Source organism: Ensifer sp. 22460 (genome assembly GCF_052044935.1).
In the GTDB taxonomy this organism is placed as follows: Bacteria; Pseudomonadota; Alphaproteobacteria; order Rhizobiales; family Rhizobiaceae; genus Ensifer.
Map to the genome: position 1 here is coordinate 284,914 of NZ_JBQENZ010000001.1, position 57,671 is coordinate 342,584.

The 57,671-nt window shown below is 62.9% G+C and carries 49 protein-coding genes (1 of these 49 running past the window's edge); 14 read left to right on the forward strand and 35 right to left on the reverse strand.

Translation table 11 applies throughout. From position 1 onward, the window contains the following. Positions 1–151 precede the first annotated feature (151 nt). From ACTJKM_RS01400 to ACTJKM_RS01455, 12 genes are all read right to left on the reverse strand, one after another. Positions 152–637 (reverse strand): F0F1 ATP synthase subunit B, encoded by a 486-nt coding sequence (locus tag ACTJKM_RS01400; RefSeq protein WP_057250812.1) that lies wholly within the window; start codon positions 635–637, stop codon positions 152–154. Positions 638–650: 13 nt separating this feature from the next. Next, complete coding sequence (locus tag ACTJKM_RS01405; RefSeq protein ID WP_057250814.1) at positions 651–1,268, reverse strand: F0F1 ATP synthase subunit B; 618 nt, start codon at positions 1,266–1,268, stop codon at positions 651–653. Between the two features lie 76 nt (positions 1,269–1,344). Further along, positions 1,345–1,572, reverse strand: a complete 228-nt coding sequence (locus tag ACTJKM_RS01410; RefSeq protein WP_025426100.1) for a F0F1 ATP synthase subunit C — start codon at positions 1,570–1,572, stop codon at positions 1,345–1,347. Positions 1,573–1,654: 82 nt separating this feature from the next. Then, positions 1,655–2,407, reverse strand: coding sequence for a F0F1 ATP synthase subunit A (locus ACTJKM_RS01415; protein WP_057250816.1), 753 nt, complete (start codon positions 2,405–2,407; stop codon positions 1,655–1,657). A 60-nt stretch (positions 2,408–2,467) separates the two neighbouring features. Continuing rightward, positions 2,468–2,827 carry an AtpZ/AtpI family protein gene (locus ACTJKM_RS01420; protein ID WP_057250817.1) on the reverse strand — a complete coding sequence of 120 codons (360 nt, stop codon included), beginning with the start codon at positions 2,825–2,827 and terminating at the stop codon, positions 2,468–2,470. Between the two features lie 302 nt (positions 2,828–3,129). Further along, a complete protein-coding gene (locus tag ACTJKM_RS01425; protein WP_057250819.1) occupies positions 3,130–4,251 on the reverse strand; it encodes a cell wall hydrolase in 1,122 nt (373 codons plus the stop codon). A 352-nt stretch (positions 4,252–4,603) separates the two neighbouring features. Then, positions 4,604–6,502 carry a potassium transporter Kup gene (locus tag ACTJKM_RS01430; RefSeq protein WP_057250821.1) on the reverse strand — a complete coding sequence of 633 codons (1,899 nt, stop codon included), beginning with the start codon at positions 6,500–6,502 and terminating at the stop codon, positions 4,604–4,606. A gap of 16 nt (positions 6,503–6,518) precedes the next feature. Next, positions 6,519–7,496 carry a magnesium transporter CorA family protein gene (locus ACTJKM_RS01435; protein WP_093232039.1) on the reverse strand — a complete coding sequence of 326 codons (978 nt, stop codon included), beginning with the start codon at positions 7,494–7,496 and terminating at the stop codon, positions 6,519–6,521. 547 nt (positions 7,497–8,043) lie between these two features. After that, the gene (locus ACTJKM_RS01440; protein WP_110878044.1) at positions 8,044–9,207 is read right to left on the reverse strand and encodes an Mrp/NBP35 family ATP-binding protein; all 1,164 of its coding nucleotides are present in this window, start codon (positions 9,205–9,207) and stop codon (positions 8,044–8,046) included. Positions 9,208–9,668: 461 nt separating this feature from the next. Further along, a complete protein-coding gene (locus tag ACTJKM_RS01445) occupies positions 9,669–10,442 on the reverse strand; it encodes a LuxR family transcriptional regulator (RefSeq protein ID WP_057250827.1) in 774 nt (257 codons plus the stop codon). Positions 10,443–10,584: 142 nt separating this feature from the next. After that, positions 10,585–11,325: a LuxR family transcriptional regulator gene (locus ACTJKM_RS01450; RefSeq protein WP_440659871.1), complete on the reverse strand. Its 741-nt coding sequence runs from the start codon at positions 11,323–11,325 to the stop codon at positions 10,585–10,587. Positions 11,326–11,519: 194 nt separating this feature from the next. Then, positions 11,520–12,335: an IclR family transcriptional regulator gene (locus ACTJKM_RS01455; protein ID WP_162261289.1), complete on the reverse strand. Its 816-nt coding sequence runs from the start codon at positions 12,333–12,335 to the stop codon at positions 11,520–11,522. A 150-nt stretch (positions 12,336–12,485) separates the two neighbouring features. Here ACTJKM_RS01455 and ACTJKM_RS01460 point away from each other — a divergent pair, with 150 nt between their 5' ends. The 5 genes from ACTJKM_RS01460 to ACTJKM_RS01480 all read left to right on the forward strand — a co-directional run bounded on the left by ACTJKM_RS01460 (position 12,486) and on the right by ACTJKM_RS01480 (position 17,524). Then, on the forward strand, positions 12,486–13,256 hold the full coding sequence (locus tag ACTJKM_RS01460; protein ID WP_057251097.1) for an SDR family NAD(P)-dependent oxidoreductase: 771 nt from the start codon (positions 12,486–12,488) through the stop codon (positions 13,254–13,256). Continuing rightward, positions 13,256–14,173 (forward strand): 2-dehydro-3-deoxygalactonokinase, encoded by a 918-nt coding sequence (locus ACTJKM_RS01465; protein WP_057250831.1) that lies wholly within the window; start codon positions 13,256–13,258, stop codon positions 14,171–14,173. Before ACTJKM_RS01460 ends, ACTJKM_RS01465 begins: the two co-directional genes overlap by 1 nt. Before the next feature lie 15 nt (positions 14,174–14,188). Continuing rightward, positions 14,189–14,824, forward strand: a complete 636-nt coding sequence (locus tag ACTJKM_RS01470; protein WP_057250833.1) for a 2-dehydro-3-deoxy-6-phosphogalactonate aldolase — start codon at positions 14,189–14,191, stop codon at positions 14,822–14,824. Beyond that, positions 14,824–15,708, forward strand: coding sequence for an SMP-30/gluconolactonase/LRE family protein (locus ACTJKM_RS01475; RefSeq protein WP_112946296.1), 885 nt, complete (start codon positions 14,824–14,826; stop codon positions 15,706–15,708). The genes ACTJKM_RS01470 and ACTJKM_RS01475 overlap by 1 nt, the downstream gene beginning before the upstream one ends. Positions 15,709–15,799: 91 nt before the next feature. Continuing rightward, entirely contained in the window at positions 15,800–17,524 is a 1,725-nt protein-coding gene (locus ACTJKM_RS01480) for an IlvD/Edd family dehydratase (protein ID WP_058320427.1), read from the forward strand. A 65-nt stretch (positions 17,525–17,589) separates the two neighbouring features. Here ACTJKM_RS01480 and ACTJKM_RS01485 read toward each other — a convergent pair whose 3' ends face one another. Next, the gene (locus ACTJKM_RS01485; protein WP_440659873.1) at positions 17,590–18,726 is read right to left on the reverse strand and encodes a hypothetical protein; all 1,137 of its coding nucleotides are present in this window, start codon (positions 18,724–18,726) and stop codon (positions 17,590–17,592) included. 329 nt (positions 18,727–19,055) lie between these two features. Here ACTJKM_RS01485 and ACTJKM_RS01490 point away from each other — a divergent pair, with 329 nt between their 5' ends. Further along, the gene (locus ACTJKM_RS01490; protein ID WP_058320429.1) at positions 19,056–19,664 is read left to right on the forward strand and encodes a PRC-barrel domain-containing protein; all 609 of its coding nucleotides are present in this window, start codon (positions 19,056–19,058) and stop codon (positions 19,662–19,664) included. Between the two features lie 81 nt (positions 19,665–19,745). Here ACTJKM_RS01490 and ACTJKM_RS01495 read toward each other — a convergent pair whose 3' ends face one another. Together ACTJKM_RS01495 and ACTJKM_RS01500 are read right to left on the reverse strand one after the other, a co-directional pair. Then, on the reverse strand, positions 19,746–21,794 hold the full coding sequence (locus tag ACTJKM_RS01495) for an NADH:flavin oxidoreductase (RefSeq protein ID WP_058325447.1): 2,049 nt from the start codon (positions 21,792–21,794) through the stop codon (positions 19,746–19,748). Between the two features lie 39 nt (positions 21,795–21,833). Further along, complete coding sequence (locus tag ACTJKM_RS01500; protein WP_440659874.1) at positions 21,834–23,384, reverse strand: trimethylamine methyltransferase family protein; 1,551 nt, start codon at positions 23,382–23,384, stop codon at positions 21,834–21,836. Between the two features lie 92 nt (positions 23,385–23,476). Here ACTJKM_RS01500 and ACTJKM_RS01505 point away from each other — a divergent pair, with 92 nt between their 5' ends. Further along, positions 23,477–24,415, forward strand: coding sequence for a LysR substrate-binding domain-containing protein (locus ACTJKM_RS01505; protein ID WP_093232032.1), 939 nt, complete (start codon positions 23,477–23,479; stop codon positions 24,413–24,415). A gap of 5 nt (positions 24,416–24,420) precedes the next feature. Here ACTJKM_RS01505 and ACTJKM_RS01510 read toward each other — a convergent pair whose 3' ends face one another. Together ACTJKM_RS01510 and ACTJKM_RS01515 are read right to left on the reverse strand one after the other, a co-directional pair. Next, positions 24,421–25,719, reverse strand: a complete 1,299-nt coding sequence (locus tag ACTJKM_RS01510; RefSeq protein WP_440659876.1) for a putative bifunctional diguanylate cyclase/phosphodiesterase — start codon at positions 25,717–25,719, stop codon at positions 24,421–24,423. Between the two features lie 318 nt (positions 25,720–26,037). After that, a complete protein-coding gene (locus ACTJKM_RS01515) occupies positions 26,038–27,762 on the reverse strand; it encodes a response regulator (protein WP_440659877.1) in 1,725 nt (574 codons plus the stop codon). Between the two features lie 378 nt (positions 27,763–28,140). Between ACTJKM_RS01515 and mutL the strand changes: the two genes are divergently transcribed. Continuing rightward, positions 28,141–29,952, forward strand: coding sequence for a DNA mismatch repair endonuclease MutL (mutL, locus tag ACTJKM_RS01520; RefSeq protein ID WP_192494630.1), 1,812 nt, complete (start codon positions 28,141–28,143; stop codon positions 29,950–29,952). Between the two features lie 89 nt (positions 29,953–30,041). Continuing rightward, entirely contained in the window at positions 30,042–30,275 is a 234-nt protein-coding gene (locus ACTJKM_RS01525) for a DUF2093 domain-containing protein (protein ID WP_057250852.1), read from the forward strand. A gap of 34 nt (positions 30,276–30,309) precedes the next feature. Here the strand turns inward: ACTJKM_RS01525 and lpxK are convergent, their stop codons facing one another. The 6 genes from lpxK to ACTJKM_RS01555 all read right to left on the reverse strand — a co-directional run bounded on the left by lpxK (position 30,310) and on the right by ACTJKM_RS01555 (position 36,337). Next, the gene (gene lpxK / locus ACTJKM_RS01530) at positions 30,310–31,350 is read right to left on the reverse strand and encodes a tetraacyldisaccharide 4'-kinase (RefSeq protein WP_057250854.1); all 1,041 of its coding nucleotides are present in this window, start codon (positions 31,348–31,350) and stop codon (positions 30,310–30,312) included. A 311-nt stretch (positions 31,351–31,661) separates the two neighbouring features. Further along, the gene (locus tag ACTJKM_RS01535) at positions 31,662–32,366 is read right to left on the reverse strand and encodes an HAD family hydrolase (protein WP_057250856.1); all 705 of its coding nucleotides are present in this window, start codon (positions 32,364–32,366) and stop codon (positions 31,662–31,664) included. Positions 32,367–32,391: 25 nt separating this feature from the next. Then, a complete protein-coding gene (gene waaA / locus ACTJKM_RS01540; protein WP_440659878.1) occupies positions 32,392–33,705 on the reverse strand; it encodes a lipid IV(A) 3-deoxy-D-manno-octulosonic acid transferase in 1,314 nt (437 codons plus the stop codon). A gap of 91 nt (positions 33,706–33,796) precedes the next feature. Further along, positions 33,797–34,033: a DUF4170 domain-containing protein gene (locus ACTJKM_RS01545; protein ID WP_057250859.1), complete on the reverse strand. Its 237-nt coding sequence runs from the start codon at positions 34,031–34,033 to the stop codon at positions 33,797–33,799. Positions 34,034–34,092: 59 nt separating this feature from the next. Continuing rightward, positions 34,093–34,908, reverse strand: a complete 816-nt coding sequence (locus ACTJKM_RS01550) for a 3'(2'),5'-bisphosphate nucleotidase CysQ (RefSeq protein ID WP_058320437.1) — start codon at positions 34,906–34,908, stop codon at positions 34,093–34,095. 82 nt (positions 34,909–34,990) lie between these two features. Next, on the reverse strand, positions 34,991–36,337 hold the full coding sequence (locus ACTJKM_RS01555) for a TldD/PmbA family protein (RefSeq protein ID WP_440659898.1): 1,347 nt from the start codon (positions 36,335–36,337) through the stop codon (positions 34,991–34,993). A 146-nt stretch (positions 36,338–36,483) separates the two neighbouring features. Between ACTJKM_RS01555 and ACTJKM_RS01560 the strand changes: the two genes are divergently transcribed. Then, the gene (locus ACTJKM_RS01560) at positions 36,484–38,319 is read left to right on the forward strand and encodes a monovalent cation:proton antiporter-2 (CPA2) family protein (RefSeq protein WP_058325442.1); all 1,836 of its coding nucleotides are present in this window, start codon (positions 36,484–36,486) and stop codon (positions 38,317–38,319) included. Positions 38,320–38,355: 36 nt separating this feature from the next. Here the strand turns inward: ACTJKM_RS01560 and ACTJKM_RS01565 are convergent, their stop codons facing one another. The 3 genes from ACTJKM_RS01565 to ACTJKM_RS01575 all read right to left on the reverse strand — a co-directional run bounded on the left by ACTJKM_RS01565 (position 38,356) and on the right by ACTJKM_RS01575 (position 42,125). Next, positions 38,356–39,237 (reverse strand): patatin-like phospholipase family protein, encoded by an 882-nt coding sequence (locus tag ACTJKM_RS01565; RefSeq protein ID WP_057250862.1) that lies wholly within the window; start codon positions 39,235–39,237, stop codon positions 38,356–38,358. Positions 39,238–39,383: 146 nt separating this feature from the next. Further along, on the reverse strand, positions 39,384–39,944 hold the full coding sequence (gene rsmD / locus ACTJKM_RS01570) for a 16S rRNA (guanine(966)-N(2))-methyltransferase RsmD (protein WP_057250863.1): 561 nt from the start codon (positions 39,942–39,944) through the stop codon (positions 39,384–39,386). 6 nt (positions 39,945–39,950) lie between these two features. Continuing rightward, on the reverse strand, positions 39,951–42,125 hold the full coding sequence (locus tag ACTJKM_RS01575; RefSeq protein ID WP_058325441.1) for a pseudouridine synthase: 2,175 nt from the start codon (positions 42,123–42,125) through the stop codon (positions 39,951–39,953). Between the two features lie 73 nt (positions 42,126–42,198). Here ACTJKM_RS01575 and ACTJKM_RS01580 point away from each other — a divergent pair, with 73 nt between their 5' ends. Further along, complete coding sequence (locus ACTJKM_RS01580) at positions 42,199–42,648, forward strand: nucleoside deaminase (protein WP_057250867.1); 450 nt, start codon at positions 42,199–42,201, stop codon at positions 42,646–42,648. 52 nt (positions 42,649–42,700) lie between these two features. On the opposite strand, the gene ACTJKM_RS01585 is transcribed toward ACTJKM_RS01580, so the two are convergent. The 5 genes from ACTJKM_RS01585 to ACTJKM_RS01605 all read right to left on the reverse strand — a co-directional run bounded on the left by ACTJKM_RS01585 (position 42,701) and on the right by ACTJKM_RS01605 (position 48,945). Then, positions 42,701–43,180, reverse strand: coding sequence for a GNAT family N-acetyltransferase (locus ACTJKM_RS01585; protein WP_057250869.1), 480 nt, complete (start codon positions 43,178–43,180; stop codon positions 42,701–42,703). A gap of 14 nt (positions 43,181–43,194) precedes the next feature. After that, positions 43,195–43,815: a hypothetical protein gene (locus tag ACTJKM_RS01590; RefSeq protein WP_057250871.1), complete on the reverse strand. Its 621-nt coding sequence runs from the start codon at positions 43,813–43,815 to the stop codon at positions 43,195–43,197. Positions 43,816–43,942: 127 nt separating this feature from the next. Continuing rightward, positions 43,943–46,852, reverse strand: a complete 2,910-nt coding sequence (ileS, locus tag ACTJKM_RS01595) for an isoleucine--tRNA ligase (protein WP_113477628.1) — start codon at positions 46,850–46,852, stop codon at positions 43,943–43,945. A gap of 244 nt (positions 46,853–47,096) precedes the next feature. Continuing rightward, positions 47,097–48,083, reverse strand: coding sequence for a bifunctional riboflavin kinase/FAD synthetase (locus tag ACTJKM_RS01600; RefSeq protein WP_440659879.1), 987 nt, complete (start codon positions 48,081–48,083; stop codon positions 47,097–47,099). A 13-nt stretch (positions 48,084–48,096) separates the two neighbouring features. Continuing rightward, positions 48,097–48,945: a TIGR01459 family HAD-type hydrolase gene (locus ACTJKM_RS01605; RefSeq protein ID WP_057250874.1), complete on the reverse strand. Its 849-nt coding sequence runs from the start codon at positions 48,943–48,945 to the stop codon at positions 48,097–48,099. Positions 48,946–49,379: 434 nt separating this feature from the next. Here ACTJKM_RS01605 and groES point away from each other — a divergent pair, with 434 nt between their 5' ends. The 3 genes from groES to ACTJKM_RS01620 all read left to right on the forward strand — a co-directional run bounded on the left by groES (position 49,380) and on the right by ACTJKM_RS01620 (position 52,358). After that, positions 49,380–49,676 (forward strand): co-chaperone GroES, encoded by a 297-nt coding sequence (groES, locus tag ACTJKM_RS01610; RefSeq protein WP_004675403.1) that lies wholly within the window; start codon positions 49,380–49,382, stop codon positions 49,674–49,676. Positions 49,677–49,738: 62 nt separating this feature from the next. Next, positions 49,739–51,379 (forward strand): chaperonin GroEL, encoded by a 1,641-nt coding sequence (gene groL / locus ACTJKM_RS01615; RefSeq protein ID WP_057250876.1) that lies wholly within the window; start codon positions 49,739–49,741, stop codon positions 51,377–51,379. Between the two features lie 529 nt (positions 51,380–51,908). Beyond that, entirely contained in the window at positions 51,909–52,358 is a 450-nt protein-coding gene (locus ACTJKM_RS01620; protein ID WP_057250878.1) for a hypothetical protein, read from the forward strand. An 81-nt stretch (positions 52,359–52,439) separates the two neighbouring features. Here the strand turns inward: ACTJKM_RS01620 and ACTJKM_RS01625 are convergent, their stop codons facing one another. The 4 genes from ACTJKM_RS01625 to hisG form a co-directional block, all read right to left on the reverse strand. After that, entirely contained in the window at positions 52,440–55,238 is a 2,799-nt protein-coding gene (locus ACTJKM_RS01625; protein WP_113133203.1) for an EAL domain-containing protein, read from the reverse strand. Between the two features lie 212 nt (positions 55,239–55,450). Next, positions 55,451–56,674, reverse strand: a complete 1,224-nt coding sequence (locus ACTJKM_RS01630; RefSeq protein ID WP_440659880.1) for an NAD(P)/FAD-dependent oxidoreductase — start codon at positions 56,672–56,674, stop codon at positions 55,451–55,453. A gap of 89 nt (positions 56,675–56,763) precedes the next feature. Continuing rightward, entirely contained in the window at positions 56,764–57,471 is a 708-nt protein-coding gene (locus tag ACTJKM_RS01635) for a glutathione binding-like protein (protein ID WP_057250883.1), read from the reverse strand. Between the two features lie 150 nt (positions 57,472–57,621). Continuing rightward, on the reverse strand, positions 57,622–57,671 hold the end of the coding sequence (gene hisG, locus ACTJKM_RS01640; protein WP_057250885.1) for an ATP phosphoribosyltransferase. Its footprint extends 646 nt past the window's final position; 50 of the gene's 696 nt are visible here — the last part of the coding sequence; its start codon lies off the right edge, out of view; it ends in the stop codon at positions 57,622–57,624.

The window sequence follows — 57,671 nt, forward strand, 5'->3', positions numbered from 1 at the left end:
CCCGCCGTGAAGCGGGGGCATGCGCATTGTTGTCTCAGCGATCGCCCAGCGTATCGCCGGCAAGCCAGTGCCTGCAGCCAAACCCGGTGCATGGCCCAAACAAAAAGCCCCGCACAGGGCGGGGCTTTTCAAATCCGGAATGTCCTGAGGCTTAGTTCAGGCGTGCCTTGACTTCGCCAAGCGCCTTCGTGAACAGATCACTCTGTGCACCGGCGTCGGCCTTGGCGGCGACGACCTTCTCGGCAGCGGCAATCGCCAGATCGACGGCAGCGGAACGGACGGCGTTGATCGCGTCGCTTTCAGCCTGCTTGATCTTCTGCTCCGAGAGAGCCGTGCGACGGGCAACGTATTCCTCGGTCTTCTGCTTGGCTTCCGCCGTCAGCATTTCGGCTTCGCGCTGAGCGGCAGCGACGATACCGGCAGCTTCCGCTTCGGCATCCTTACGCTTGCGCTGGTACTCGGCGACAAGGCTCTGTGCTTCTTCGCGCAGACGCTTGGCTTCGGTCAGCTCGTTGCCGATCTTTTCGGCGCGGGCGTCGAGCGCCTTGCCGATCATGCCCGGAACCTTGAGATAGGCGATCAGGACGAAGAACAGGATCAGGCCGACGAGGGCATAGAAGGTCGCATCAAGATGCATGGTTCAGTGCTCCTCAGTTACCGGCCGATGCCTTGACGGCAGCGGTGATCTCGGCCTTGGTGACGGTTCCACCGATCAGCTGCTTGACGACAGCGGTCGCGGTTTCCTCAGCGATGGCGCCGACGTCAGCCAGTGCCTTTGCCTTGATGTCGGCGATGCGGTCTTCCGCAGCCGAAATCTTCTTGGCGAGATCGGCTTCGACGGCCGTGCGGTCTGCATTGGCCTTGGCCTTTGCGGATTCGCGAGCGTCGTCAGCGATCTTGTGACCCTTGGACTTGGCCGTTGCCAGATCCTGCTCGTAGGAAGCGATGGCCGCGTCGGCTTCGCCCTTGAGGCGGGACGCTTCATCGAGATCCTGAGCGATCCGATCGTGACGGGTTTCGAGAATTCCGCCGATACGCGGAATGATGACCTTCGACATCAGGATATAGAAGAGGCCGAACGTGATCGCGAGCCAAAGCAGCTGCGATGCGAAATGGGTCGAATCGAAGGGCGGGAACACGCCGGAGCCAGCCTCGCCTTCGTGGGCCACACCCGTTTCGGTGTGCACCTCACCGGCCGCAGCGGCATCGTGTGCTTCGGCGCCTTCAGTGGTGGTTGACTGCTGGGCATAGGCCGCGGTCACAAACATGCTCACCTCCAGGTGCACTCAAGAATATGCGCGGCCGCGGCCTTTTGACGGGCCGCGGCCGAAACTCCAGCCGATATTAGACGGCGAAGAGGAGGAGCAGGGCTACGAGCAGCGAGAAGATGCCCAGAGCTTCCGTAACGGCGAAGCCGAATACGAGGCGGCCGAACTGACCGTCAGCAGCCGACGGGTTGCGCAGTGCGCCGGACAGGTAGCTGCCGAAGATGTTGCCGAGGCCGAGAGCCGTGCCGGCCATACCGAGGCAAGCGAGACCTGCGCCGATGTACTTTGCTGCTTCCGCTTCCATGTTTGAACTCCTTCGAATGGTGTTGCGGCTTAGGATTGTGCTTCCGGCGGAGGGCCGGCCGAAAGCAAGCGACTGTTATTCCTTAGTGGCTTCCGGGATGGACAGCGTCGTTGAGGTACATGCAGGTCAGTACCGCAAAGACATAGGCCTGGAGGAAGCAGACGAGGAACTCAAGACCGGTGATGGCGACGGTCATGATGAGCGGCAGGATCGCGCCACCGATGCCGAGCGCGCCAAGGGCGCTGAGCGACGTGACGAAGCCTGCAAAGACCTTCAGCGTGATGTGGCCGGCCAGCATGTTGGCGAAAAGACGGACCGAGAGGCTGATGGGGCGGGAAAGGAACGAGATGATTTCGATCGCGACGACAAGCGGCAGAAGCACGCCAGGAACACCATGCGGCACGAAAAGCTTCAGGAAACCGAAACCGTGCTTGTAGAAACCATAGAGAATGACGGTACCGATCACAAACAGCGCCAGTGCGAAGGTGACGATGATCTGGCTGGTGATCGTGAAGAAGTACGGGAACATGCCGAGCAGGTTCGCCGTCAGGATGAACATGAACAGCGAGAACACCATCGGGAAGAACTTCATGCCGCCGCTGCCGGCGCCTTCGCGCAGCATCGAGGCGATGAACTCGTAGGACATTTCGGAGACCGACTGCATGCGGTTCGGGATCAGACCGCGCTGCGACGTCGTCAGATACAGGAAGCCTGCGGCAGCACCCACGGTCGCGACCATGAACAGCGACGCATTGGTGAAGGAAAAGTCAATTCCGCCAATCTCGATCGGGACAATCTTGTTGACCAGGAACTGGTGGGTCGGATCGTTTGACACCGCGCTTCTCTTTCGTTCTGCCCGCCCAAGAGCGGAAACCGTTTTCTTCGGGACAACGCCTCAGTGGGCGTCTCCGTCCTTCTTGTCATCCTCAGGGCCGCCTCTTCCAGCTTCCGGTGTTGCCACCATACCGGCCGAGCGCAGCACATTCAGCACGCCAGCGCAGAAGCCAAGAAGCAGGAGGATGATCATGCCCCACGGCCCTGTACCCGCAAAGTGGTCCAAAAGATAGCCCAGAAACGCGCCGACAACGATGCCGGCGATGAATTCGCTCGACAGCTTCATCGCCGCCGCATAGCCCTTACGGCTTTCGGCGGCACGGGCCTCCGCTGCATCAGACGTATGAGGCTTCTTGGCCTCAATCTTATCGCCGAGCTGCTTCAGCCGCGCTTCCAGACTTTCTTCAGGTTTCTCCGCCACGTGGCCACTCCCTTGCCGTCCTGATCGGGTCTCAGACCGCGATTTCGGTCATACAATAGGCCATCGTTCAAGCCACGTTTCGGCCCCATTTGAAGTCGCGCGCAACATAGTTTTAGGCACCCGCATAGTCAAGGCATGCGGGCAGCTTGACCGTGGACAATATTATTACGATAATTCAAATAGTTAGAATTGCAAAGCACGATCCGCGACAAGGTTGTCGCAGGATTCCTGCACTCTGTCGGCTGGAATCTCGGTTCTACGGGTTAGACAGGAAAAGACGGCGGAATCGCGCCAGGCGCCGATCAACTCCAGCCGCCGCCATAGGTCCGGTAGAAGATGTGCATACCGATCTTGCCGACCCGCTTCATCGTCTTTGCCCAGGGCGGATTGACGTAGGTCGCATGGTAATGGGTGGCAGAGCCCACTTCTGGCAGCCAGATCTTGCCGGCCGTGACCGCCATCGCGACTTCCTTGGCCATTTTCCAGTGCGAGCGCGAATAGATCAGGTCCCGGATCATGTCGCAGGCGAAGGAAAACTGGCAACGGTTGCGCCAGGTCTTGTTCTGATAGACGACGCCGCAGATGGTTTTCGGATAGGTCGGATTGCGGACGCGATTGAGAATCACTTGAGCGACGGCCGCCTGGCCCTTGAGCGACTCGCTGCGCGCTTCGAAATAGATGCCTTCGGCCAGGCAGGCCTGCTCTTCCTTGCTGAATACGGCCGAGGGCAGCACCGTTGCCGCCCAAGCGTGGTCGTCAGGCGCGATTTCGGGAATGAAGCGGCCAGCGTTCTTGTCCTCGCGCAGGATCGAATCGAAGGGTGATTCACGCGCATAGTCCGGCTCGGGCCGGACGTAAGCAGTCGCAAGAATGTCGGGCTTGTCGTTCGTCACGAGCTTGGCCAGCATCGGCGAAACGCCGGGATCCGCCTTTGGCGGCTTCTTTCCATAGAAGGCCGTGGCGATCTCGATCTCCTTGCCCTTGATGCGCGCCTTGGCGAAGACCATTTTCTCGCCCTCCTCGAAGCGCGGCTCCGTGAGGGAACTCGTGCGCTGCAGGATGGAGCCGGCGCTGAAATCCTTGGGCGGCGTCATCGGCGTGACGGCGACGATGCGTCCCTTCTTGTCGCGGCGGTTGATACGCTCTTCGTCTGGCGTGCCGGAATGCTTGGTCTCGGACGTGAGTGCGACATGGCTGCCGTCGGGCATGTTGATGCCGGCGCCGCCATCGAGCGCGCCCGTCGTGATCGGATCGGCAAAGACCATCTCGACTTCGTGGATCGAGCCCGCCGGCGACGGCGTCATGTACATGCGCCAGCGCTCACCGCCACGATTGATGCCGGAGAGAAAGGTCGCGAGATCCGCATAGGCCGCAACGGAAGGGAAGCCGAGATAGAGCGCGAGGCCGATGATTGCAGGCGCCATCCACGTGGACACGTTCAGGCGAGACTTTTGACGCAGGTTCCGACTCTTACGCACCAACCGACTCCACGCAACGCTTGACGAACGGCACGGCTTTGCCCGCGCCGGCAAGAAGCCAGCGTCGGAGATTCCGCGCGGGAAGCTAAGACAATGAGGCGGCCGGACACCCCGCCGGAGCCGCTTCGTTCGAGCTTTGAAAATGAAGCATTAACCTTGATGTTTAGTTAATGCAGCCTCGCTGAAGAACACGGCCGTCATAACGCGAACGGAGCCGCCCCGGCCGGGTACGGCTCCGCTTTATCCGACTGTGTGCGCGAAGCCCCTGCCCGGTACACCAGGTTGAGGGACGCAAGGATCAGATGATGACGTGCGAGCCGAGTTCGACGACGCGGTTGGTCGGCAGGCGGAAATAGTCCGAGGGGTCGATCGCCGCATTGGCCAGTGCGATGAACAGCCGGTCCTGCCAATGGGGCATGCCGGATTCGGCATCGGGCACGAGCTTGCGGCGACCGAGATAGAAGGAGGTCGACATGATGTCGAACTTCAGCCCCGATTTGCGGAAAAGGCCGAGCGCCTGCGAGACGTTCTGCGTTTCCATGAAGCCGAAGCGCATCTCGAGCAGCGTGAAGCGATCCGAAAGCGGCTGCATGCTCACCCGCTCCGACTTCGGCACTTTCGGTGTATTGGCGGTACGGATCGTCAGAATGAAGTTCTGATTGTGCAGCACATGATTGTGCTTGATGTTGTGGAGCAGTGCGGCCGGGGTCGATTCCGGATCGCTCGTCAGGAACACGGCCGTGCCGGGAACGGCCACCGGTGCATGCTCGCTCTTGCGCTCGATCGACTTGATGAAGCTCGCAAGCGGAATGTCGATGTGGCGCGTCTTGGCGTGCAGGATCTCGGTTCCGCGCCGCCAGGTCCACATGATGACGATGAAGGTGGCGGCGATCAGCACCGGCACGTAACCGCCGTCGTGGATCTTCAGCATGTTGGCGCCGAGGAAGATGAACTCAAGCCCAAACAGCGGCAGCAACACCGCCGCCGCCCAGAGCCCGGACCAATTCCAGCGCGTGCGCAGGAACTCGAACGAAAGCACCGTCGTCACCACCATCGCGCCGGTGACCGAGATGCCGTAGGCGGTGGCGAGCGATTCCGACGAGCCGAAGACGAAGACGAGCGCCATGACGCCGAACATCAGCAGCGTGTTGACGTTCGGAAGATAGATCTGACCCGTATGCGTCTCCGACGTGTGGAAGATCGCCATGCGCGGCAGGAAGCCCAGGTGGATCGCCTGACGCGTCAGCGAAAAGGCCCCTGTTATCACTGCCTGGCTGGCAATAATGGTCGCCGCCGTCGCCAAGATGACGACCGGTAGCAGCGCCCATTTCGGGAACATCAGGAAGAACGGATCGGACATCGCTTCCGGGTTCTGCAGCACGAAGGCACCTTGCCCCAGATAGTTGAGGGTCAGCGCCGGGAAGACGACCAGGAACCAGGCCCATTGGATCGGTCGGCGACCGAAATGTCCGAGGTCGGCGTAGAGCGCCTCGGCACCCGTCACCGTCAGGAAAACGGCGCCAAGGACGATGATGCCGACATAGCCTTCATTCAGCATGAAGCTCACGGCATAGTAAGGATTGAAGGCCTTGAAGATCGTCAGGTCGTCGGAAATGTGGACGAGGCCGATCCAGCCCATCACCAGGAACCAGACCAGCGTGATCGGCCCGAAGAAGTTGGAGACGGCCGCCGTTCCCTTGGACTGCACCGCAAACAGCATGAGCAGGATGACCACCGCGATCGGAACCACGTATTCCGATAGCGCCGGCGTCACCAGCTTCAGACCTTCGACCGCCGAAAGAACGGACAAGGCCGGCGTGATCATCGCATCACCGATGAAAAGTGCTGCACCCGCGATCCCCATGAAGAAGAGGATCGATGCGTGCCCGTTGGCGGACTTCATCAGAAGAGCGAGCAACGACAGCGTGCCGCCCTCCCCCTGGTTGTCGGCGCGCAGCAGGAACAGCACGTACTTGATCGTGACGATAATCGTCAGCGTCCAGATCATCAGCGAGATCAGGCCGATAATCTCCACGTCGGTCACGCCGTCGTGGGAAACCGGGCGCAGCGCTTCGCGAAAGGCATAGAGCGGGCTGGTGCCGATATCGCCGTAGACGACACCGATCGAGCCAAGCCCGAGGATCAGCAGGCGGCGCAGATCCTTCGGCTCGTGGGAGGGGGCATGCGGTTGGGTCATGCAAACCTACTGGCGTTCACAGCCAGCCTTTCCAGCGGAAGAAGAAAAAGGGGATGACGGCCGATATCACCATCGCCGCAATCGCCCAGGGATAGCCGAAGTGCCATTCCAGTTCGGGCATAACGCGGAAGTTCATGCCGTAGACCGAAGCGACCAGGGTCGGCGGCAGCAGGACGACCGACGCGATCGAGAAAATCTTGATGATGGCGTTCTGCTCGACGTTGATCAGACCCAGCGACGCATCAAGCAGGAAGGTGATGTTGCCGGAAATGAAACTTGCGTGCTCGGAAAGCGACTGGATGTCGCGGGAGATCGAACGGCAGAGTTCGCGCGTGTCCTTGTCTTCCTGCACCTCCGGAACAGTGTAGACGAAGGTCAGCAGGCGCGAGAGCGAGGCAAGGCTGTCACGCGTCTTGGCGACGAGGCGATGATGGCCAGCGACATCACGCAAGCGCGCCTCGAGATAATGCGGCGACCGGCGCTTGCCTGCAGCCTTGTCGCTGAAGACGTCGATCGACAGATCGTCGATCTTGGTGACCGCCTGCTCGAGAATCTCGGCGGTTCGGTCGGCGACCGTTTCCAGAAGCCGGGTCAGGACAACCGCGCCATCGCGGCAACCGCCCGGGAAGCGATGCATCGATGTCTTGAAGAGGGTGAACGACCGGGGTTCGGCATAGCGGATGGTGACAAGCCGGCCACCCGACAGGATGAAGCCGACATCCGTCAGTCCAGGGATATCCGTATCCGAACGGAACACCAGTGACGCCGTCATGAACACGGCACTCTCCTCGACATAGAGGCGGCTCGACGGTTCGATGTCCTTCAGATCGTCGCGTGTTGGGATGGAAATGCCGAGAAGCTTCTCCATCATCAGGTCTTCTGCCTTGGTGGGCTCGACCAGATCCAGCCAGATGACATCGGGACGCAATTTTTCGGGTGGTTCGGCCGGTGTCAGAACGACGGCTGTCCCATCGGCGCAATAGCCGGTGATCATGCGACCGTCCTCGTCATGCGAAACTGACAGCGCGGCCCGTCTTCTGAGACGCGCAAGGGTCGCTGTAACACATTGAGCGGCTGCATAATTTTATCCTTAAATCGATTCCGATCTAAGCAATCATGCAGCGTGCCGAACCGCGAAGGCGAAAGGTCGTGCGCCACAAAATACCCGCAATAGAGATCCATCGGATGGAGCGTTCCGCCAGTCAGGACAAAGTCTTCAACTCAGTCATCGCGCGAGGCCAAAATCTCCGGCGAGCGGGCGTCAAGTTGGGCACCTTCGCAAGTGCGGCAAGGCATATGGCGCAACGCAAACGCAAAATCAATGCCCCCTTGCAATCCGGCACGCGGGCATGTGCCGCCATACCGGCACCACCCTACCGCATGTTTGCTTAAATCAAAATCGAATCAAGGGCAAAACGATTCGGTGCCGAGCGTCACGTCATGCCTGACGTGCAAAGTCGCTGCAGCGCCTTGAGTTGCGGCCTGTTCCGGAACGGGGAGAACCGCGGCCCGGAAAGACCAGACGGCCTCCCTGCAAACCGTCACTCGAAGACAATGGTCGGCGCGGCGCGGCTCTTGTCCTGCTGCGCGGCGGATATCTGATCCCAGACCTTGGTGGCGATATCGCGATAGACACGCGCGATCTCACCGCTCGGGTCGGACGCGACGAGCGGTGTCCCGGCGTCCGACGTTTCGCGAATTCCCATGGTCAGGGGCACTTCGCCGAGGAACGGGACGCCGATGCGCTCGGCTTCCTTGCGCGCGCCGCCATGGCCGAAGATATCGTAGCGCTTGCCGGTGTCGGGCGCGATGAAATAGCTCATGTTCTCGACGATGCCGAGAACCGGGACTTCCACCTTGCGGAACATGGCCAGGCCCTTGCGGGCATCGATCAGGGCGAGATCCTGCGGCGTCGAGACGATGACGGCGCCGGCGAGCGGCACCTGCTGGGCCATGGTGAGCTGGGCGTCGCCCGTGCCGGGCGGCATGTCGACGACCAGCACATCGAGATCGCCCCAGGCGACTTCCCGCAGCATCTGCAGCAGGGCCGACTGGATCATCGGTCCGCGCCAGATCATCGCCACTTCCTCATCGACGAGGAAGCCCATGGACATGACCTTGAGACCGTAATTCTCCATCGGGCGGATAAGGCGCCCTTCGATCTGTTGCGGCCTTCCGGAAATCTTCAGAAGGCGTGGCATCGACGGGCCGTAGATATCGGCATCGAGCAGGCCAACCCTCAGGCCATTTGCCTTCAGCGCCAGCGCCAGGTTGACCGAGGTCGTCGACTTGCCGACACCGCCCTTGCCGGAGGCAACCGCGATGATGGCGCCGACGCCCGGAATTCCAGCCTTGGCCGGCGGGCCGCCGGCGGGACGCGGCGCATGGGAATGGCCGGCATGAGGCGCTGCCGAGGGCTGCGGACGCTGCACCGGGGCGCCGGCGGGCGCCGCCTTGCGGTCGGCGGTCAGTGCAACCATGGCCGCCGTGATCCCCGGGATGTCGCGCACGACGCGCTCGGCTGCGGCCCGCATCGGCTCCAGTTCCTTGGCGCGGTCGGCCGGCACGGTGATCGAGAAATAGGCCTTGCCATCGGAGATGAAGACATCAGACACAAGTCCGAGGTCGACGATGTTGCCTTCCATGCCCGGGCCACGCACCGTGCGCAGCTTCTCAAGGACCACTTCTTTCGTGACTTCCGGCATCGCGCCCTCTCATTCTTTTGTTATCCCTTAGATAGTCGAGGCGGGGCGCTTCGCCAATGCGACATAACGGAAAAAGGAAGGGCCACCGTCCACCCCGGTGTCCGTACATCCGGGATCACCTTGAGGCGGGCAGTGGCCCTTTCGATCGCGACCTTCGTGGGCGCTGTCTTCTTTTTAGTCCCCTCTGGACATGCCAATAGAAATGCAGGATGCGTGCCAGATTCAAATTCGGCAAGAATAGCAAGCAATTTCAAATAGATGTATAAATTCTCAACGCCTGATGCGGCCAGAGCATCTGCCCAGATTCTGAGCACCTCTCTGCAAATCGTCCAAGGATGGAGCAAATCAGCCGCGGCGGTGGGCGATCTCAGCGGCATAGGAACGCGGGCGGCAGCCTTCGTGATCGCAACGGAGACGGAGGGCACGCGAGAAGAGGAAAACGGCCTTCGACGCCGGGAGGGCTAGCTGATGTAGCCCTTCTTCATCGCCTTTACGACCGCTTGGGTGCGGTTCACGGCGTCGAGCTTCTTGGTCACGTGATTGAGGTAGTGATTGACCGTATGTTCGGAGAGCCCGAGGATGCCGGCGATCTCGGCACTGGTCTTTCCGGCCGCCGTCCAGCTCAGGCACTGGATCTCGCGCTCCGAAAGCGCCGCGCCGCTGCTCTTCCACACAGAGCCGATCTCGGCGAGGCGATTGTAGACATGGATCGCAATCATCTGCAGTTCCATGGTCACCGTCATCGGCAATTCGACCAGCGGGCCCATGAGAATGACCGCGCCGCGGCCACCCTCGGCGTCGTGAACAGGGAAATAGCTTGCCTGGAAGATGCCGTTCTCGCGCAGCATCGCGATGTACTCGGCCGCCGTCTCCGGCTTGCCGCCCTCGCCTTCCCAGGCGTCCAGCGTCACCTGGAACGGCGTCGTCGTCTCGCGCAGGCGGCGCACGCCGGTGCTGAAGCGCAGCATCGACAGGCTGTCATATTTGTTCAGCAGTTCCGCCGGCATATTGGAGATGACCGTGCTCGCGGCCAGCCGCTCCACGTCGATCGAGGGGATCGAGCAGATCAGAAAGGTCTTGAAGCCGAAGACCTGCGTAATCCGCCGCATATAGCGGATGATATCGAACTGGGTCTCAAGCTTTGCGATCTCGGACGCGAAATCACCGCCCCGGGGCAGATCTGCGTCAGTCATCCCGGTCGTCATCGTATCCTGCATTCGCGCGTTCCATGGCATTCATCAGGTATCAAATAGACCGAGCGGCCTGCCAATGCCAACAGATGATCGAGATTCCCTGCCTCCTCGGCCCAAAAGTCTGTGTATTTCTCTCGCGAAGCGCAGACAGTGCCGTTCGCTTCAGGCGCGGCCGGCACCGATCTCAATTGATGAGACCGGCGCGCATGGCCTTGGCGACGGTCTGGACGCGGTTGACCGAGTCCAGCTTGCGCGTCGCACGGTTGAGGTAATGGTTGACCGTATACTCGGACAGCGCCAGGATTTTCGCCATCTCACTGGTGGTCTTGCCGGCAGCCGCCCAGCGCAGGCACTCCACCTCGCGGCGCGAAAGACTGCCCGGCCCGCGCCGATCGCGGTCGCGAACTTCCATGTACTTGCTATAGAGCAGGCCCGCCCACAGATTGAGTTCCTGCAACTCATCGTTCGAGACGACGGAACGATCACCGCCAAAAGCGATGGCCGCGCGATGGCCGCTCGCATCATGTACCGGCAGATAGAGGCCGCGCGGCATGTTCGCCTGTTCGAAGACACAAATGGCCGCATCGCCCTTGCCGTCGGACCGACGGCGCGCCAGCTGATGCGCGTCATAGGTGAAGGGAATGGTGCTGCGGCGCAGGCGCTGGATCACCGGGCTGCCACTAATCAGGCCCGCGCTGTCATACCCCTGCAAGAACGCGGTCGGATAATTGGTCATAAGTGCGTTGGCCGTCAGGCTGCTGCAGCCCGTGTCCGGAACCGCAAGAACCAGAAAGCCGCGGAAGCCATAGGCATCCGCTACCTGGGCGATCACTCGCCGAAAGTCTTCTTCGCAACAGATCGGCCCCCTGATGCTCCGCCCATCAGGAAGCGTCAACGACGACAAATTCGCGCTGAAATCGATCATCTTCCGCCCTTCTCCACATCCGGCGCCAAAGAAAGGCCGGCCGCTGACGCCGCATGAAGACCACGTCAAAAATTCTACAAATACCAAAACCAAACCAGACTAAGACCATCCACGAACCTGAGTCTGATATATTAAAGCTACCGAGCTTGACGCGCCGCGTCTAGTCGATGTTTCTAATTTACCGTAAAGTGAATTCAAGGTCCACCACGTCCGGGCCCAAGCCGGATCGCGGCCTCCTCGGCAATCGCCCGAGCCGCTTCGCGCACAGGTGCCGCCCAAGCCACCAGTTGCTCCATGCTCACCCTGTAGGCCGGCCCCGTCACCGATATCCCCGCCGCAAGCTCGCTACCGGGGATAGCAATGGGTGCAGCCACGCAACGAATTTCCGCTTCATGCTCCTCGCAATCGAAGGCATGGCCGTCGCGCCTGATCTCTTCGACTTCCGCCAGCAGCGTCGCCGCCGAACGATGCGTGTGCGAAGTGAAAGGATGAAACGCGGTTCTCGCCAGCACATGCTTCAGCACCGGCTGCGCCAGCAAGGACAACGCCGCCTTGCCGATGCCGGTGCAATAGGCGGGCGAGGCCTTGCCGATCTGCGAGCTCATGCGCACCGTCTGACGGCTCTCGACCTTGTCGACATAGACGATCTCCGTTTCGCGCAGGATGCCGAGATGCACGGTCTCGCCGGTCAATTCGTGCAGGCGCTGCAGGTGCGGTTCGGCAACGTCGCGAAAGCGGTTGGCAGACCAGGAACGATAGGCAAGCGTCAGCAGCCGGAGGCCGGGCTCATAGGAGAGATCCCGGCGCTGAATGAGCAGCCCTTCCTCGACGAGGTGGCTGAGCAACCGGTGCAATGTGCCGCGCGGCTGGCCGGATCGGGCAAGAATATCGGTAAAGCGCTGCGGGCCGTCTGCCGTGACCACCGCTTCCAGCACGGCAATCGCCTTGCCGAGCGTGCCGGTACCGGCCTCCCCTCGCCCCTCGTCCGCCACCATCATGTCGTTTGTCATCGTCGTTCGCTTGTCTTCAAGTGGCGTCGCGTCGCGCGCCTGATCTTGACAAGATAGACGCTTCGACACGATAATTCCACATACTAAAATCAAGTTCCAAATAATGGAACAATCATACGCTTAGAACGGTCTTACGAGGGAATGAGGGACATGCCGGCGCCCAAGGCACAATTTCACGATTTGCGCGACCGCTGCGTGCTGGTAACCGGCGGCGGCTCGGGCATCGGCGCGGCCCTGGTCGAGGGTTTCGTGCGCCAGGGCGCGCGGGTCGCCTTCGCCGATATCGACGAGCGGGCAAGTGCCGAGCTCGTCGAACGGCTTGCTGATCAAACGGGCTACAAGCCGCATTTCATCCCCGGCGACCTGCGCGATATCGAAGCGGTGCGTCATACGGCGGAAGCGGCGGCAGCATCGCTCGGTGCGATCCATGTGCTCGTCAACAATGCGGCGCGCGATGATCGCCAGGCATTGGAAGCCGTGACTGAAGAGATCTGGGACGAAAGCCAGGCCGTCAATCTCAGGCACCTCTTCTTCATGAGCCAGTCGATCGTGCCGCACATGCGGCAAGCGGGCGGCGGTTCGATCGTCAATTTCTCCTCGATCGCCTTTCTGCTCAACATGGGCGAGATTCCAGCCTATGCCACGGCGAAGGCCGGTATCGTCGGTCTGACCAAATCGCTCGCCGGCAGGCTCGGGCCCGACAATATCCGCGTCAACGCAATCCTGCCCGGCATGATCGTCACCGAACGGCAGAAGCGGCTGTGGCTGAACGACGTGGCGATCGCCGAGATGCAGGAAAGGCAGTGCCTGAAACGCAGCCTAACCGCCGACGATCTCGTCGGGCCCTGCCTTTACCTCGCGTCGGACTGCTCCGCGGGCATGACGGCGCAAACAATGATCATCGATGGAGGCGCACTGTGATGACGGCAGCCTATTATGCGGCAGTCGACTGGGGAACGACGAGTTTCCGACTGTGGATCATCGGCGAGGATGGCTCGGTGCTTGCCGAACGCCGCAGCGGCGAAGGCATGACGACCGCCAGCAAGGCCGGTTTCCACACGATCCTGGAACGCCACCTCGCTGCCGTCGACGCGCCGAGCCACCTGCCGGCGATCATCTGCGGCATGGCCGGCGCCAAGCAGGGCTGGGTCGAGGCCGGCTATATTGATACCCCCGCGGCCCTTGCCGACATCGCTTCCCATGCGGTTGCGGTGCCGGATCGCGATCGTGACATCCGCATCCTGCCGGGTCTCGCGCAACGCGACATGCGGCACCCGGACGTCATGCGCGGCGAGGAGACGCAATTGCTCGGCGCTGCCGGCGAACTCGGCCGCGGCCGACACCTCGTCTGCATGCCAGGCACGCACAGCAAATGGGTTCGCCTCGAAGACGGCGCCGTCAGCGGCTTTTCCACTTTCATGACCGGCGAACTGTTCGACGTGATTTCGAAGCACTCGATCCTCAGCCACTCGATCGCAGATGCCCATGCGTTTTCCGGCGATCACCCTGCCTTCGCGGCGGCGGTAGCCGAGGCACGCACCAATCCCGCCTTGGGGACCAGCTTGGTCTTCGGCGCGCGCGCCGGACAATTGCTGCACGGCGCCAGTGCGACCGACGCCAAGGCCTTGTTGTCGGGCACGTTGATCGGCCTTGAGATCGCCGGCGCGCTGGCGTCAGCCAAGACGATCGACAGCATCTGCCTCGTGGCCTCCGGTTCACTCGGTACACTTTATCAAGCCGCGCTTGAAAGCCTCGACCGCCCGCTTCGGGTCGTCGACGCCGACACGGCAGTCCGCGCCGGCCTTTCGACCGCCGCCCAGGCGATCTGGCCTCTCTGAACGAAAGACAAGCTCATGACCCGCATTCCCTTCCCGCCGATGAAGTACCCGCTGATCGCGATCCTGCGTGGCCTCAAGCCCGAGGAGACCGAAGGCGTCGTCGGGGCGCTGATCGAAACCGGCTTCACTGCGATCGAGATCCCGCTGAACTCCCCCGATCCGTTCCGCTCGATCGAGACGGCGGTGAAAATGGCACCGGAAAATTGCCTGATCGGCGCCGGCACGGTGCTGACGACGGCACAGGTGGAGCAGCTTGCCGATGTCGGGGGCCAATTGATGGTCAGCCCGAACGTCGAACCGGCGGTGATTTCGCTTGCGGCACAGAAGGGCATGGTTACCATGCCCGGCGTGCTCACCCCGACCGAGGCGCTTTCGGCCGCGGCAGCGGGCGCGACCGGCCTCAAGTTCTTCCCGGCAAGCGTGCTCGGGCCATCGGGCATTACCGCGATCCGCGCGATCCTGCCGCCCGACCTCGAGATTGCCGCCGTCGGTGGCGTTTCCGATGCCAACTTCGGCGACTACGCCAAGGCCGGCATTCGCAGCTTCGGCCTCGGCTCGAGCCTCTACAAGCCGGGCATGAGCGGCGCCGAAGTCCGCGAACGCGCCGTCGCAACGATCAAGGCCTATGACGCCGTCTACGGAGCACGCTGATGAGCGATACCATTCCTTTTTCCGGCAGCATCCTTTGCGAATCGCCCTCGATTCTCGGGGAAGGCCCGACCTATGACCCCGTCAGCGGCACCGCCTGGTGGTTCAACATCAAGGGCCAGGAACTGCATGAGCTACATCTCGAAACCGGCCGCAAGGCTGTACATAACCTGCCATTCCTCGGCAGCGTGCTTGCCGTCATCGATCCATCCCGGCAACTGATTGCCTCCGATCAGGGGCTTTTCCTCAGGGATACGCAGACAGGCACCTTCAGCCTCCTGACCACGCTTGAGGACAAGCCCGGCAATCGCTCAAACGACGGCCGCGTGCACGCTTCCGGTTCGTTGTGGATCGGCACCATGGGCCGCAGCGCCGAGAAGGGCGCCGGCGCGATCTATCACGTCGCCGGCACGAAGGTGACGAAGCTCTACGACAGGATCACCATTCCCAACAGCATCTGCTTTTCGCCGGATGGGACGATCGCCTACTTCGTCGACACCGACATCAACCACCTGATGCGCGTCGATATCGATGCCGAGACCGGGCTGCCGAAGGGCGAGCCCACCCTGCTTGTCGACAGCAGTGGCGAAGCCGGTGGCATCGACGGCTCCGTGTGCGATGCCGATGGTCTGATATGGAATGCCCGCTGGGGCAGCGGCAGGGTCGACGTCTACAGGCCCGACGGTGCACGGATCGCGCGCTACGCGATGCCGGCAACGCAGCCGAGCTGCACAGCCTTCATCGGGGCGAAGGCCGACCGCATGCTGGTGACATCCGCCTGGCAAGACCTGGACGATGCAGCGCGCGCGGCCGATCCGCATGCCGGCAAGACCTTCGATCTCGGCATCAGCGTCAAGGGCCGGTTTGAACCATCGTTCCGCCTCTGAGCGGAAGCGCGACTAACCTCTTGGCGAAGCGCCAATAAAAAGTCATACAATTCGGCCACGCGTTTCATCGCATGGTGAGGAGGAAGCTCGCATGAGCGACAAGAAGAAAGAACTGCGCAGCCGTCACTGGTACGGCGGCACCGACAAGGATGGATTTATCCATCGCTCCTGGATGAAGAACCAGGGATTTCCGGACCACGTTTTCGACGGCCGTCCGATCATCGGTATCTGCAACACCTGGTCGGAACTGACGCCCTGCAACAGCCACCTTCGCATCCTTGCCGAAGGGGTGAAGCGTGGCGTCTGGGAAGCCGGCGGCTTCCCGGTCGAGTTCCCGGTCTCCTCGCTCGGCGAGACGCAGATGCGCCCGACCGCGATGCTCTTCCGCAACCTGCTCGCGATGGACGTCGAAGAGGCGATCCGCGCCTATGGCATCGACGGCGTGGTTCTGCTCGGCGGCTGCGACAAGACGACGCCAGGCCAGCTGATGGGCGCTGCCTCCGTCGACCTGCCGACCATCGTCGTCTCCTCCGGACCGATGCTCAACGGCAAATGGAAGGGCAAGGACATCGGCTCCGGCACGGATGTCTGGAAGTTCTCCGAGGCCGTGCGCGCCGGCGAAATGAGCCTGCAGGAATTCATGGCGGCCGAAAGCGGCATGTCGCGGTCGCCGGGCGTGTGCATGACGATGGGCACGGCCACCACCATGGCCTCGATCGTCGAGGCGATGGGCCTGTCGTTGCCGACCAATGCGGCGCTTCCGGCCGTCGACGCCCGCCGCATGGCGCTGTCGCACATGACCGGCAAACGCATCGTCGAGATGGTGCATGAGGACCTGCGCCTGTCGAAGGTGCTGACCAAGAAGAACTTCGAAAACGGCATCATCGCCAATGCCGCCGTCGGCGGTTCGACCAATGCGGTCGTCCACATGCTGGCGATTGCCGGGCGCGCCGGCGTCGATCTCTGTCTCGAGGATTTCGACCGGGTCGGCAGCCAGGTTCCGTGCATCGTCAACTGCATGCCGTCGGGCAAGTATCTGATCGAAGATCTCGCCTATGCCGGCGGCCTGCCGGCCGTGATGAACCGCATCCAGCATCTGCTGCATGCCGATGCGCCGACGGTCTTCGGCGTGCCGATCAGCAAGTATTGGGAAGATGCCGAGGTCTACAACGACGACGTCATCCGTCCCCTCGATAATCCGCTCAGGGCGGCCGCCGGCATCCGCGTGCTCAAGGGCAACCTTGCGCCGAACGGTGCTGTCATCAAGCCGTCGGCTGCGAGCGAGCATCTGCTCGTACACGAGGGCCCGGCCTATGTCTTCGAAACGATCGAGGAACTGAAGGCGAAGATCGACGATCCTGATCTGCCGGTGACCGAGGACACCATTCTCGTGCTCAAGGGCTGCGGGCCCAAGGGCTATCCGGGCATGGCCGAGGTCGGCAACATGCCGATCCCGCGGCGGCTGGTGGAAAAAGGCGTGCGCGATATGGTGCGCGTTTCGGATGCCCGCATGTCCGGCACCGCCTTCGGCACCGTGGTCTTGCATGTCAGCCCGGAATCGAATGCCGGCGGGCCGCTCGCCATCGTCAAAACCGGCGATCGTATCCGCCTCGACGCGATGAAGGGCGAACTCAACCTGATGATCAGCGAGGAAGAGTTTGCGACGCGCATGGCTGCCTGGCAGGCGCCGCCGCAGAAATGGACGCGCGGCTACTACAAGCTCTACCAGGATACGGTGCTGCAGGCCGACAAGGGCGCAGACCTGGATTTCCTCGTCGGCGGCAGCGGCAGCGAGGTTCTGCGCGAAAGCCACTGACGACGACGCGTCGCAACGGTAATTCGCGAAGTGTTCAGATACCCCGCCACTCCGGCGGGGTATTTTTATCCGGCAAGCGGATGCGAATTGAAGGGGCGTGTTGCAGCCGATGCCGTGACGGGCGAACGCAGACGCGACCAGATCTGAACGCCGTAAAGCGCCAGACCAAGGGCAATGAAGAACTCCTTGTATTCGGTCGGGTCCCAGAGCCGAACGAGCAGTGAAGCCTGCAGGATAAACAGCTCCTGGATGGCAACAATCAGGACGGCGCCGATCGTCAGCACGATGAACTCGCGCCAGTGACCCGCCTTCAACGCGATATCCGCAATCACCAGCAGCATGATCACGGTCATCATCACCATCATCTGCGTCGGCAGTATGCTCCAGTTGTCGCTGTTGAAGGCGGCCATAGGCGCACTTGCCACCAGCACGAGCACGCCCGGCGCGAAGGCGTCGAGCCGGCCAAGGCTCACGCCCTTGCGAAGGTGGAGCCAAATGAAGGGCGCAAGCGTCAGCAGCACGAAACTGCCGGTGTAGTAGAGCAACTCGGAAAAGCCGGTTGAAATGTTGTGCAGGTTCAACTCCTGCTGCTTGTTGACGGCCAGGAGCCCTTCCGGCGTTGAGATGCCGAAGATGCGCTGCATCCAGGATATCTCCTCCATGCCAATCACGAAGAAGCCGGCGCTCAGAAGCGCCGCGGCGCTTGCGGCGATCCACGCAAGCCGCTCTCCCCCGGCGAGGGCTGCACGAAGCTGGCCTGTGGCCGCTGCGGCAAGGAACCCGCTGACGATGAAGATCAGCAGGGCGGACGACCACTCGATCAGGCCGTCCTCGCGCGCCAGGACACTGAAGACGTTCGGATCGATCGCGAAGACCAGTGCCATGAGCGTCGCAAGCGTCCATGTCGCCACGCAGATCCACAGCTCGCGACGCGAGGCCAGCCGGAGCACCGGCTCTCCGAGCCTGGAGACATCGCGGGTGAACCCCTGAACCGCGGCGAGCGACAGGCTGAGCGCGACCCAGGCATGCCAGAGGTTATAGGGCTGAACCTGAGGCGCACGCTCGGAAAAATAGCGAGCGCCGAAAAGGTTGCGCTCGATGGAAACGAGAGCGGCCATCGCCAGGACAGACAGGAGGGAGACCGAAAGAAAGCGCCGCGGCAGAAACATGGTGATGTCGTCCAGGATGACAGGACGAAGCACCTCTGCGTTCTATATCCTGTGTTCAGGGAAGTATCTGCAAGAACAATCAAGAATCCGTCAACGAATAGAAGACCATTATAAACCTCTAAAATACCTGAGTTCAGAATATAAAGACGATTCCCGTGAAAAATTGGCCGGTAATCTCCCGCTAAGTTCCAAAGGACATCGGGGATGAACGCAAGTGCGGCCTTACCCATTGAGATTTTGACTGTTTTTTCCGGAACCGTTTGGGCGCTTAGGCGTTGACGTCATATCACCGGTGCGGTGGATCTGGCGACAGCAGCCAGGCCCGTACCTTGATCTGAAACGTCAAGGAAAGGCAGTTTGACATGACTAAGAAACTCGTAACAACCGTCGCGGCTGGCGCGCTCTTCGCGGGTCTTGCTGTCGCCCCGGTAGCTTACACCCAGGATACGACGCAGCCTCAGCCCGACCAGACGCAGACCATGCAGCCGGCACCGACCACGGAAGCTCCGGCTAACGAGGCTCAGACGACGACGCCTCCGGCCGCAGGTGAAGCACCTGCCGACGTCGCGAAGTCGGATGCCACCTATCTGACCGAGCAGGCGAGCGACCAGATTGCAGCCAGCACCTATATGGGCCAGACCGTCTACAATGCCGGTGACGAGAGCATCGGTGAGATCAACGACCTGATCATCAAGAAGGATGGTGCCGTCGAGGCGGCCGTGATCGGCGTCGGTGGCTTCCTGGGTCTGGGCGAAAAGAATGTTGCGGTCCCGTTTGATCGCATCGCGATCGCCGAACAGCCCAATACGGACGCATTGAAGCTGACAACGACGGAAACCGCCGACACGCTGAAGGCGGCTCCGGAGTTCAAGACAAAGGCGCAGCAGGTGGCCGAGCAGAACGCCAACCAGCCGGTTGACACCTCGACGACCTCTTCGACGGGCACGGCACCGGCTCAGCCGCAGCAGTAATCAGTATCAGGCTGTCTTCAGTGCACCTACAGAGAGCGGCGGTACCCATCGCCGCTCTTTCCTTGTTCAAACGGGCTTTGCTCAGACGAGCACTCCATACCGAAGGGCGTCATAGATGCCCGCATGGATGTTGCGACTGGACACGGCGTCGCCGATCCGGAACATGTCGAAGCCGGCCGCGGGGTTTCGCTGCGGGATCGGGTTCTCCCCGCGAAGCAGGGCCTTGTAATCGACCGCGCCCAGATTGCGCGACAGCGGTTTCAGTTCACGATAGAGCTCATCCATCGGCAACGTACCGTGCTCGACCACGACCTGGGCCACGCGCCGTTCGACGACGGCTTTCTCAGAGAAGTCCGACCCCAGCGTTGCAATCAGCCCATTGCCGTCGCGCCGAACGGATCTGAGCCGCGTGTTGATCGTCACCCGCACATTCTTCTCGGCGAAGGCGGCCGCATAGGGCACATGGTTCATGCCACCGATCTCCGGCGCGAACATGCGCTCGGGCGAAACGATCTCGAGCTCGACGCCGGCACGCGCGATCAGTTCGGCAGCCGTCATGCCGCTATGGGCACCGTTGTCGTCGTAGAGCAGCACCGGGCCTTCCGGCTTCACAGCTCCGGCTATGATATCCCAGCTCGACACGACGAGGTTGTCGCCTGCATCGAGCGCAGGATTTTGCGCAATACCGCCGGTCGCCACCACGACGAGATCAGGGGCACGTTCCTCTATGTCGTCCACCCCGGCAAAGACGTTGTAGTGGATTGGAACGCCCAACCGCTCCAGCTCGGCCAGCCGCCAGTCGATGATGCCGATCAGTTCGCGGCGCCGCGGATTGCGCTGCGCCAGCAATATCTGGCCGCCGGCTGCTCCCGTCGCCTCCAGCACCTCGACCTGGTGGCCGCGCTCGGCAAGCACCCGGGCAGCTTCGAGCCCAGCCGGACCGGCGCCGACGACGACCGCCTTGCGTTTCGGCCCTTCGCTCTTCCGGATGACGTGCGGCACGATCGCCTCGCGCCCGGTGGCCGCATTGTGGATACAGAGCGCCCCGCCGCCTTCATAGATACGGTCGAGACAGTAGGTCGCGCCAACGCAGGGACGGATTTCCGCCTCCCTGCCCTCTTCGATCTTCCGGACGATATGCGGGTCGGCGATATGGGCGCGGGTCATGCCGACCATGTCGAGCTTGCCTTCGGCAATCGCGTGGCGGGCGGTCGCGACATCGGCGATGCGCGCGGCATGAAAGACCGGAAACTTCGTCGCCGCCCTCACCTCGCCGGCGAAATCGAGATGCGGCGATGCGGCCATGCCCTGGATCGGAATGACCTTGGTCAACGGCGCGTCATGATCGATATGGCCTCGAATGATGTTGAGGAAGTCGACCCTGCCGGAACCCGCCAGCCGCCGGGCGATTTCGATGCCCTCCTCCTTTGAGAGCCCCTTGTCCCAATCCTCGTCTGCGACCATGCGGATGCCGACGATGAAATCCGCGCCGACGGAGGCGCGGATTGCGTCGAGCACCATGTTGGTGAACCGCAGCCGGTTGTCGAGCGAGCCGCCGAAATCGTCGTCACGATGGTTCGTCGCCGGTGACCAGAAGCCATCCATCAGGTGGCCATAGGCCTCGAGCTCGATGCCGTCGAGGCCGGCGGCCTGCATGCGCGCGGCGGCCGCCGCATAGTCGCCGACGATACGCTCGATATCCCAGTCCTCGATCTCCTTGGGAAAGGAGCGGTGCGCGGCTTCACGCACCGGCGATGCGGAGAGAACTGGCAGCCAGTCACCCTTGTTCCAGCCGGTGCGGCGCCCGAGATGGGTGAGCTGGATCATCACCGCGCAATCATGCTCGTGACAGTCGTCGGCGATCTTCTTCAGCCACGGCACGATCTCGTCCGAATAGGCGTAGAGATTGCCAAAAGCCGGCGGCGAATCCTCAGACACGATCGCCGAGCCCGCGGTCATCGTCAGCGCCATGCCGCCCTTGGCCTTTTCCAGGTGATAAAGCCTGTAGCGATCCTTCGGCATGCCGTCTTCGGAATAGGCCGGCTCGTGCGCCGTCGACATGATCCGGTTCTTGAGCGTCAGATGCTTGAGGCGATAGGGCTGGAGCAGCGGGTCTTTCGATAGTGTCATTTCATATTCCTTGAGACGCGACGGATCGTGCCGGTTTCGTCAGTACCAGGCATCCGCCATGCTCTCCTTGCGGCGCGTGACATAATCGATCAGCGCCTCGTCGAGCGCCACGTCCAGCGGCGGCGCTTCGTATTCGGCAAGCGTCTTCTTCCAGGCGCGGTTGGCGCGTGTTGCCATATCGGTCTCGCCCTCCTCGACCCACTTCTCGAACGGTTCGTTGTCGGAGAGCGCCGAATCCCAGAAGGCCGTCTGGTAATTGCGCATGGTGTGATCGCAACCGAGGAAGTGGCTGCCGGGACCGACCTGCAGGAAGGCGTCCATCGCCAGCGTGTTGTCGTCGACGACGACGCCGGCGAGATAGGAATGCAGCGCGCCGCAGAAGTCCGTGTCCATGACAAACTTCTCGTAGGACATGGCGAGCAGCCCATCGACGAAACCGGCCGAATGCAGAATGAAATTGGCGCCGCAATGCACCGCCGACAGCATCGACATCGCGCCTTCCTGCATCGCCTGCGCGTCGGGCAGCTTCGAATTGGAGAAGTTGCCGGCGCAGCGCAGCGGCAGGCCGAGCCGGCGTGCGAGCTGGCCGACGACCATGCTGCCGATCGCCGGCTCCGGCGTGCCGAAGGTCGGCGAACCCGAGCGTAGCGACATGGACGACAGGAAATTGCCGAAAATGACCGGTGCACCCTTGCGTTCGAGCTGGGTCAGCGCACAGCCGGCGAGCGTTTCGGCATAGGACTGGGCGATGGCGCCGGCATTGGTGACCGGCCCCATGGCGCCGCCCAGAATAAAGGGCACGATGACCGCCGCCTGGTTTGCGCGCGCATAGGCGCGCAACGATTTCGTCATCGTCCCGTCCCAGACCAGCGGCGAGTTGACGTTGACGTTGCCGAGGATGACGCAGTTGCGGTCGACGAAATCGCGGCCGAAAAGAATGCGTGCCATCTCGATCGAGTCCGCGGCCCGCTCTTCGGCCGTGATCGAACCCATGAAGGCGCGGTCGGAATATTTGATGTGGCTGTAGACCATGTCGAGGTGGCGCTTGTTGACGGGCACATCGACCGGCTCGCAGATCGTGCCGCCGGAATGGTGCAGCCATGGGCTCGATTGCGCCAGCTTGATCAAATTGCGGAAGTCCTCGATCGTGCCGTAGCGCCGGCCCTTGTCGAGATCCATGACGAAGGGCGACCCATAGGCCGGGGAGAAGACGACGTTGTTGCCGCCGATCTCGACATTGCGGGCGGGATTGCGGGCGTGCTGTGTGAACTGCCGTGGTGCCGAGGCGACGATTTCCTTGAGCATGCCGGGCTCGAAGGTTACGCGCACGCCATCGATCTTGGCGCCGGACCGCTTCCAATGGTCGAGCGCCTCGGGGTCGTCGCGGAACTCGATGCCGACCTCGGCAAGGATACGATCGGCGACCGCTTCGATACGCAGCAGGCTCTCTTCGCCGAGGATATCGTAGGTCGGGATGTTGCGGACGATGTAGGGAACGCCGAGGCTTCGGCCCGCGCCTTCGCGCCGTTGCGGTCTTGAGCCCCGCGTCCGTCTCGGTGCCGCCTCGCCTGCTGCCAGTACTGTGTCCATTTTCACATACTCCCATCACCTGAGATGATGCTATTGACGAAAAATTCCATTGTAACGCTGGAAAAATTCGAGCCATGCGATAAGCATGATTTATGGAAAACCTGCGCCGCCTGCTTCCCTCCGCCGCCAGCCTCATCGTTTTCGAGGCGGCCGGCCGTCACCAGAACTTCACCCGAGCCGCAAGCGAGCTCGGCATGACGCAGGCGGCGGTCTCCTACGCCATCCGCGGCCTCGAAGACCAGCTGGGCGTGCCGCTGTTTCACCGCGTGCACCGGGCGGTGGAACTGACCGAGGCGGGGGAGAAATTTCACGCCGACGTGTCGGTCGGTCTGTCGCGCATTCAGAAGTCGGCGGAGGAAATCCGCGCCAAGGGCCGCGAAACCAACGTAACGCTTGCGGCGTCGACCGCCTTTGCCTCGATGTGGATGCTGCCGCGCCTCAACCGCATGCGCGAGGACCTGCCGGAGATCGACCTCCGCATCCAGACGAGCGTGCGCGATCTCGATCTTGAGGAGGATCCGATCCCGCTCGGCATCCGCGGCGGCGACCCCAGCCACTGGCCGCGCTATCATGCCGCCCAGCTCGCCGAGGAGGTCGTCAACGCCGTCGCAACGCCGGCCTATATCGAGGAGCACGGGCTGCCGGGGACCGCAGCCGACCTGCAGCGGCACAACCTCATTCATCTCGAGGAACCGGTGCGACGGGCCTGCGACTGGACCGAATGGTTTGCGAGCGCCGGCCTCACCTATCCCAAGCAGGCACGCCGCCTGACGATCAACGATTATGTTCTGGTCATGCAGGCGGTGCTCGCGGGCGAAGGCGTGGCGCTCGGCTGGGAACACCTGATCAACCCGCAGATCCGCTCCGGCGCCCTGATGCCGGTCGCCGGACACGTGCTCAAGACCGGTCTCGCCTTTTATGTCGTCTGGCCGCGGTCACGCGAACTCAACGCCCAGGCAAAACGGGTCCGCGACTGGTTGTTGGAAGAGGGGCGGCGGGATCGCGTGGCGCTCTCGGGAACCGGTGAATAGACCGATCAGGCCTGGACCGAAACACCGCTATAACGATCGGAAAGGTACCGCATCGTCGCCACGGCATCGGCCGGTTTTCCATAGAAGTAGCCCTGCCCGAGGCCGCAACCGAGCGCCTTCAGCTTCAAGGCTTCGGAAAAGTCCTCGATGCCTTCAGCGACGACTTCCAGTTCGAGGCCCTCGCACATCGAGACGATCGCCTTGATGATGTGTTCCGAAGCACGGTCGGCGGAAATGCGCGAGACGAAGGCGCGATCGATCTTGACCTTGTCGAAAGAAAAATCGCGAAGGCGACCCAGGCTCGACTGCCCGGTGCCGAAGTCGTCGAGCGAGACGCGCACGCCGGCGGCACGCAGTTCCGCAACGATCTTCTGGGCGATGTCGGCATCGGCCATGACAGCCGTCTCGGTGATCTCCAGTTCCAATCGCCTGGGATCGAGGCCGATCTGATGGATGATCGACAGCAACCGGTGGCTGGTCGCCGGATCCATGAGCTGCGCCGAGGAAAGATTGAAGGAGAGGAAAAGCTCCTTCGGCCAGGAGAGCGCCGCATGCGCCGCCTTGCGCAACAGCACTTCAGCGAGAGATTCGATAAACCCGCGCTCCTCAGCAAGCGGCACGAAAACAGCCGGCGAAACATAGCCGAGATCGGCGTCGCACCAGCGCGCCAAGGCTTCGAAACCGACGACCGCATCATTGCGCAAATCGACGATCGGCTGGAAATGCACGTCGACTTCGTTGGCGATGATGGCATTGCGCAGCGCCTGCTCGAGCTGCGTCGCGCGCTTCATCTCCTGGGCGATTTCCTGCGAATAGACGGTGATCTGGCCACGGCCGCGCCGCTTCGAACGATAGAGTGCTGTATCTGCGCTCTTCAGCAGATCCTCGAACACTTCTCCGGCAAAGGGGTAGACCGCAAATCCGAAGGACGCGGACAGACGCACATGGCGGTCGCCGAGATCGAAGGGCGCCGACAGCACCTCCTTCAACATCTGCCCGACCTTCTCCGCCCCCTTGCGCTCGAAGACGAGCGGCAGGACGAAGGCGAACTCGTCACTTTCCGAACGGGTGATCGTCGCCCCCTCGGGCGCGCAGGCTTTCAGCCGGTAGGCCACCTGGCAGAGGATCTCGTCACCAGCCGCCGGCCCGAACAGGTCATTGATCGGCTTGAAACCATCGATATTGGCAAGGCCGATGGTGAAGGGCGCGGGATCGCTTGCACGCTCCCTGGCGAGATCCAGCACGGTCTGGCGCAGGCAGCGGGAATTACCGAACCCCGTCAATAGATCGACGTTGCCCGTCACGGCGGGCATCTCGAGGCCGATGCGATGATAGGGGTCTCAACCGCCGTCATTGCCGCGTCTCCGCAGCTCGGTCAGCAGTATGCGGGCGACGACGCTCCGCTGCCGGCGAAACCGAACGCCACGGCGCGAACCGGCAATGTCGTTCCGACACGGTCCGGACATGGGCAACGGGATGGGCGCAATGCATTCGGGCGGGCTCTACACTTTAACGGCAATTCGGTGCAGACGATCGCAATCGGCGGTTAACAATCCGATATCGCTCTGCTCCTAGATCTGCCATTAGCCTCCCCAATTCTAGCGAGTTGACACGTCTTTCATTCAACCTGCCGTTCGCATCGCCTTTGCCGGCATGAATTTTCTAAGCACCGCCTCGATCATGTCGGGGCTCACGGGCTTCATGATATGGTCGTCCATGCCCGATGCCTTGCACTGCTGCAGGTCGATATCCAGCGCCTGCGCGGTGACCGCGATGATCGGCGTTTTCTGCCCTCTGGTATTTTCTGCCGACCGGATGGCGACCGTGGCATCGAAGCCGTTCATGATCGGCATCGAGACGTCCATCAGCACCAGAGCCGGTTGCAGTTCATGCCAGAGCTCGACGGCCTCGCGGCCGTTGGCGGCGATCCGATGCGAGACGCCGAGCCCCTCCAGGATTTGCGTGAACACGAACTGGTTGATCTGATTGTCTTCGGCAACGAGCACGTCGACCTGTGGCGTCGGCGGCGGTGCAGCAATCCCCTCGCCTTCAAACGACAACGACCAATCGGGCTGCAGCGTCGGAGACGCCGTAGTCCGCTCGGAGCAGACGCGGAACACTTCGGCCAGCACCGCAGCGCCGTCCTGCTGCGCGGAAAGCGGCAGGACCGGGCAATGACGCCAGGCCGAAACGATCTGCTGTCTCTCGGAAAACGCCAGGTCGAGAAGCAGGACATCGAGCTTGATGCCGGCGTCCTCGACCGCATGTCCGAAGGCACGAAGCTCACCCGCATCGCGAACAGCGCAGGCGTCGAGCCCAGAGCCACGCAGACGCCCGACGAGCCGGTCTTCCATCGCCCGGTCGGTCGTGGCAACCAGGACACGAAGACCGCGGGCCGGCAAGGTCTCGATCATCGATCCCGCTCCCACGAGTTGCTGGACATTCAGCGCCCGGAACGGGTCGTAGAAATTCTGCGCCGCCGCGAAGATGCTGTAATCGCGGATCTGCAGGCCAACTTCGGCCGGAGGTTCATCGCTACTCTGATGCAAGAGGGCGATATCGGTGACGTCGTTCATGCAGGTCACGACGAAATGACGGCCGGGCATGCCGACGCGGTACTTGCGCGTGAGCACCCAGAGATCGCTGCCATCGGCGCGCACGATGTGCTCGGCCTGCGAGTATGCCTTGCCGGTCTCGAGCACCATCCGGTCGGACTGCTCGAAACGTTCGGCAAGCTCGCTTTCGACCAGATCCCAGGCGGAACGGCCGAGAATGGCATCCTGCTGCAGATCATGGATCAGGCAGAAGGCCTTGTTGACGGCGATATAGTTAAGGTTGCGATCCTTGACGCAGATCGGATTGGGCTGGGCATCGAGGATCTGTTCGGTCAGCTCGACGCGCTCCAGGTCCGTCTGAAGCTGCTCGTCGCGCTTCTTCTGGTCGGAAACGTCGCTGATCGACAGGATGCCGATGCCGCTCGATAGCCGACGCTTGCGCATCGAAACCCAGCGGGTACGGCCGGCGCGCTCGACGCTTTCGTAACGTTCGCGCCAGTGCAGCGCCATATGTTCGGCAATCCAGTCCTCGCGATTGGTGCGGCGGCGGCTGCTTTCCGGAACGGTGCCGGGGCGAACGCCGGTGTCATAAACGGCGCCGAGAAAATCTCGCAGACGCGTGCCCGGCATCAGGATTTCCGACGGCACAGGGAAGAACTGCAGCATCGTGCGGCTAGCAAAGAGAATGGTGTCGTCCCGACTGCAGACAAGCACAGCGATGCCGAGTGCGTCGCAGCTCGACTCCAGAATGATCCGGTTGATGTCCGCGCCGTTCGACGCCCCATCGCTCATTGCGCTGTCCTCACTCGCCTACCGCATACTTCAATCGTCCCCGATCTGAGGAAACATGCGGCCATTCACAGTGCTACAGCGACCTCAGCGCGCCCAGTAGGACGCGCGGCGCTGCGGCGGCGGTTCATTTCGGGACATGCTGGGAAGGCCTTGGCAGGCGTCTCTTCGAGCGGCGGGAGTACGGCGTCCAGCTACGCCGCAATGCTCAAAAGACAAAACCCGTGATCATTCAGGTTGTTGTGGAAAATCGCAGCAGAGTGTTAAGGGGCGATTAAACCGCCCGCTCATTTTTCCGCAACGAAGACCGCGTTCATTTAAGGCCGCGGACGAGGCGCCATTTCCCCTTTCGTTTCCCAAGCGAATCCGGGAAAATGGGACATGGCCATCAAGCAACTTTCAGAAACCCTCATCAACCAGATCGCCGCCGGCGAAGTCATCGAACGCCCCGCCAGCGCCGCCAAGGAACTGATTGAGAACGCCCTCGACGCCGGCGCCACGCGCATCGAAATCGCGACCGCAGGCGGCGGCAAGACGCTCCTGCGCGTGACCGACAATGGCTCAGGCATGACGCCGAACGATCTCGAACTGGCGGTGCGCCGGCACTGTACGTCGAAGCTCGACGACAGCCTGTTCGACATTCGCACGCTCGGCTTTCGGGGCGAGGCGCTGCCTTCGATCGGCTCGGTCGCTCGCCTCTCGATCACCACACGCACGGTCGGCGCCACTGAAGGCGCGGTCATCGCCGTCACCGGCGGCAAGACCGATCCGGTTCGCCCGTCGCCCGCCAATACCGGCACGGTTGTCGAGGTCCGCGACCTCTTCTTCGCGACGCCGGCGCGGCTGAAATTCATGAAGTCCGAGAAGGCGGAAGCGGCGGCGATCTCCGAGATCGTACGCCGCATGGCGATCGCCTTCCCGGCGGTCCGCTTCGTGCTCTCAGGCAGCGACCGCTCGACGCTGGAATTCCCGGCGACCGGCGACGATCGTCTGGCGCGCATGGCCCAGGTGCTCGGCAAGGATTTCCGCGACAACGCGATCGAAATCGATGCGACACGCGAAGATGTCGGGCTCACCGGCTTTGCCGGCGTGCCGACCTACAATCGCGGCAACTCGCTGCAGCAATATGTCTTCGTCAATGGCCGCCCGGTGCAGGACAAGCTGTTGCTGTCGGCGATCCGGGCCGCCTATTCCGAAACGATCCCGAGCGGCCGCTATCCGGTCGCGGTGCTGTCGATCGCGCTCGACCCGGCGCTCGTCGACGTCAACGTGCATCCGGCGAAATCCGATGTGCGCTTCCGCGACCCGGGCCTCATCCGCGGGCTGATCATCGGTGCCATCCGCGAGGCGCTGACGCGCGAAGGCGACCGGGCGGCAACCACCGGCGCCAGTGGTCTGATGCGGGCCTTCCGAGCGGAGTCCTATCGGCCGCAGGCGCCGTGGACGCCGGAAACTTCGCCATCACGACCCATGCAATTCGAGACGGTGAACGGCCGCTTCTCCGAACAGCCGCAGGCGAGCTTCGCTGCCTTTGCGGCACCATCGGCACGGACTGGCGCCCCGTCCGAGCGTGAGGCAGCGGTCGCGCAACAGGAAACGCCGGCACCGCCATCCTTCCCGCTCGGCGCGGTCAGGGCGCAGCTCCATGAGAACTACATCGTCGCCCAGACGAATGACGGCCTCGTCATCGTCGACCAGCATGCCGCCCATGAGCGGCTGGTGTTCGAGGCGATGCGCACGGCGCTGCATTCACGGCCCGTCGCGGCGCAGGCTTTGCTGATCCCGGAAATCGTCGATCTGGCCGAAGACGATTGCGACCGACTGATGGCGCATGCGGCGGAGTTCGCCCGCCTTGGCCTTGCCATCGAACGCTTCGGCCCGGGGGCGATCGCCGTGCGCGAGACGCCTGCCATGCTCGGCGAAATGGATGCCGTCGGCCTGGTGCGCCAGCTTGCCGACGAACTTGCCGAATGGGACACCGCCAACGGCCTCACAAGCCGGCTCGAATATCTTGCCGCGACGATGGCCTGCCATGGATCGGTGCGCTCCGGCCGACGCATGCGCACCGAGGAAATGAACGCTTTGCTGCGGCAGATGGAGGCGACGCCCGGCTCCGGCCAATGCAACCACGGGCGGCCGACCTATATCGAGCTCAAGCTTTCCGATATTGAACGGCTGTTCGGCCGAAGCTGATCGCGCGCGGCGGCGAAATGCGGCTGGCATTTTGCCGGATGGCGAGCTAGACCAGAGAACAGACCACAGAGACGCAATAGGCAACGAACATGATGAACCGGTTTGAAGGAAGCGCGTCGCGCGAGGCGAAAATCCGTTATCTCGACGGCGACTTTCAGATCATTCTCGCCGGCTCGCATGTGATCTGCGCGATGACCGGCAAGACCATTCCCGTCGACGAGCTGCGCTACTGGAGCGTCGCCCGGCAGGAAGCCTATGTCGATGCGGAAGCCTCGCTCGAGGCGGAAAAGCGCGCCGGCGCGCTGCCGAACCAGCGCCGCTAAGGCTCAGCCCGGCTTCTCCCACACCGATAAGTGATTACTTGCTCGCGCCTTCGCGCAGCTTTCGCGCGCGCGCGGCAGCAAGTGCCGTCTCGATAATCTTCTTGGGCGCCATAGGGTCGTCGAAGCGCACGTCGATTTCGATCACGCGGCTGGCCGCGGCCAGCTCGGCGGCGCGGCCATGGCCGGGCTCGAGCCGAACCATGTCCTTGGCGGTCGTGACAAGCGTGCAGCCCAAGGCCGCCGCTCGATCGAGCAGGTCGGCGATCTCGTCGTCGGAGAAATGGTGATGATCCGGAAAGCTGCGGGTTTCCTCGACGACAGCACCGGTCTCGCGCACCGTGCGGTAGAATTTCTCCGGATCGGCGATACCGGCCCAGGCAAGGACCTTGACGCCTTTCAGCGACCCGTCGTCGAGCCTCACCACATCGGCCTCGTAGATCTGCTTTCCGGCGCGGGCTGCGCGGCGGATCAGGGCATCGGCCTCCGTGCCGCCGCCGATCTTCAGCAATGCCGTGGCGTGCCGAAGTTGATTGGGCAGCGGCGCCCGCACGGGGCCTGCCGGCACCAGATAGCCGTTGCCGATGCCGCGGCGCGAGTCGATGACCAAAAGCGCAAAGTCGAAGGCCAGACGCGCGCTCTGGAAGCCGTCGTCCATGATGATGATATCGACACCTTCCTTCGCCAGCCGGCGGGCGCCATCGACACGGCGGCGGCAGACGACGGTCAACGCCTCACGCGCCAGAAGCAGGGGCTCGTCGCCGACATCGCGCGCACGGTGATGCTCCGGATCGACGACGGTCGTCACGTCGAGCGAGCCGCCATAGCCGCGGCTCAGGAACCCGGGTTTCAACCCTTTCTGACGGATGACGCGGGCAAGCGCGATCGCGGTCGGCGTCTTGCCGGCGCCGCCGACGGTGAAGTTGCCGATGCAGATGACCGGAACCGGAACCGAGGCTCGATGGGCTCGGTCCATGCGCAGGCCGGCAATCCGGCCATATACCCATGAAAACGGCCACAACGCGCGCGCACGCCAATCCGCCTTTGTCCACCAGAATGGTGGCGCTTCCGATACCATCTTCGTTCCGTGCCCCAGCCGGTGTCGTCCATCCGCTCCGGGAGGACATATGTCGTTCTTGCCGCCGGAAGCCGGCGGATCGCCCAAAAAACGTCAGAATGTGAAAAAACGCAAGCTATGGATACGATTGCAGCGACCTGGGCCGGCGGCCGCGCGGCAGAATGGCCTGCCGACAGACAAGTGCTTCACGCTTTTCCCGGATTTGCGACTAGAGCGTCCCGCTTTCAAGCGGAATCACGTGAAAGCGGAAAGATGCTCTAGAAACAAAGTGCTAGAGCGTCCTTAGTGCGTTCATCTGAACACACGGCGCTCTAGAGGACAGCCTCAAGTTCGGTGATGTCGGCAAGGCAATGGTCCGAAGCCGCCGCGAGCGACTGGCGCGAACCGGTCCCGGTCAGCACCGCGACCGTCATGCCGACGCCGGCACTGCGGCCCATGTGCATGTCGTGATTGTTGTCGCCGACGACGACGACCTGATGCGGCTCCAAGCCTGTTGCGGCACAAAAGCCGAGCACCATGCCAGGCTCCGGCTTGACGCCGTAGCCGCTGTCATAACCCGCTACATAATGCAGGTAACCATCGAAACCGAAGCGTTTGGCGGTCTCGCGGATCGATTTTTCGTTGTCGCTGGAGGCGACCCCAAGCCGATAGCCCTTGGCATGCAGACCGGCGAAGAATGTGCCAAGATCGGTGACCGGGACGGCATATTCCGCCGAGCGCGCGAACAGGCTGTCGAACAGGGTGGTGAGATCCGCCACGGTAAAGGGCGCGCCCGCCCCCACGAAACCGGTCGCGATCTCAACCGTGTTGCCCGCCGCAAGCAGGCTGTCAGGCAGTACATGGCCGGTGTCGGCGTCCATGCCGCCCGCTTTCAGCAATACGCGGGCCAATGCCTCATCACCCTTGGCCGCAAGCCGTGCCAGCTCATAGTTCACCGGCACCCAGCTCTTTGCGTAGTCGAGCAGGGTTCCGTCCTTGTCGAACAGGATGCCGGCTATGGCCTTGGGTGCGGTCATGATGAGGGATCGTCTCCTGTTTGTGTCAGCTTTCGGTCGGGGGATTGAGACGCGCCTTGACGATGAGCGGATTGATATAGGGCTCGAGCCCCTTCATCGTCGCCGACAGAGCGCCGCGCATCTCTTGCACGGTTTCGAGGCCGGCATCGATCATCGAGCGACGCATGTCGTCGTTGGCGAGCAGATAGTTGACGCCCTTCGCCAGCATCTCGACGTCGCGCACGATCTTGGCGCTGCCGTTCTTTGCAAGCGTCTGATAAGTCTCGCGAAAATTTTGCACATTGCCGCCGGACAGGATAGCGCAGCCGAGCATCGCCGGCTCCAGCGGGTTCTGGCCGCCTTCGGCAAAGAGCGAGCGGCCGACAAAGGCGACTTCGGTCAGGCGCAGATAGAGGCCCATTTCACCGATGGTGTCGCCGAGGAAGACATCGACATCCGGCGTCAGCGGATCACGCCGCGTGCGGCGCGCGACCTTCAGGCCCTTGGCCGTCAGCGCCGCCTCGATCGCATCGCCGCGCTCGGGATGGCGCGGCACGATGATCGTCAGGAGGCCGGTGCGTTCCTTCAGCGCGCGGTGCACGACGCCGGCAGCGTTTTCCTCGCCGTCGAAGGTCGAGATCGCCGCCCAGGTCTTCCGCGTGCCGATCTGCTGCTCATACTCCTTCAGCGCCAGCGGATCATGCGGCGGCGCATCAGTGTCGACCTTCAGATTGCCGGAGACCATGACCGGCAGCGCGCCGAGCGTGCGGAAGCGCTCCGCATCGACGTCGGACTGCGCGATGACCAGCGCCAGGTTTTCAAAAAGCGCGTCGGCAAGCGCCGGCCGCCGCTTCCACCGGGCGAAGGTGCGATCGGACAGACGGCCGTTCACCAGAACCTGCGGAATATGGCGCCGGCCGAGCTCCAGGATGGTCATCGGCCAGATTTCGGACTCGGCGATGATCGCGAGATCCGGCTCCCAATAGTTCAGAAACCGGCTGACCGCCGGCTTGAAATCGAGCGGGACATACTGGTGGATGACGCCTGTTCCCAGGCGCTGGGCAACGACACGTGCCGAGGTCATCGTACCCGTCGTCAGCACGACATTGATGCCGCGCCTGCGGATTTCCTTGATCAATGGGATGACCGCATTGGTCTCGCCGACACTGGCGGCGTGAAACCAGACGAGCGGGCCTTGCGGCCGCGGTGCGCTCGCATGGCCGTAGCGCTCGCGACGGCGAGCCGGATCCTCCTTGCCCTTCGCCGCGCGAATGGCAAGGTAGGACCAAACCAGGGGATAGATGGCCGAGCCGATCCAGCGATAGCTGGAGAGCGCCAGGCGCGCGCGAAAGCTGCTCATGACGAGACACCTTCCCCAGCCGTCTCAGCGGCGAGAAACTTAGGGGCGACTGGCATGCGGGTTTGCGCCGCGCATCCCGACCTCATCGGCATCAGCCGTTTTCCGGGTCGAGCAGACGATGCATGTGGACGATGAAATAGCGCATGTGAGCGTTGTCGACGGTCATCTGCGCCTTGGATTTCCAGGCAACGAGAGCGCTATCGTAGTCCGGGTAGATGCCGACGATATCGAGCTTGTCCAGATCGCGGAAGTGGACGTCCGTCAGCGTGGTGAGTTCACCGCCAAAGACGAGGTGCAGACGTTGTTTCTTCTCGGATTCGTGAGCCATCGGAATTCCATTTTTCTTTTTGGGTATGGGCGTTGATTTGAGGCATTCGGCCCCAAAGGTCAATGGGGCTCCATCGACCGCGATGCGGCGATCAGGCCTGGCAAGAGCGGCTTTGCCGCTGCGCAGAGAACGCCGTGAACAACGCTGGAGCGATTGTAGGACAAGGGCTGCTCGTCGAGATCGACGAGCGCGCCACCGGCCCGGGCGAGAATGAGATCGGCCGCAGCCAGATCCCAATCATGGGAATTCTTCTTCACCAGCGTACCGTCGATCCGCCCGTCGGCAACCATGGCCAGCCGATAGGCAAGCGACGGAACATGCGGCACGCGCGTGACGGTGTTGCGATAGACGGCCGGAAGCTTGCCGACCGTATCTTCGGCGGCCGCCAGATGCAGCATTTCCCCGGCCTTTGCCTCTCGCACCGAGATCGCCGTGCCGTTCTTCAGCGCGCTACCGCCGGCGACCGCCTCGAAGAGTTCGTCAAGCGCCGGAGCATAGAGGACGCCGGCGACGGGCTGCCCCCGGTGGACGACGGCAACACTGACGCACCAGAGCTCCTTGCCGGCGATGAAGGCACGCGTGCCGTCGATCGGATCGACGACGAAGACCGTTTCCCGGGTCAGGCGGCTGGAGTCGTCGTCGGTCTCTTCCGACAGCCAGCCGTAGTGGGGCCGCGCCGCAAGCAGCCGCGTCTTCAGCACATCGTTTGCCGCCAGATCCGCTTCGCTGACCGGCGAGCGGCCCTCGTTCTTCCAGCGGACGTCGGGCGATTTGCGAAAATAACCGAGCGCCGTTTCCCCGGCGACGACCGCGGCGGCGCGGATCAACTCGAGATCCGGCTTCCAGTCCGCGCCCGATGGTGCTGTGTCAAACATTCAAAACCCCGTCAGCCCGCCTCTCCTATAGCACGAGAGCCGGATCGGCGCGGGTCCCCGCGCCGGTTTGTCTTCGGCCTGTTTAGAGACCAGCGAGCGTCATGCCCTCGATGGCAAGCGTTGGTGCGGCAACGCCGAACTTGCGATCGATGTCGTCTGCCGGCGTCAATGCCATGAACATGTCCTTGAGATTGGAGGCGATCGTCACCTCCGAAACGGCAAAGGTGAGTTCGCCGTTCTCGATCCAGAAGCCGGAGGCGCCGCGGCTGTATTCGCCGGTCACCATGTTGACGCCGTGGCCGATCAGTTCGGTCACGTAGAAGCCGTTGCCGACACCGCGGATCAGATCCTCACGCGAGATCGAACCCGGCTCGAGCGCCAGATTGGTCGAGGCCGGGTTGACCGTCGGGCCGCCGCGCACACCGCGGCCGTTGGTCTCCAGACCGAGTTCGGCCGCTGCCGAGGTCGACAGGAACCAATGGTTCAGCACACCGTCCTCGACCATCACGAGCTTTTCGCCGCTGACACCTTCGCCGTCGAAGGGACGCGAAGAAGAGCCGCGCACGATCAGCGGGTCGTCGGTCACAGAAAGACCCGCCTTCATCACCTGCTTGCCCATCCGGTCACGCAGGAAGCTCGTCTTGCGGGCGACGGCCGCACCGTTGATCGCGCCCGCCAGATGGCCGACGAAGCCGCGCGCCATGCGCGGATCGAAGACGACGGTGACGTTCTTGGCCGTCGGCACCTGGCGCGGATTGAGGCGCGCGACCGCACGTTCGCCCGCAAGGCGGCCGATCTCCTCGGCCGGCCGGAGATCACCGACATAGAGGCGGCTGTCGAAATCGTAGTCGCGCTCCATCTTCGTGCCTTCGCCGGCAATCGCGCTGACGGAGCAACCGAAACGGGTCGCCATGTAGGAGCCGGAGAAACCGTGCGAGGTAACGAGAACCAGACCGCCCATGCCGGCCGAAGCGCCGGCACCGCTGGAGTTGGTGACGCCTGAGACCGCAAGTGCTGCCTCTTCGGCAGCCAATGCCGCTTCCGTCAACGAATCCGTGGAAACGGCGGTGGGGTCGAAGAGGTCGAGGTCGGGATAGGAGCTTGCCAGCCGGTCCGCATCGGCGAGCGAGGCAAAGGGATCCTCCGGCGAAGCCTTGGCCATGGCGACGGCGCGTTCGGCGAGCAGCTTCAGATCAAAGCCCGGATTGGCCGAAACGCTGGCGACGCGTCGCCCGACGAATACTCGCAGCGAGAAATCGTCGCTTTCGGAGGCTTCCGTCGCTTCGACCTTGCCGAGGCGCACGGAGACAGAACGGGAGCGCCCGCGTACCACCACCGCATCCGCCGCATCGGCGCCGGCCTTGCGGGCGAGGTCCACGAGTTCGGAGGCGCGTTTTTCGAGGTCGGCAGAATCGATCGTGTCTGACATGATGTAGCCTTTCATTCCTGCCCCATTTATTGTGCAGTGACGCAGGCATCAAGGGCATCGGCCTGATTCCCGCCCATACACCGCAAATGACCGCTCTCGAAAGCTCCCTCATCGGGGCCGGGTGCCCAATAGTGAAAGCCGCAGGCATGGCAACGACACCGATCATCTATTCTCAGGCGCTGATGCTGCTCGGCGGCGCAGTGGTCGCCGCACCAATCTTCAAGCGGCTCGGCCTCGGCACTATCCTCGGCTATCTCTGCGCCGGCGTACTCATCGGTCCGGTCGCCCAAAGCATCACCGACGGCGAGCAGATCCTGCATGTCTCGGAGCTCGGCGTCGTGTTCCTGCTGTTCATCATCGGGCTCGAATTGAAACCGTCACGTCTCTGGCAGATGCGGCGCGATATCTTCGGCCTCGGCACGGCGCAAGTCGTGCTGACCGGCATCGTGCTCTCTTCGATGATCTATGCCCTCGGGCTTCTCGGCCAGGGCGGCAGCATCATCGCCGGCTTCGGCCTGGCGCTGTCGTCGACCGCCTTTGCCATGCAGATCCTCGACGAGGGCAACGACCGCAACACCCGCTACGGGCAGCGATCCTTCTCCATTCTCCTGCTGCAGGATCTCGCGATCGTGCCGCTGCTGGCGCTGATCCCGCTTATGGCGGCGCAAGCGCCTGAGGATACGACACCGCCGCTCGAGGATTTTGCGATCGCCACCACAGCGATCGTCGTGCTCTTTGCTGCCGGGCGCTACCTCGTGAACCCCCTGTTCCAGATCATCGGCCGCACGGGCGCCCGCGACGTCATGATCGCAGCGGCCCTGCTCGTCGTCATGGGCGCGGCGACCATGATGCAGCTTGCCGGCCTCTCCATGGCGATGGGTGCCTTCCTCGCGGGCGTGCTCTTGGCGGAATCCTCCTATCGCCATGAACTCGAAGCGGATATCGAACCGTTCCGCGGTATCCTGCAGGCGCTGTTCTTCATGGCCGTCGGTCTGTCGCTGGAGCTTGGCGTCATCGTCGAGCGCTACCAGCTGATCATCATCGCCGTGCCGCTCTTGATGGCGCTGAAGAGCCTGGTGCTCTACTGGCTCTGCCGGCTCACCGGATCCCACCACAACGACGCGGTGCGCATCAGCCTGCTGCTGCCGCAGGGCGGAGAATTCGGCTTCGTGCTGTTCACCGCGGCGGCAACCGCTGGCGTCTTCTCGGATGGCGACGCCTCGTTACTGGTTGCGATCGTGACACTGTCGATGGCGCTGACGCCGCTTGCCTCCATGCTGGCCGCAAAGCTGATGCGCGAACAGGATGAGATGGACGAGGAGATCGAGGAAGATTTCGACGGCGCCAATGCCGACGTGCTGATGATCGGCTTCTCCCGCTTCGGCCAGATCGCCGCGCAAATCCTGCTCGCCGGCGGTCGCGACGTGACGATCATCGACCATTCGGCCGCGCGCGTGCGCCAGGCCGCGACCTTCGGCTTCCGCATCTATTTCGGCGACGGCAATCGTCTCGACGTGCTGCGCGCCGCCGGCATCGAACGGGCCAAGATCGTCGCCGTCTGTACCCAGAAGAAGGAAACGACCGACCACATCATCGACCTCGTGCAGTCCGAATACCCAAATGCACGCATCTACGCCCGCTCCTACGACCGCCTGCATACGCTGGAACTGCGCGCCAAAGGCGTCGACTACGAATTGCGCGAGACTTTCGAGTCCGGCCTGCTCTTCGGCCGCAAGACACTGGAGGCTTTGGGGGTCGGCGACGACGAGGCAATCGCCATCATGGACGACATCCGCAAGCGCGACGAGGCCCGGCTCGTGCTGCAGGAGGCCGAAGGCATCACAGCCGGTCGCGACATGCTGCATTCGCGTCCCGTCCGACCGGAGCCGCTGGTCAAGCCGAAGCGCGAGGTCGATCACTCCCAGGAGACGGGCGAACGGATCCTGCCGGGGCTTCCTGCCGACGAGCGCGAGAGCGCGTAGTCTCGCTCAGGCGAACCGCCCCTCAGTCGTCGGCGTTCACTTGAGCGTCGGCGCCCGCATCCGCTCGTCGAGCGCCCGTTTCAGCTGGTCCTTGATGGCGACGGTTCCGTTCAGCACGTCCTGGGCCCGCAGAAAATCCATCACCCGGTAGCGGCCGACATCGGGGCGCAGCAGGATATCCGGTGCCCCTTCCTTGAGCTTCATCGCGATGATCGACTGCATCATCAACTGGCTCGCACCGAACAGGCTGTCGATGCGGCTCGGGATCGTCTTGCCGTCGCCGTCAGGACCACCGACGACGTCGACGGCGATGACGATGTCCGCCAGGCCGCGCAGATGATCGAAGGGGATAGGGTTGTAGATGCCGCCGTCGATCATCACGCGCCCGCCGATCTTCACCGGGATGAAGATCGCCGGCAGGGCAGCGGAGGCAGCCAGCGCCTGCCACAGGTCACCCTTTTCGCAGATATGTTCTGTCTGGCCGTAATAGTCGGTAGCGACCACCTTGAGCGGAATGCCTAGATCCGAGAACTTCGGCGGAATGGCCTCGGGCAGAAAAGCCCTGAGAACGCGCTCGACATTGAATTGCCCGAAACGAAAACCGTTCGCCATGGCTTCGGAAAGGCTCGACGGCCGCAATTGCCAGAGCCGATTGAGGACCTCGCGGCGATGGCCGATGGTCGAGAGCGTGTGGCCCCTGATCTCTTCGCCGCGCATGCCGGCCGCCATGCCGGCACCCATGATTGCGCCTATCGAAGAGCCGGCGATCGCCACCGGGCGAATGCCGAGCTCGTCCAGGGCCTCGATGACGTGAATATGCGCAAGCCCGCGCGCGCCGCCGCCGCCAAGCGCCAGGGCCACCGTCGGTTGGCTCGTCACCTGCGTCGGCGCCTTCGTCATCGAAAGATCCTGCTTCATCGGCATGTCCTCCGCTTCTGCATGATTCCCTAAAGCGGAATCATTTTAAGGACAAATTATGCAGAAGGTCGCCGTAAGGCGCGGGATAAGGAAACGTGTATGGTCGGCGTCAGCCTATCTTCGCAAAGAAATCGAAAATATGACGGTCAGGCACCGCGGAAGCGGTAGAAATGCATGCGTGTATCGCCGAAGGCTCTGACATCGAGCCGCTCGAACACGGCCGTCGGCGCGGGCTGAACGTCCGCCCGCTCTTCGAGGATCACCAGTGCATCGGGGACGAGCCAATTGCCGGCGGCGGCAGATTCCAGCGCCTTCTCGCCGAGACCCTTCGCGTAGGGCGGATCGGCGAAAACCAGATGAAACGGCTCCATCGTGCCGACGCCGCCGAGGCTGGTGGCGTCACGGCGGAAGACCTTGGCTCGGCCCTGGAGGCCGAGCGTTTCGATGTTCGTCTGCAGAAGTCCCCTGCCCTCGACGCCCTGCTCGACGAAGAGTGCCTGCCGGCACCCGCGTGAGAGAGCCTCGAAGCCAACGGCGCCGGTCCCCGCAAAAAGGTCGAGCACACGGGTGCCGTCGAGCGCCTCCGGATAGGAATGGCTCAGGATGTTGAACAGGCTTTCGCGCGTCCGGTCCGTGGTCGGACGGATATCGTTGGACTTGGGGGTCGCAAGGCTGCGCCCCCGAAACTCTCCACCGACGATACGCACCGCCGCTTAGTTTCCTCTGCCGCGCGGCTTGCCGCCGCCGGCCGGGCGTCCGCCACCACCGGAGCGTCCAGCGCCGCCGGGGCGCCCACCGCCGGGTTTGCCGCCGCCGGGCTTGCCACCGCGCGGACCGCCAGTGCGTTCGCCAAAGGACTTTCCACCGGACGGCTTGCCCCCGAAGGACTTGCCGCGGGGTTTATCGCCGAACGGACGGTCCCCGCCTTCACGGCGCGGCGGACGATCGCCCTCGGCGCGTGGGGCTCTTGGCTTGTCGGAATAGCTGCGCGGGCCGCCGTCGGCGCGGGCAGGCCGATCACCGAACGGTCGGTCTCCACCTTCGCGGCGTGGCGGACGATCGCCCTCGGCACGCGGGGTCCTCGGCTTGTCGGAATAGCTGCGTGGACCACCCTCGGAGCGGGCAGGTCGATCACCACGCGGGCGGTCGCCACCTTCGCGGCGGGCAGGCCGGTCGCCATCGGCGCGCGGGAACCGCGGCTTGTCGGAGAAGCTGCGCGGCCCGCCTTCAGAACGAGCAGGACGGTCGCCGCCTTCACGGCGCGCAGGACGGTCACCGTGATCGCGCGACCTGCGGTCTCCCGCGTCGCCCGCCTTGCGCCGACCGAAGCCGCCATCCCGGCCCTCGTCCTTGCCGCGACGGGCAGGCTCGCTGGCGCTGATCCATTCGCCCTCTTCGTCGCGACGCTTGACCGGCGCGGCCGCAGCGGGACGATCGAAGTCCCTGTGCGAGCCGCCCTTGCGGTCCGGGTCGAACTTGCCGGATGTCTTCGTCGCAAAGCCATCCTTGCTGCGACCGTAGCGCTTGGTCTTCGGCGCGCCTTCCGGACGCTCGCGACGGGCGGGCTTCTCCGTGGCGTCGCCTTCAGCGGATTTCGGCTTCTTTTCGGCCAGCGGACGGGCGCCCGGCGCCATCCAGACATTGGCGGTGCGGGCGCGCTGCGCCGGCGCGCGCTTCGGCCGGTCCTCAAACTTGGCGTCACGGTCGTCGCGGGAGCCGCCCTTGCCACGAGGACCGTCCTTGCGGCCGCCGTCACGGCGATCGTCGCGACGCGTGTCGAGCCGGGCCAGAGCACGCTCGCGCTTGTCCTCCGGCTTTTCCCAGCGGTTGGCACGTTCAGGCCGGCGCGTATCGGCGGTATCATCCTCCGGCGCGTCGCCGGCTACGGTCGCTGCCTGATCGTTGTAAAGCGGTGCGTCGAAGTTTGCCTTGGCATCCTCGATCAGGCGCGGCCCGAGCTGATCGCGGAGCGTCCGGCCACGGATTTCCTGGACATGTCCCTCCGGCAGTTCGCCGAGCTGGAAGGGTCCATAGGAAATGCGGATGAGGCGGTTGACGTCGAGACCGAGCGCGCCGAGCACGTTCTTGATCTCGCGGTTCTTGCCTTCGCGCAGCCCCATGGTGATCCAGACGTTCGAGCCCTGCACCCGGTCCAGCGTCGCCTCGATCGCGCCATAGAGCACGCCGTCGACGGCGATGCCGTCCTTCAGCCGGTCGAGCGCTTCCTGATCGATCTCGCCGTGGGCGCGAACGCGGTAGCGGCGCAGCCAGCCGGTCGACGGTAGTTCGAGCACACGGGCAAGACCACCATCGTTGGTCAAAAGCAGCAGGCCCTCGGTGTTGATGTCGAGGCGGCCGATCGACAGAACGCGCGGCAGTTCGTCGGGCAGGTTTTCGAATACGGTTGGGCGGCCTTCCGGATCGGCATTGGTGGTCACTAGGCCGGCCGGCTTGTGGTAGAGCCAGAGGCGCGTGCGCTCGATGCCGCGGATCGGCTGACCATCGACCTCGATCGCATCGGCAAGCGTCGCGTTGACGACCGGCGTATCGAGAATGACGCCGTTGAGCTTGATGCGGCCTTCCATGATCATGCGCTCGACGTCGCGGCGCGAGGCGACGCCGGCGCGCGCCAGGATCTTGGAGATGCGCTGCGGTTCGTCGACACCCGGAGCAGCCGCGTTCGGGCGCTCCCTGGCCGGACGCGAAGCGCCGGTCTTTGGTCCGAAGGACTTGGGGCCGTCAGCCTTCGGTCCGGAGGTCTTGGCGCCAAATGTCTTCGGGCCTGCAACCTTTTTCGGTGCTCCAGCCTTCTTGTCGGCGAAATGCGGTTTCTTGTCCCGGCCGGCGGACTTGCCGCCAGGCCGTGTGGGCTTGTCTTTGGATGTCATTTGTGTTGCCTGCCTTTTGCGGCTGTCCTATCAGGTCGCGGCCCGTGGGTTAAGAGAAATTATTGTTTGAGCGATGGCTGAGACGACACACTTCATGGATGTGGCCCTTGAGGAGGCCAGGAAGGCGGCAGAACGCGGCGAAGTGCCGATCGGCGCCGTGGTCGTTTTCGATGGCCAGATCGTCTCCCGCGCCGGCAATCGCACCCGTGAACTCAACGACGTGACTGCACATGCGGAGATTGTCGCCATCCGCGAGGCTGCTGCCGTCCTCAAGGACGAAAGGCTGACGGGCGCCGATCTCTACGTCACCCTCGAACCCTGCACCATGTGCGCCGCGGCGATTTCGTTCGCCCGCATCCGCCGCCTCTACTACGGCGCGGACGATCCGAAGGGCGGCGCGGTCGACAGCGGCGTGCGCTTCTTCGGTTCTCCCACCTGCCATCACGTGCCGGACGTTTATTCGGGCCTCGCCGAGCGCGAGGCTGCCGACCTTCTCAGGAATTTCTTCGCCGGCAAGCGGTGAAACCAATCCCGACTCTGAACGCGAGCCCGTTTCAGATTTTCTTGAGGTCGCCTCAGTCGGCCGCGAAGCTTTCGAGGGCCGCGCCGGAGAGACGGTAGCGCGTCCATTCGGACATCGGCTCGGCACCGACCGCCTCGTAGACCCGTATCGCCGGCTCGTTCCAGTCGAGCACGCTCCATTCGAAGCGGCCGCAGCCTTCCTTGACGGCAATTTTCGCCAGATGCTTCAGCAGCATCTTGCCAGCGCCGGAGCCACGGCAATCCGGCGTAACGTAAAGGTCCTCAAGGTAGAGACCCTTGCGTGCCTGCCAGGTCGAATAGTTGTAGAACCACATGGCGAAGCCTGCGGGCTTGCCGTCCTTCTCGCAGATCACGGCGCGGGTAATGGAACCCGGACCAAAGAGCGAGGCCTGCAACATCTCGACCGTCGCCTCGACTGCGTCGGGCTCCTTCTCGTAGATGGCAAGTTCGGTGATGAAGCGCAGAATGGTCTGCGCGTCTTCCGGGCGAGCGTCGCGAATGCTGATCGTCATGGCTTATGCGCTGCTTAGAAAGGCCAATACCACTTGGAGCCGGAATTCTTGATCTGCGCCTCCTTCTTGCGGCGGCGCTCCTTGTCCTTCTCCGGCTCGCCGAGTTCGGTCTCGGTACCCTCCGGCAGGCGGCGGTAATCAAGCGGCGGATCGCTGAGGAAGCGTCGCTTGTCGGAATAGGCGCCCATCTCGATCTTACGGCCTGCGCGATAAGCTTCCTGCTGCTCCTTGGCCGAGAGCCGGCGGCCGTTGGCGCTAGCCTTGGCAAGCGGGGAAACGTAGTTCGGGTTGTTCTTGTTCGCGTCGGCCTCTTCGCGCAGACGGTTGCGAACCTCTTCCGGAGACTCGACCCATTCCGGGTTAGCCTCACGGCTGGCAAGCGACTTCTGCGGCTCGACGAGAGCAGTCTGCTGCGCCGACGGCGGCAGAACGAGGCCGGGGCGCGGCTGATACTTGACCGGATCACGCTTCGGCGGGCCGAAGCTGGCGACGCTGCCGAGGTCGTCCATGAGCTGTTCGCCGGCGGTCTTGTCCGTGCCATAGGTCGGGCCGCCGATGCAGCCCGAAAGCACCAGGCCGCTCGTCAAAATGGCGGCCACGCTGGCAAACACTCGCAACTCTCGCGTCATTTCCATGAGATTCCTTCCAGCCGGCCACCGGTCAGCGCGGCCACTCAAGCGCCCATGGCGGAGAAATCCGCCAAATTTCGGGCAGGTTTTACCGGATGAACGCAACGAGTGCAATTCATCCGGTAACAATGCGTTAAGCCTTGAAACCAAGTTCGCGCAAGGCAGCGGCGTCACGGGCCGACACGTCGGGGTAGATCGGGTCGGAACCGACATCGGTCGTGATCCGCCAGGAGCGGGCGCATTTCTGGCCTTCGGCAAGCTTCGGCACGACGCTCACCTTGGCCACGTCGGCAAGGCGGAACGCATCCGCAGGGCCTTCCGCGGCTTCGATCACGATGCCCGACGTGATGCAGATCTCGGCGAAGTCCTGGCCTTCCAGCGCCTTCAAGAGTTCCGGATCGGCGACGTAGACGACCGGAGCCGCTTCCAGCGACGAGCCGATGCGCTTGTCCTTGCGCTCGATCTCGAGCGCACCGGTGACAACGGTGCGGACCGTACGGATCTTGTCCCACTTGGCTTCGAGCGCATCGTTCTTCCATTCCGCCGGGATCGCCGGGAACTGTTCGAGATGCACCGAAACCGCATCGGGCTTCCGCGACAGCCAGGCTTCTTCCGAGGTGAACGGCAGCATCGGCGCCAGCCACAGGACGAGGCAATCGAAGAGCTTGCGGATGACGGCGAGTGCCGAACGGCGGCGCAGGCTCGACGGCGCATCGCAGTAGAGCGCGTCCTTGCGCACGTCGAAATAGAAAGCCGAGAGCTCGACGTTCGAGAAATCGATCAACGCACGGGCGATCTTCTTGAAGTCGAAGGCATCGTAGCCTTCGCGCACAAGCTGATCGAGTTCCGCCAGCCGATGCAGCATCAGCTTTTCGAGTTCCGGCATGTCGGCATAGGCGATCTCTTCACCCTTGTCGTGGGCAAGCGTGCCGAGCATCCAGCGGACCGTGTTGCGCAGCTTGCGATAGGCGTCGATGTTGGTCTGGATGATCGTCTTGCCGAGACGCTGATCCTCCCAATAGTCCGTCGTCATCACCCACAGGCGCAGGATATCGGCGCCGGCATCCTTCATCACCTCCTGCGGCGTGACGGTGTTGCCCTTGGACTTCGACATCTTCTCGCCCTTCTCATCCATGGTGAAGCCATGGGTGACAACGGCGTTGTAGGGCGCGCGGCCGCGCGTCGCGCAGGCCTCGAGCAGCGAGGAATGGAACCAGCCGCGATGCTGGTCCGAACCTTCGAGATAGACGTCGGCCGGCCACTTCAGGTCCGGACGGTCTTCGAGCGTAAAGGTGTGGGTCGAACCGGAATCGAACCAGACGTCGAGGATGTCCATGACCTGGTGCCACTTTTCGTGGTCGTGGTCGTTTCCGAGGAAGCGATCCTTGGCACCTTCGGCAAACCAGGCGTCCGCACCTTCCTGCTCGAAAGCGTCGAGGATGCGGGCGTTGACGGCCTCGTCGATCAGGATCTCACCCTGGTCGTCGGCAAAGATCGCGATCGGCACGCCCCAGGCGCGCTGACGCGAGAGCACCCAGTCCGGGCGTCCCTCGATCATCGCGCGCAGGCGGTTCTGGCCGGCGCCGGGAACGAAGCGGGTGTCGTCGATCGCCGAAAGCGCACGCGAACGCAGCGTCGATCCGTCGCCGAACGCCTTGTCCATATAGACGAACCATTGCGGTGTGTTGCGGAAGATCACCGGCTTCTTGGAACGCCAGGAATGCGGATAGGAATGCTTCAGGCGGCCGCGGGCAAAGAGCGCATGACGGGCGATCAGCGCCTTGATGACGCGATCGTTGGCGTCGCCCTTCTTGCCCTTGTCGTCGATGACGCGGCCGGCGCCACCTTCGGCATCGGGACCGAAGCCATGGGCGTCGGCAGTGAAGTAGCCGGCATCGTCGACCGTGAACGGGATCGCCGAGGAGATACCGCGGGCTTCGAGCGCGCGGGCGCTGTCCATCCAGGCATCAAAGTCCTCGCGACCGTGGCCGGGGGCGGTGTGCACGAAGCCCGTACCGGCGTCGTCGGTCACATGGTCGCCGTCGAGTAGCGGCACCTTGAAGGCGTAGCCGCCGCCGAGACCATGCAGCGGATGGGCGCAGGTGACCGACGACAGCTCGTCGGCTTCGAGGTCGCGAACGAAGTTGAAGGTGAGCTTGGCCTTGGCTGCGGATTCGTCCGCAAGGCGCTTGGCGAAGATCAGCTTCTCGCCCGGCTGCGGACCGAAGTCGTTCTCGGCGGTCGCCACTTCGTAGAGACCATAGGCATAACGCGACGAGAAGGCGATGGCGCGGTTGCCCGGGATGGTCCAGGGCGTGGTCGTCCAGATTACGACAAAGCTGCCGGCAAGGCTGTCCGGACCTTCGGTGACCGGGAACTTCACCCAGATCATGTCGCTTTCGACATCGGCATATTCGACTTCGGCTTCGGCAAGCGCGGTGCGCTCGACGACCGACCACATGACCGGCTTGGAGCCGCGGTAGAGTTGGCCGAGCTTGGCGATCTTCATCAGTTCGCCAGCGATGCGCGCTTCCGCATGGAAGTTCATCGTCGTGTAGGGATTGTCGAAGTCGCCCTCGATGCCGAGGCGCTTGAACTCCTCGGCTTGGACCTGGATCCAGCCGGAGGCGAAGTCACGGCACTCCTTGCGGAATTCGTTGACCGGGACCTCGTCCTTGTTCTGGCCCTTCTCGCGGTACTTCTCTTCGATCTTCCACTCGATCGGCAGACCATGGCAGTCCCAGCCGGGCACATAGTTGGCGTCGAAGCCGCGCATCTGGAACGAGCGATTGATGACGTCCTTGAGGATCTTGTTCAGCGCATGGCCGATGTGGATGTTGCCGTTCGCATAGGGCGGGCCGTCATGCAGCACAAACTTGTCGCGGCCGGCGGCCGATGCGCGCAGCTTCTTGTAGAGGCCCATCTGCTGCCAGCGGGCCACCGTTTCCGGCTCCTTCTGCGGCAGGCCGGCGCGCATCGGGAATTCCGTCTGCGGCAGATAAAGGGTCGAGGAGTAGTCGATCTTTTCAGCGGTGTCGGTCATGGTCTTTGCAATCGCTTCTTCGCGCGAGGGGCCGCGCATACGAAATGGGCTCGGTATCGAGAGATGACTGGGGCGTCGGAAACGCCGAAATCCCGGACCTTCCGGCTGACTAAAGCGCGCGGAAGGCCGGGCCAATAATTCGCTGATCGATGATCAATCGACGGTGCCGGGTCATGGTGGCCGGTTGTTTAAGGCGTTTTCGGGCTTTTGAAAAGGTCCGCCGCCACAGCAACGCCGAAATCTTTTATCGGGCGAAGTTGAGCTTGCGGTCGATGTCGCCGAGCGGCTGCACGCCGGCGAGCAACGCCCGCGCCTCTGCCTCGTCCTGACGGATCTGCGCCACCAGCGGATCAAGCCCGTCGAACTTCAGTTCGTCGCGCAGGTAGCCGAAGAAGGTGACCGCACAGATCTCGCCGTAGAGATCGCCCGAAAAGTCGAAGACGAAGGTTTCGAGCAAGGGCTCACCGTCGCTATCGACAGTCGGGCGGCGCCCGAAGCTCGCGACACCGTCATAGAGCGAACCGTCGGCCCGGCGGAAGCGCACGGCGTAGATGCCCGGCCTGAGTTCCACCTCGGGTGCAAGCCGCATATTGGCGGTGGGAAAGCCAAGTTCGCGGCCGAGCTTCTTGCCGCCGATCACTTCCGCCTCGACCAGATAGCGATAGCCGAGCATGCCGGCAGCTTGCGAGACATCCCCTTCGCCAAGCAGCGAGCGCACGTAACTGGACGAGATGACCGATGCGTTTTCGTCGCGGAAGGCATCGACGAGCGTCACGCCAAATCCGTAATCGCCGCCGGCCGCCATCAGGAAGGCGGGGCCGCCCTCGCGCCCCTTGCCGAAGTGGAAATCGAAGCCGGTGACGACATGCGAGGCGTGCAGCCATTCGAGCAGGATACGGTGGATAAAATCCGATGCGGAAAGCTGCGAGAAGGTGCGGTCGAACGGATACTCGATGACGGCGCCGAAACCCATGCCTTCGAGGATGCGCGCCTTCAGCGGTGCCGGCGTCAGCCGGAAGACCGGGGTTTCCGGACGGAACACGGTTCTCGGATGCGGCTCGAAGGTCAGCACGAGCGCCGGCACACCGCGCGCTTTGGCCTCTTCCAGCGCCCGATTGAGCACCGATTGGTGACCACGGTGCACGCCGTCGAAGTTACCGATCGCGACGACGCCGCCGCGCAGATGCTGCGGAAGCGGATCACGGGTCTCGTTGCGATGAAAAACCGTCATCTCCGTCTTCCCGTCAGGCGAGCCGTGGCATCCAATATTTCGGCGAGGCGCCTTCCTTCTTCAGGAAGGCGGCGAGCTTCGCCTCGTCGGTGCGGCTTTCGTTCATGTATTCCTGGGCGTGGATACCGGCACTGATATAGAGCAGATCGAAGCCAGCATCCTGGGCGCCCTTGACGTCCGTCGGCATACCGTCGCCAACGGCGATGACACGCGACAGGTCAAGCGCGCCGCGAACGGCCTTCGCCTCCGTCAGCGCCGCACGGTAGATGGCGATATAGGGCTTGCCGGCAATGCGCGCTTCGCCACCGAGCTCTTCGTAGAGCTTGGCGATTGCGCCGGCACAGGGGATCAGCCGGTGGCCGCGTTCGACCACCAGATCGGGATTGGCACAGATGAACGGGATCTTGCGCTTGGCAAGGCCCGTCAGCGTCGCGCGGTAATGCTCCGGCGTTTCGGTTTCGTCGTCATAGAAGCCGGCACAGACGACCGTCTCAGCATCTTCCGACGAAACGATCTGCGTTCCCAGGCCTTCGAGCAGCGGCAGGTCGCGCTCGGCACCGATGAAGAAGATCTTTTTGGCGGCGGCGGCGATCAGCGCGCGGGTCACATCGCCCGAGGTCACGATCCGGTCGTAGGCTTCGTCCGGCACGCCGAGACCGCGGATCTGGATCTTCACACCCGGATGCGGACGCGGCGAGTTGGTGATCAGCACCACAGTCAGGCCGGCGGCACGCGCCTCGGCCAACGCCTCGCAAGCGGAGGCAAAGGCCTGCACGCCGTTATGAAGAACGCCCCAGACATCGCACAGCACCACGTCGTAGCGCGCAGCGATTTCCCGAAAACTGTTGATCCTTGCGGCCATTCTGGCTTCCTGCAAACACGGTTTCCGGCTTGCATGGCAAGGAAGGCAGGAGATTACAAGTCTCGGCGCCCGAAAAAGGCGCCCCCTCCCAAGGATTCCGGCGGTGTCGGGCGTCAAAGAAAAGTGCATTGCCGATGCCGCCCGCTTCGCCAAAGCACTTTGTAGCGGTTATCAACCGTCAAAATCCCGCCAATGCCATTCGTCGACGCGATCGCCTACATTTCGCCAAGAATGGGGCTAGGCTGCCTACGCCCTCGCCTGCTGCGCTCGCCCAAGGCTACTGCCGCCGGCAAAAAATCTAGGCGCCGATCCTTGACTCACCCCATACCCAGGCTTATCTCGGCATCGCTAGCACTCGATAAATGAGAGTGCTAACACCCATCCATCGGGTCGATCAGCGATCCGTAATGTCATTTGATCGAGGGATTAGACTAATGGCAAGCACCAACTTCCGCCCGCTGCACGACCGCGTCGTCGTTCGCCGCGTCGAGTCTGAAGAGAAGACCAAGGGCGGTATCATCATTCCGGACACCGCCAAGGAAAAGCCGCAGGAAGGCGAAATCGTCGCCGTCGGTTCGGGCGCCCGTGACGAAAGCGGCAAGGTTGTTGCTCTCGACGTCAAGGCTGGCGACCGCGTTCTGTTCGGCAAGTGGTCGGGCACCGAAGTCAAGATCAACGGCGAAGACCTTCTGATCATGAAGGAAGCCGACATCATGGGCATCATCGGCTGATCAGCCGTCGTCCACCCCTTTTTATGACAACCAATGGGCAATGAGCCCGGGAGTTTTCTCTAATGGCTGCAAAAGAAATCAAGTTCGGCCGCACCGCGCGCGAAAAGATGCTGCGTGGCGTCGACATCCTCGCTGACGCGGTAAAGGTCACGCTCGGCCCGAAGGGTCGTAACGTCATCATCGACAAGTCCTTCGGCGCTCCGCGCATCACCAAGGACGGCGTATCGGTCGCCAAGGAAATCGAACTCGAAGACAAGTTCGAAAACATGGGCGCCCAGATGGTCCGCGAAGTTGCTTCGAAGACCAACGACATCGCCGGCGACGGCACCACGACTGCAACCGTTCTTGCCCAGGCGATCGTTCGCGAAGGCGCCAAGGCCGTTGCTGCCGGCATGAACCCGATGGACCTGAAGCGCGGTATCGACCTCGCCGTCACCGAAGTCGTCAAGGATCTCCAGGCCAAGGCCAAGAAGATCAACACTTCGGAAGAAGTCGCACAGGTCGGCACGATCTCGGCAAACGGCGAGCGTCAGATCGGCCTCGACATTGCTGAAGCGATGCAGAAGGTCGGCAACGAAGGCGTCATCACGGTTGAAGAAGCCAAGACCGCCGAAACCGAACTCGAAGTCGTCGAAGGCATGCAGTTCGACCGCGGCTACCTCAGCCCCTACTTCGTCACCAACCCGGAAAAGATGGTCGCTGACCTCGACGACGTCTTCGTTCTCCTCCACGAGAAGAAGCTCTCGAACCTCCAGGCCATGCTCCCGGTTCTCGAAGCTGTCGTTCAGACCGGCAAGCCGCTCCTGATCATCGCTGAAGACGTAGAAGGCGAAGCTCTTGCAACGCTCGTCGTCAACAAGCTGCGTGGCGGCCTGAAGATTGCTGCTGTCAAGGCTCCGGGCTTCGGCGATCGCCGCAAGGCCATGCTCGAAGACATCGCCATCCTGACGGGCGGCACCGTGATCTCCGAAGACCTCGGCATCAAGCTCGAAAACGTCACGCTCGACATGCTCGGCCGTGCGAAGAAGGTTTCGATCTCCAAGGAAAACACGACGATCGTCGACGGCGCCGGCCAGAAGGCCGACATCGAAGGCCGCGTTGCCCAGATCAAGGCCCAGATCGAAGAAACCACCTCCGACTACGACCGCGAAAAGCTGCAGGAACGTCTTGCCAAGCTCGCTGGCGGCGTTGCCGTGATCCGCGTTGGCGGCTCGACGGAAGTCGAAGTGAAGGAAAAGAAGGACCGCATCGACGACGCTCTCAACGCGACGCGCGCTGCTGTTCAGGAAGGCATCGTACCGGGCGGCGGCGTTGCCCTGCTGCGTTCTTCCGTCAAGATCACCGTCAAGGGTGCCAACGACGACCAGGAAGCCGGCATCAACATCGTTCGTCGCGCTCTGCAGGCTCCGGCCCGCCAGATCGCAGAGAACGCTGGTGACGAAGCTTCGATCGTTGTCGGCAAGATCCTCGACAAGGACCAGGACAACTTCGGCTACAACGCCCAGACCGGCGAATATGGCGACATGATCGCCATGGGCATCATCGACCCGGTCAAGGTCGTTCGCACCGCCCTTCAGGACGCAGCTTCGGTTGCCGGCCTCCTCGTCACGACGGAAGCCATGATCGCCGAACTGCCGAAGAAGGACGCACCTGCTGGCATGCCGGGCGGCATGGGCGGCATGGGTGGAATGGACATGATGTGATAAGGCGATAGCCTTTTCACATTAGCGATCCATCCGGATCGGAAGGGCGGCCCTCGGGTCGCCCTTTCTCGTTTTTTATCAATGCCGTTCGCGGCTGGGCGAGCCCCCCGCCAATCTCTCCGCAGAAAAAAGCCGCCGGTTGTAGTCCGGTTTCAAAAAACCGTTGAAGTCGAAAAAAAACGAACTATAACAGCGCCCCAAGTGGGCGGAGATTGATGGGAGATCGGGTAGCGAACTCAAGCGGGCGAACAATCGCCGAAGCTTTTTCGCACTAACCGAACATCCGAGACCTCTTCGAGAATATCACGAAAAGCATATAAGTATTTAATCGCAAATTGAGCCGACCTCCCCGACGAAATTACTTCGTAGGCGAGCTTCATTACTATCTCGCGACCTTTCGAGTTGAACAAACGCCCGCAATAGGTGGCGTGTACTCTTGCATTGGTTGATGGTTGGGCGGAATTTGCACAATAGGACGTGTTTCCTGGGGCGTCGAAGACGATGTCCAGGAATGCTGCTGGGGTAGACCGTGTTCAAGATCACGAGAGCAAATTCCGTTCCCCTCGGCTCTCCGGGACAGCCGCACCTCGACCTGCCACATCATGAGTTCCTGCAACAGTTCTGTGCGGCGGAAGGCTGGTCGGGCGACTTGTCCACGGGGCTGTTCCGGCTTGGCGAGAAAGCTGCCGCCATCCATGGCCTGCGCGACGGCGAATGCGGCCTGCTCAACTTCGTGCGCTGCTACGACCCAGCCGACCGCAACCACGTGCTCGAGCTTTTCGAGCAGGCGGCGACAAGCTGCTCATCCTTCTGCTTTTCGACGACGATCGCACTCGAAGAGCACGGCCAGAAACAGCCGCTGTTCTGCATCGGCGAATCCTCAGGCCTCGAACAGCGCTATTCCGGCACGATAACGGGTGTCTTCTTCTTCCCGCGCTTCCTGGTGGAAGGCGCCGGCCGGACGTTGCTGCGGCAATAGCGCAAGCCTGACCCGGCCGACAGTTCGCGCAGACAAGGCGCTCGCCATGGACGCGACCCTCGCGATGATGACGTCCGCCGATCAGGCGGCGGCCGCCTCTTCGTCGCCGCTGAACAGGAGCGTTATCGGGGCCGGCCGGCCGAGCAGATAGCCCTGTGCCTCGTCGCAGCCTTCCGCCTGCAGGATATCGAGCTGCGTCTGCGTCTCGACGCCCTCGGCAAGGACCGGCACCGACAGGCTCTGTCCGAGCGCCAGGATGGCGCGGACGATCGCCTTGGCCTGCGGGCTGCCCTCCACTTCCCACATGAAGCTCTTGTCGAGCTTGATCTTGTCGAAGGGGAAGGAGCGGAGCGTTTCAAGCGACGAGTACCCGGTGCCGAAATCGTCGATCGCGATCGTCACGCCGAGCTCCTTGATCTGACGCAGGGTCAGCAGCGCGCGCTCCTTGTCGTCGATGATCGTCGACTCCGTGATCTCAAGCTCCAACCGGTTCGGATTGAGCCCGGTCTCGGCAAGCACGTCCTGCACCAGGCTGACGATATCGCCATTGGCGAGCTGGACCGGCGACAGGTTGACCGCGATCTTGTGGTTGCTCTCCCAGCCAGCCGCCTCGCGGCAGGCTTCGCGCAGCACCCACTCGCCGATCGGCAGGATTGCACCGCACTCTTCGGCGAGTGGAATGAATTCGCTGGGCGGCACCATGCCGCGTTCGGGATGATGCCAGCGCAGGAGCACCTCGTAGCCGATGACGACGCCGGTCATCACCGACTTCTGCACCTGGTAGTGCAGAGCAAGCTGCTTCTTGTCGACGGAATCCCAGAGATCGTTGGCAAGTGCGCGCCGCTGGCGGGCAGCCTCGTCCATCGAAACCTCGTAGAAGCAGACGGTCTGGTTGAGCGCGGCCTTCGCCCGGTACATCGCAAGGTCGGCATTGTTGATCAGCGTATCGGCCGTTTCCGCATCCTGCGGGTAGATGGCGACGCCCATGCTGCCGCCGGACTTCAGCTCGAAATCGCCGAAGCGCATTTCCTCGTGCAAGCTCTTCTCGATCCGCCGCAGGAAGTCGTTGAGTTCGGCCAGTTCCTCGAAGCGTTTGACCGCGGCGAACTCGTCGCCGCCGAGGCGCGCCACGAACTCGCCTTCCTGCAACAGGCCCTTCACGCGCTGGGCAATCGTCACCAGCACGAAATCGCCGGCGGCATGACCGTGCAGGTCGTTGACTTCCTTGAATTTGTTGAGGTCGATGCCGATGACGGCAACCTTGCGGTTGAACCAGGCGGCCGCATCCAGTTCCTCTTCGAGGTAGCTGCTGAACTGCAACCGGTTCGGCAGGCCCGTCAGGCTGTCGTGACGCGCAAGGAAGGTGATCTGTTCCTCGGTATCCAGGCGCTCGGTAATGTCTTCATAGGTGCTGACCCAGCCACCATCGGGCAGCGTGCGGTGCTTGGTCAGGATCGAGCGGCCGTTGGCGAGCTTCTCGACGATATCGCCACCGCCCTTGCCGACCATTTCGATCCGGTGTTTCTGATAGAGTTCCTCGGCCTTGGCTCGCGCAATTTCGGGCTCGGCGTAAATGCGGGCGAAGACGATATCGACGATCTCGCGGAAGGTCAGGCCTTTGCCGGCAAGCGTTTCGGAGAAGCCGAAGATCTCGCGGCAGCGTCGGTTCGACAGGAGCAGCCGGTCATCGCTATCGAACAGGCAGATACCCTGCGACATGTTCTCGAGCGCGACATCGAGGTTGTTGCTGACCTCGGCAATGCGATCGGCATCGGCCTTCGCCTTGGTGGTGTCCTTGACGATCTTGATGAAGCCGGCGTGCTTGCCCTCCTCGTCCAAGAACGGATCGATCACCACATGCGCCCAGAAGCGAGAGCCGTCCTTGCGATAGCGCCAACCCTCGTTCTCAAACTTGCCCTCGACCATGGCAACCTCAAGCGCGCGGCGCGGCAGGCCATCGCGCTGATCGTCGTCCGAATAGAAGCAGGCGAAATTCTTGCCGATGATTTCCTCGGCGGCATAACCCTTGTTGGCCTCGGCGCCGGCATTCCAGCTCGCCACGCGGCCATCGACGTCGAGCATGTAGATCGCGTAGTCCTTCACGCTGCGGACGAAGCGCGTGAACTCCCGTTCGGTTGCGGCGGCGGAGAGCTCGGCATGATGGGCAAAGCCGGCGGCAACCAGCACCAGGGACAGAAGGAAGAAGGCGGTTCCGGCAATGACGAAGGCGAGCAAGTGCGGCTGGATCATGCCTTCATAGGTCGGGGTGATGAGACCGACTTCGATCGTCACGGCGCCCATGGCGGTGAAGTGCAGCGCGACGATGCCGAGCGTCATCAGGAGCGTCGCGATGATCTTCGCCTTCAGCGGCTTGCCCATACAGGCAATCGTGCCGAGTGCGCCGATGTCGAACAGCGAGCCGAGCACGATCGACGCGACAACGAGCGTGGCGTCCCAGCGCAGGTTGCCGGGAACATCGAGGGCCGCCATGCCGAGGAAATGCATGCAGGCAACACCGGCGCCGAGCACCAGGCCGCCGGCAATCCACGCCTGCCGATCCTGCACGCAGGTCGCGATCAGCAGCGCCGTCGTGGTCAGCACGATCGCAACGGCCAACGACAGGGCCGTCAGGTCCGTCTGGTAGCCAAGGACGACCCCGGGGTCGTAGGCAAGCATGGCGATGAAGTGGGTGGCCCAGATGCCGAAGCCGCTGGCAATGCCTGCAGCCACCGCCCAGATCGTCCGCGCCTTGCCGGAAGATCCACGCGCGCGCTGCAACAGCGCCACCGCGCCGTAGCTGGACAGGAAGCATATGAGCGCCGCCAACGCGACCAGCTTCGGATTATGCTCCACCACGAGGCATGTAAGAACCTTGAACATCGCAATCGCCTAAATCAACAACCGCCGGGAAACGAGACCTTTCGCCTCCAGTTAAGCGGCCTGTGTTGACGTCAGGTGATTTAAGGAAATGATAAATCGTCGCTCCGGCCCACAGTTGCGTGGCCAAACAGTAGTTTCGTCGTTAACGAAAATTGAAATCTGACCGCCTGCAAGTTGCAGCAGGTGGAAAGCGCGGCCAGGCGTGGTCCCGCTCAGGGCTGCGATAGCAGCGCCTTGAGGTCCGATTGCGGATCGGCAATGACGGCCCGGTCGGGATTGATGCCGGTCTCGAGGAGCTTCTTGCCCGTCACATAGGCCTTGGCGTCATTGATCGCATCGACCGCCACGAAGCGTCCCTGCTTAAAGTACCAGACGGACACACTGCCCTCGCGCTGACCGGGCCTGACGATGGTTTCGTCATGACCGAGTCCAAAGCCGGCGATCTGCAGCTTGACGTCGTACTGGTCGGACCAGAACCAGGGCTTGGGTTCGTAAGGGTGCTCGCTGCCGGCGAGGATTGCCGCAACGGCCTCGGCCTGGTCGACGGCGTTCTGCACCGATTCCAGCCGGATGCGCAGGTCCTCCCAGGGAAGCACGGCACAATCGCCCATAGCGAAGATCGCCGGGTCGGCAGTTCGCCCGAAGGCATCGACGACGATGCCGCCGGCGGTTTCGAGGCCGGCATCATGCGCCAGGCGGTCATTGGCAGTGACACCGATCCCGACAATGACGACGTCGACCGGCAATCTCGACCCATCGGAAAGGTCCGCTGCGGTCACCCGGCCGCTTTCGCCGATGAGACGATTGAGCCCGGTCCCCTCGCGGATATCTACGCCGCGGGCGTGGTGAATATCGCGCACCAGGCCGGATGTCGCCGATGAGGCAACGCGCTGCAGGATGCGGTCGGCCATCTCGATGACCGTGACCTCGAGCCCGCAGGTCCGGGCGACCGCCGCCGCTTCAAGGCCGATATAACCGCCGCCGACGACCAGGGCGCGACGGCCGGGCTTCATTTCCTCGGCAAGGCGATCCGCGTCCTGGAAGTCGCGCACGACGAACACGCCGTCGAGATCACCGCCGACGGAAGCCGGCAACCGGCGCGGCGTGGCGCCGGTCGCAAAGGCGAGCACCTCGTATTCGAGCGAGGTCCCGTCGCTGAGCGTCACGCGCTTGCCGGCGCGATCAAGGCCGGTCACGATCGTCTCGAGCCGTATGTCGACATTGTGCTCGCCGTACCAGGCCTCCGGCCGATAGAGCAGCCGGTCGAGGCTCATCTCGCGCAAGAGATATTTTTTGGAAAGCGGCGGGCGCTGGTAGGGCAGGCTCGCTTCGGAGGCGACGATGGTGATCGGCCGCTCGTCCTTGAGGGCACGCAGCTTGGCAACCAGGGCAAAGGCGGCCTGACCGCCACCGACAACTACAAGCCTTCCCGACACGCTTCTCACCTGCTTCTTATTCGTCTGTACAGCAAGGCCTAGCCTTGCGCCCGAGCTTCGTCAACTCAGGCACAGGGCTGTCGTGATTGCTATTCCTTGCGCGGCACTTCCATGCCCTTTAGAGCCGCCGGGCGCGACAGGCCGCGCTCGACCCAGGCCATCACGTTCGGAAAGCTCTTGTAATCGAGGACCTCGGCTCCGCCATAGAACCTGCGCGCGCCTTCGACCCAGGGGTAGGTGGCGATGTCGGCGATCGTGTAATCGTCACCCATCAGCCATTGCCGCCCCTCAAGGCGCGCTTCCAGCACACCGAGAAGGCGCTTCGCTTCGTCACGGTAACGCTCGACGGGATAGGAATTGTTGGCGACCTTATCGGCAGCGAACTTGAAGAAATGACCGAACTGACCGAGCATCGGGCCAATGCCACCCATCTGGAACATCACCCAGCAGATGGTCTCGTAGCGACCGGCCGCATCGGCCGGCAGCAGTTTTCCGGTCTTTTCCGCCAGATAGATCAGGATCGCGCCGGATTCGAACAGGCCGATCGGCTTGCCGTCCGGGCCATTGGGATCGATGATCGCCGGAATGCGGCCATTCGGATTGAGCGAGACGAACTCCGGCGATTTCTGCTCGTTGGCATCGAAGGCAACCCGGTGAGGCTCGTAGGCGAGACCCAGCTCTTCGAGCGCGATCGAGACCTTCACGCCATTCGGCGTCGGCAGCGAATAGAGTTGGATAATATCGGGGTTTTTCGCCGGCCAGCGCTTGGTGATCGGAAAGGCGGAAAGATCGGCCATGAAGGTCTCCTGGAAACGAAGCGGCAAGGGCGCCGTCTGCACGCCTTACATAGGAGCGGAGGGCGCGCTTTGTGAGGGCCCTACTTTAATTTTTGCAGTCCACGGGGCCAGCGAGATAGCCGTAGGCTCCGCCCTGCCCCGTTCGCAGCGTCAAAGCACGCCGCGAACCGCCGCAATAACCCGTGCCACGACCGGATCGC

Excerpts from the sequence above, each read along its gene's own strand:
- ACTJKM_RS01575 (WP_058325441.1), bottom strand. The coding sequence starts at position 42,125 with ATGACATCCAAAGACAAGCCCACACGGCCTGGCGGCAAGTCCGCCGGC.
- ileS (WP_113477628.1), bottom strand. The coding sequence starts at position 46,852 with ATGACCGACACCGCTGAAAAGATCGACTACTCCTCGACCCTTTATCTG.
- lpxK (WP_057250854.1), bottom strand. The coding sequence starts at position 31,350 with ATGGTATCGGAAGCGCCACCATTCTGGTGGACAAAGGCGGATTGGCGT.
- groES (WP_004675403.1), top strand. The coding sequence starts at position 49,380 with ATGGCAAGCACCAACTTCCGCCCGCTGCACGACCGCGTCGTCGTTCGC.
- ACTJKM_RS01405 (WP_057250814.1), bottom strand. The coding sequence starts at position 1,268 with ATGTTTGTGACCGCGGCCTATGCCCAGCAGTCAACCACCACTGAAGGC.
- ACTJKM_RS01500 (WP_440659874.1), bottom strand. The coding sequence starts at position 23,384 with ATGGACACAGTACTGGCAGCAGGCGAGGCGGCACCGAGACGGACGCGG.
- mutL (WP_192494630.1), top strand. The coding sequence starts at position 28,141 with ATGGCCATCAAGCAACTTTCAGAAACCCTCATCAACCAGATCGCCGCC.
- ACTJKM_RS01600 (WP_440659879.1), bottom strand. The coding sequence starts at position 48,083 with ATGACGGTTTTTCATCGCAACGAGACCCGTGATCCGCTTCCGCAGCAT.
- ACTJKM_RS01475 (WP_112946296.1), top strand. The coding sequence starts at position 14,824 with ATGAGCGATACCATTCCTTTTTCCGGCAGCATCCTTTGCGAATCGCCC.
- ACTJKM_RS01425 (WP_057250819.1), bottom strand. The coding sequence starts at position 4,251 with ATGGCGCCTGCAATCATCGGCCTCGCGCTCTATCTCGGCTTCCCTTCC.
- ACTJKM_RS01495 (WP_058325447.1), bottom strand. The coding sequence starts at position 21,794 with ATGACACTATCGAAAGACCCGCTGCTCCAGCCCTATCGCCTCAAGCAT.
- ACTJKM_RS01505 (WP_093232032.1), top strand. The coding sequence starts at position 23,477 with ATGGAAAACCTGCGCCGCCTGCTTCCCTCCGCCGCCAGCCTCATCGTT.
- ACTJKM_RS01435 (WP_093232039.1), bottom strand. The coding sequence starts at position 7,496 with ATGATCACCGGCTATTGCGCCGATGGGACAGCCGTCGTTCTGACACCG.
- ACTJKM_RS01605 (WP_057250874.1), bottom strand. The coding sequence starts at position 48,945 with ATGGCCGCAAGGATCAACAGTTTTCGGGAAATCGCTGCGCGCTACGAC.
- ACTJKM_RS01450 (WP_440659871.1), bottom strand. The coding sequence starts at position 11,325 with ATGATCGATTTCAGCGCGAATTTGTCGTCGTTGACGCTTCCTGATGGG.
- ACTJKM_RS01445 (WP_057250827.1), bottom strand. The coding sequence starts at position 10,442 with ATGCCATGGAACGCGCGAATGCAGGATACGATGACGACCGGGATGACT.
- ACTJKM_RS01490 (WP_058320429.1), top strand. The coding sequence starts at position 19,056 with ATGACTAAGAAACTCGTAACAACCGTCGCGGCTGGCGCGCTCTTCGCG.
- ACTJKM_RS01580 (WP_057250867.1), top strand. The coding sequence starts at position 42,199 with ATGGCTGAGACGACACACTTCATGGATGTGGCCCTTGAGGAGGCCAGG.
- ACTJKM_RS01515 (WP_440659877.1), bottom strand. The coding sequence starts at position 27,762 with ATGAGCGATGGGGCGTCGAACGGCGCGGACATCAACCGGATCATTCTG.
- ACTJKM_RS01470 (WP_057250833.1), top strand. The coding sequence starts at position 14,189 with ATGACCCGCATTCCCTTCCCGCCGATGAAGTACCCGCTGATCGCGATC.
- groL (WP_057250876.1), top strand. The coding sequence starts at position 49,739 with ATGGCTGCAAAAGAAATCAAGTTCGGCCGCACCGCGCGCGAAAAGATG.
- ACTJKM_RS01525 (WP_057250852.1), top strand. The coding sequence starts at position 30,042 with ATGATGAACCGGTTTGAAGGAAGCGCGTCGCGCGAGGCGAAAATCCGT.
- ACTJKM_RS01590 (WP_057250871.1), bottom strand. The coding sequence starts at position 43,815 with ATGGAAATGACGCGAGAGTTGCGAGTGTTTGCCAGCGTGGCCGCCATT.
- ACTJKM_RS01585 (WP_057250869.1), bottom strand. The coding sequence starts at position 43,180 with ATGACGATCAGCATTCGCGACGCTCGCCCGGAAGACGCGCAGACCATT.
- waaA (WP_440659878.1), bottom strand. The coding sequence starts at position 33,705 with ATGAGCAGCTTTCGCGCGCGCCTGGCGCTCTCCAGCTATCGCTGGATC.
- ACTJKM_RS01465 (WP_057250831.1), top strand. The coding sequence starts at position 13,256 with ATGACGGCAGCCTATTATGCGGCAGTCGACTGGGGAACGACGAGTTTC.
- ACTJKM_RS01550 (WP_058320437.1), bottom strand. The coding sequence starts at position 34,908 with ATGTTTGACACAGCACCATCGGGCGCGGACTGGAAGCCGGATCTCGAG.
- ACTJKM_RS01535 (WP_057250856.1), bottom strand. The coding sequence starts at position 32,366 with ATGACCGCACCCAAGGCCATAGCCGGCATCCTGTTCGACAAGGACGGA.
- ACTJKM_RS01430 (WP_057250821.1), bottom strand. The coding sequence starts at position 6,502 with ATGACCCAACCGCATGCCCCCTCCCACGAGCCGAAGGATCTGCGCCGC.
- ACTJKM_RS01555 (WP_440659898.1), bottom strand. The coding sequence starts at position 36,337 with ATGTCAGACACGATCGATTCTGCCGACCTCGAAAAACGCGCCTCCGAA.
- ACTJKM_RS01625 (WP_113133203.1), bottom strand. The coding sequence starts at position 55,238 with ATGTTCAAGGTTCTTACATGCCTCGTGGTGGAGCATAATCCGAAGCTG.
- ACTJKM_RS01565 (WP_057250862.1), bottom strand. The coding sequence starts at position 39,237 with ATGAAGCAGGATCTTTCGATGACGAAGGCGCCGACGCAGGTGACGAGC.
- ACTJKM_RS01480 (WP_058320427.1), top strand. The coding sequence starts at position 15,800 with ATGAGCGACAAGAAGAAAGAACTGCGCAGCCGTCACTGGTACGGCGGC.
- ACTJKM_RS01560 (WP_058325442.1), top strand. The coding sequence starts at position 36,484 with ATGGCAACGACACCGATCATCTATTCTCAGGCGCTGATGCTGCTCGGC.
- ACTJKM_RS01460 (WP_057251097.1), top strand. The coding sequence starts at position 12,486 with ATGCCGGCGCCCAAGGCACAATTTCACGATTTGCGCGACCGCTGCGTG.
- ACTJKM_RS01635 (WP_057250883.1), bottom strand. The coding sequence starts at position 57,471 with ATGGCCGATCTTTCCGCCTTTCCGATCACCAAGCGCTGGCCGGCGAAA.
- ACTJKM_RS01455 (WP_162261289.1), bottom strand. The coding sequence starts at position 12,335 with ATGACAAACGACATGATGGTGGCGGACGAGGGGCGAGGGGAGGCCGGT.
- ACTJKM_RS01440 (WP_110878044.1), bottom strand. The coding sequence starts at position 9,207 with ATGCCGGAAGTCACGAAAGAAGTGGTCCTTGAGAAGCTGCGCACGGTG.
- ACTJKM_RS01545 (WP_057250859.1), bottom strand. The coding sequence starts at position 34,033 with ATGGCTCACGAATCCGAGAAGAAACAACGTCTGCACCTCGTCTTTGGC.
- ACTJKM_RS01400 (WP_057250812.1), bottom strand. The coding sequence starts at position 637 with ATGCATCTTGATGCGACCTTCTATGCCCTCGTCGGCCTGATCCTGTTC.
- ACTJKM_RS01410 (WP_025426100.1), bottom strand. The coding sequence starts at position 1,572 with ATGGAAGCGGAAGCAGCAAAGTACATCGGCGCAGGTCTCGCTTGCCTC.